The following is a 50,278-nucleotide window of genomic DNA, read 5'->3' as shown; positions in this document are numbered from 1 at the left end:
GAATCTAATTTCTGCTTTATCATTTTTTCAAGATTCTTCGCTTCGCTCAGAATGACACAAAGTCTTTTACATCAATGTTTTTTGAGATTCTTCGTCCGCCTGCGGCGGACTCAGAATGACAGAATTCTGGTCCTTCATTTTGATATTTCAAATAACTCTCTTTTTAACTGAATTCCTAATTCACCAATTTTATCATAATCCAAATTTTGAAATGCTTCAATTGAATTTGCAATATCTTCAAAAACTTCTTCTGCCATTTCATATTTTATTTTCAAACCAAGTTTAGATGCTAATAATGTTATAATCTTCCAGCTGGATTTTGCATCATACTTTTTACCTTGCATCCATCTGTCGAAACTCGTTCCAAATTTATCCCATCTGCTCATACTCATTCCATCAAGAGCTCTATCCATTTCAATAGTAGCAACTGCAGGTCGAATTCTCTGAACTCTTCCTTGAAAGTTTATAAATGTTCCATGCTTTTCTGCATAAGTTGCTGCTGGGAATAATATGTGTGCAGCTTGAGTAGTTTTGTTTTGATTAGTAGCAGTTATTATAAGTAATTCAATTTTATTAATTACTTCTTCAAAATTTTCATTCAACGAAAAAATATCTTCTTCCATTACAAATAGAGCTTTTATTTTTCTTTCTTTTATTGATTTTAATATTTCATTCAGAGAATTTTCATCAATTGTTACTAATCCAATAAGTTCTGCTCCAGTTGTATTTGGTGTTTTATCTTCCCTTATTAAAATATCATCTTGGTCGCCTTCTTTAACATGTTTTGCAAAATAAACATTTGCAGCACCGATTAACCCAGCAAATTTTTTCAGTGCAAAATTATCTTCACATGTTGCATAAGCTGAACCAATAAAACAAATTTCATTAGGTTTGAACTCTTTTAATCTTTTTGCAGCTGTTTCTAATGCTTCATCCCAATTAACTTTTATAAGATTTCCATCTTTACGAATAAATGTTCCATCAATTCTTGTATCTGAATTTACATGTTTGAATGTATTTAATCTTCCATTATCGCACATCCAGTAGCTGTTTACATCTTCATTGTGTCGAGGTGTTAATCGAAGAATTTGATTATTTCGGACCCAGATTTCTGTATTGCATCCTCTTGAGCATCCAATGCAAATTGAATTTGTCTTTGACATTTCCCAAACTCTTGCCTTGAATCTAAAATCCTGATTGGTTAATGCACCTACAGGGCAAATATCAGTTGTGTTCAAAGTATAAGGATTGTCAAATGATTCACCAGGGAAAGTTGTAATTGTAACTCTATCACCTCTTTTAACAAATGTAAGCTGATGCGATTTTGCAATTTCATCAGTAAATCTTATACATCTTGAGCATGAGATGCATCGTTCTGCATCGAATTTAATATAAGGTCCAAGCTGAACACGTTTTTCTTTTCTGTTTTTCATTTCTTCAAATCGGCTTTCACCTTTCCCATGTGCATAAGCATATTCCTGGAGTTTACATTCACCTGCTTCATCACAAATGGGGCAATCGAGAGGATGGTTTATCAATAAAAATTCCATCACTGCATTTCTTGCTTCGAGTGCACGAGGTGACTTTGTGTGAACTACCATTCCTTCAGAAGCTAATGTTGCACATGAGATAACAAGTTTTGGCATTTGTTCTACTTCAACAAGACAAACTCTGCAATTACCTGATACAGATAATTTTGGATGCCAGCAAAAATGAGGAATGTCAATTTTTGCATCTCTTGCTGCTTCGATGATTGTTTGTCCAGGTTTGAATTCTATTTCCTGTCCATCTACAATTATTTTTGGCATAATTTACCTTCCGTTATGCTGCTTTTTCTAATAATAAATTTTTTGGGCTTAGTATTACTCTTGTCAATGAATTATTATCAAACAATTCATTCGACAATTCTAAAATTTCTTCTCGTGTTACAGATTTTATTTTTCTAATTGTTTCTTCAACTGATTTTATTTTTCCAAAATAAATTACTGATTGCGCTATTCGATGCATCCTGTTTGTTGTGCTTTCAAGACTCATCAAAATATTTCCTATTAAATATTCTTTTGCTCTGTCAAGCTCTTTGGTATCAACTTTTTTTTGTTTCATTTTTTTTATTTCATTAAAGATTAGATTTTGTGCTTTGAAAATTGATTTATCATTTGTTGAAAGATATACTCCAAAAGTAGATACATCATAAAAAGAATTTAAGAAAGTATTAATTTGGTAAGCAATGCCATTTTCTTCTCTTAATTTTTGAAACAATCTTGAACTGCTTCCTTCTCCTAAAATTTGAGAAAGAACAGCAACCGAAATCCTTTTTTTATCTTTGAAACCATAAGTAGGTCTACCAATTATAAAATGAACTTGCTGAGTATCCTTTTCAACATGAAGGTCATGAGCAGGCTGCAGAATCAAATTTCTTTTTTTATTGTTTGTTTGCTTGAATTCTTTTTTAATATACTTCTCTGTAAACTTGATTAACTTTTTGTGTTCAACATTCCCTGAAGCTACAATATAAAATCTATCAAGTGTGTAATTATCATTTACATATTCAAATAAATCTTTTTGTTTGAATGAACGTAAATTTTTTTCTGTTCCAATTATTGGCATACCGAGAGAATTACCATTAAATACATTGCTTTCAAATTTATCAAAGATTAGTTCTTCAGGAGAATCTTCAATATCATAAAGTTCATCAATTACCACTTTTGATTCTTTTTGAATTTCTTTTGGGTTAAAAGTAGAATTCTGAATCATATCTGAGAGAACTTCAAAAGTTTGCTCGATATGTTCGCTCAAACCTCTGCCATAAAAGCATGTATGTTCTTTTGAAGTGAAAGCATTAAGATATCCGCCAAGAGATTCAATATCTTCTGCAATTTTTTTTGCAGACCTTTTTCTGGTTCCTTTAAAAAACATGTGTTCAAGAAAATGACTAATACCGTTGTTTTCCGGTATCTCGTCTCTTGAACCAACATTAAACCAGAATCCGAGTGAAAATGATTTTACATAATTTATTTTTTCGGAAACTATGGTTATGCCGTTTGATAGTCTAGTTATGTCCAAAGAAGATTTTGCCACTAATTATCTTAAAAGTTTAGAACAAATATAGATAAAGCATTACAGCTTTTCAAAAACAATTACAGTTCAAAAATAAAACCTCTTTCTTTCAATCTTTCATAATTCTTTTTGTCGAATTTATAAAGAAATGCTGGGCGTCTTTTTCCATTGGTGCTTGTTTTCTTGAGTCTAATCAAAAGGTTCATATTCATTAATTTTTTCCTGAAATTTCTTTTATCGAGCTTCTTGCCCAATATTACTTCATATAATGTTTGAAGTTGTGGGAGTGTAAATTTTTCCGGCAGCAATTCAAAACCAATTGGACGATATCTAATTCTTGTTCTCAATTTTTCCAGAGCTACATTTACAATCTCATTATGGTCAAAAGGTAATTTTGGAATATCTGCCAGCTTGAACCATTTTACTTCTGAAGTATCAACTCCAGAAGATAATTTATAATGTTCAGGTTTAACAAGAGCGAAATGACCAATTGTAAAAACCCTTCTCAATGGATATCTGTCAACGGCATCGAATATTGTGATTTCTTCAAGATAAATATTTTTTATTCCTGTTGTTTCTTCAAGTATTCTTTGTGCTGCTTCTTTTATCAATTCATTCTTTTTAATAAATCCGCCTGGAAGCGCCCACTTCCCTTTTTCTGGATTTATTGCTCGCTTAACCAACAAAACTTCCAGAGAAGAATTTTCAAAACCAAAAATCACACAATCAATTGATATGTTTTTAATAACATCTTTAAGAACGTGTGACATTATTTTATTCCCGATTAATTATTCTTTCATCTTCTAATTTAAAAAAATATTTATCTATAACCTTGAAATATTTTTAGTGACTTTTTATTTCTTTAAGTGTATTTTATACACATAATTTTCAGAACAATAGGAGGTAAAATTGTACTCTATTGGATATGACATTGGAAGCTCATCAATTAAATGTTCAATCCTGGATATCGAAAAAGGGAAAGCAATAATTCAAGGTTATTATCCTGAGCAGGAAATGCAAATCAGTTCGCCCAAACCTGGCTGGGCAGAGCAGGACCCAGAAATCTGGTGGGAATATGTCAAAATACTTACAAAGCAATTAATTCAAAAAGCAAATATTAATGCAGAACAAATAAAATCCATTGGCATTTCCTATCAGATGCATGGATTGGTTGTAGTTGATAAAAATAAAAAAGTATTAAGACCTTCAATAATTTGGTGCGATAGTCGTGCAGTTGAAATTGGGAATAATGCATTTCAAAAAATTGGAGAAGATTATTGCTTAAATAATTTATTGAATTCACCCGGAAATTTTACTGCTTCAAAGTTAAGATGGATAAAAGAAAATGAGCCTGACATTTATAAAAACATTTACAAGATAATGCTTCCTGGTGATTACATTGCAATGAAATTAACAGATGAAATAAACACAACAGTTTCAGGTTTGTCGGAAGGAATATTCTGGGATTTTAAATCAAATTCAATCTCAAAAGAAATTCTTGATTTTTATGGAATTGATGAATCATTGCTTCCTGATGTTGTTCCAACTTTTTCAGTTCAAGGAAAATTAACTAAATCTGCTGCCGAAGAATTAGGTTTAAAAGAAGGTGTAGTAATTTCATATCGTGCAGGCGACCAACCAAATAATGCATTTTCACTTAATGTGCTAAACCCTGGAGAAATTGCAGCAACAGCTGGAACATCTGGAGTTGTTTATGCAGTAATCGATAAATTAAATTACGATAAAAAATCTCGAGTCAATCAATTTGCTCATGTAAATCATTCTTCTGAACAAACTCGCATTGGAGTTTTGCTTTGCATTAATGGAACAGGAATTCTTAATTCATTCATTAGAAAAAATATGGCTTCGGATTTAAGTTATAATGAAATGAATAATCTTGCTGAAAAAATTGATATTGGATGTGATGGTTTAACAATTTTACCTTTTGGCAATGGTGCAGAAAGAATGTTTGAAAACAAAAATATCTGGAGTCATTTTCTTAATGTTGATTTTAACCGTCATACAAAAGCTCATTTCTTCCGAGCAGTTCAAGAAGGAATTGCATTTTCATTCAAATACGGAATAGAAATTATAAATGAAATGGGCTTGAATGTAAATATTATTCGAGCTGGCAATTCTAATTTATTCTTAAGTCCAATATTCAGAGAAACACTGGCAAATTTAACACAAGCAACAATTGAACTTTATGATACCGATGGTGCACAAGGTGCAGCAAGAGGAGCCGCTTATGGTGCGAATTATTATAAATCTTTAGATGAAGCTTTTAGAAATTTAGAAAAGATTAAAATCATAAATCACAAACCAGAATTAATTGAAAAAACCATGAACGCATACAATAGCTGGATTGAACAATTAAAAAAATTTCTATAAATCATTAACAAAAAGAGGTGAACATATGGACGTATTAATAGGCAACAAAGAATATTTCAAAGGAATCGGAAAAATTCAATATGAAGGAAAAGATTCCAAAAATCCATTAGCATTTAAGTGGTATGATGAGAATAGAATTGTTTTTGGAAAAACAATGAAAGAATATTTCAGATTTTCAGCAGCTTACTGGCACAGCTTCTGTTCTGAATTATCTGACCCATTTGGAAGAGGCACAAAAGTTCTTCCATGGAATGAGGAAAAAGACCCAATTTCCCGCGGCAAAGCAAAAATGGATGCTGCTTTTGAATTTATTACCAAATTAGGATTACCATTCTACTGCTTCCATGATTTTGATTTAATTGAAGAAGGAGATACAATTGAAGAATCAGACAAGAGACTTCAGGTAATGATTGACTATGCTAAAGAAAAACAAAAAGCTTCAGGCGTAAAATTATTATGGGGCACTGCAAATTTATTTTCTCATCCACGTTATATGAATGGTGCTGCAACCAATCCTGATTTTCATGTTGTAACTTATGCAGCTACTCAAGTTAAAAGAGCCATTGATGCTACAATTGAACTTGGCGGCGAAAACTATGTATTCTGGGGAGGTCGTGAAGGCTATTTAACTCTTCTTAATACAAACATGAAAAGAGAAAAAGAACACATGGCTAAATTTCTTGAATTAGCAAAAGATTATGGCCGTCGTAATGGTTTCAAGGGCACTTTTCTTATTGAACCAAAACCAATGGAACCTTCAAAACATCAATATGATTACGATGTTGAAACTGTAATTGGATTTTTAAGATACTTTGGATTGGATAAAGATTTTAAACTGAACATCGAAGTTAATCATGCTACTTTAGCAGGACACACATTCCAACACGAAATTCAATGTGCAGTTGATGCAGGATTATTTGGAAGTATAGATGCTAATCGTGGTGATTATCAGAATGGATGGGATACAGACCAATTCCCAATCAACATTTATGAATTAGTTGAAGCAATGCTTGTAATTGCAGAAGCAGGCGGTTTTGGAACAGGCGGTGTAAATTTCGATGCAAAAGTTAGAAGAAATTCTACAGACATTGAAGATTTATTCATTGCTCACATTGCAGGAATGGATGCTTTTGCAAGAGCATTAATTGTAGCAGAAAAAATTCTTAATGAATCGGATTACAAAAAAATTCGAAAAGAAAGATATGCATCATTCGACAGCGGTGATGGTGCAAAATTCGAAAAAGGGGAACTCAAGCTTGAAGACCTGCGTGAATTAGCAATCAAATATGGAGAACCAAAATTAATCAGCGGCAAACAAGAATTGTTAGAACAAATGATTAATATGTATATATAAAATTTCTAACACAATTCTAAATTATTTTTTAGAAGGCTTTAGGCAAAATGTCTAAAGCCTTTTTTATTAAATCAATTTAAAAAAGTATTCATATATTTTTCATGGAACTTTGAAATTGCATTAAAAGCTTTTTCAAGAATTTCTTCTGGAGGAAGAAAAACAACTCTAAAATGATTTGTTCCCGGCAATTGTCCAAAACCACTGCCAGGCACAACAACAACTCCAGTTTCCTTGATTAATTCCGAAGTCCAATGTACATCATCTTTAATATTATGAATTCTTGGGAAAGCATAAAATGCTCCTCGAGGTTCAACACATGAAATTCCTGGAATTGAATTAAGCATTGCAACAGTTAAATTTCTTCTGCTTGTTAATTTTTTCACAGCTACTTCAAGATGAGATTGGTCGCCAAGCAATGATGGTGCAATTCCATATTGTTCAGGATGATTAGCACACAATCTTGCTCTAAGCAATTTATTAATTGCATCTATGTAGTCTTTTAATGATTCTTTATTTCCACTCACAATTCCCCAACCAATTCTAAAACCTGGAACCATATAATTTTTTGATAAACCTCCAAATGTTACAACTGGAACTTCAGGATTAAGCGAAGCAATTGAAACATGGGTTTCGCCATCCATCAGAAGTTTATCATAAATTTCATCAGAAAAAATTACAAGATTATGCTCAATTGCAATATCAATTATTTGCTGCAAAGTTTCTTTTGATGCATTCGAACCTGTTGGATTATTTGGATTGATGATGATTATTGCTCTTGTCCTTTCATTTATTTTACTTTTAATATCATCAATATCAGGCTGCCAACCATTATCTTCTTTTAGATAGTATGGATTTTCAAACAACTGCAGTTTACTTTGAATTGCAGTATAAAGTGGATAACCGGGCGTAGGAGTCAAAACATTTTCACCCTCATTTAATAATGCTGTTAAGCAAATATCAATTGCTTCGCTTGCACCGGTTGTTATAAAAATATCTTGAATATTTTTAATTCCTTTTCTTTCTGCTTCTTTTTCGATGGCTTCTATCGCAGGTTTAATTCCAGAAGAAGGTGCATAACCATTATAATTTTTCAACATTGCTTTGTAAGTTTCTTCGATTAAATGTCTTGGAGGTTCAAAATCAAAAAGATTTGGATCGCCAATATTCAAATAGAGCATTTCTTTTCCTGTCTTAGCAACTTCATCAGCAAGCACAACAATATCTCTTACAGCATAAGTTACATTCTCTGTTCTCTTTGCAGGTTTGATTAAAAAACTATTCATTATCTCCTCATTTAATTTATTTACAAAAGTTAAATTAGTTTTAAAATAAAATATATTCCAAGAAATTTTTATGAATTAGAATTAACCAGATTAATAATGTTTGAAAAAAATAATTGCCAGCTCAATAATAATTTTTCATTGTGCTAATTGTATTTTTGGGGCTATGACTTTAATTATTACACAGAGAATTAAGAGATATTAGAAAAAGTTATATCAAACATCAATTTGTCATTCGAAGATGATAATAAAATTAAAATACTATTGTCCAGAGTATATAATCCAAGATTAGAATTAATGCAGAACTTAATACAAAAGAGCGGATTGTAGATAAGCCGACACCTTCTGCACCTCCTTCGGTCTTAAAACCAATATGACATCCAAGCAATGATGTTACTCCTCCGAATACCATTCCTTTAACCAGACCGAACATAAAATCGCCAAAAATAAAATATCTTCTTACGGATTCGAAAAAAACACTGTAGGAAACACCCAGGAAAAAATTTGAGATAAAATATGCACCAATAGTTGCAATCACATTAGCAAATACTACAAGAATAGGCATCATAACAATTGATGCAAAGAAACGAGGTGTGGCTAAAAATCTAACAGGACTAATGCCCATGGTTTCAAGAGCATCAATTTGTTCTGTAACTTTCATTGAACCAAGTTCTGCTGCGATTGATGCACCTACTCTACCTGCAATTACAATTGCTGTTAGAACTGGACCAAGCTCAGTGATTATTGCTCTGCTTGTTGCAGCTCCTAAAAAAGAAAGTGGTGCCAATCCTTTTAATTGATATGCAGCTTGCCATGCAGATACTGCACCAGTAAAAATTGCAATAATAAAAACGAGAGGTAACGAATTAACACCAATATGTTCCATCTGATATAAAAAATTTTTTCTTCCTTTTATTAATGATGGAGCATAAAAAAATATTTCGCCAAGTAATTTAAATACCTGTCCGCTCTCCTGGAAAAAATATAATGTCTTATTCCCTATCTTTTGAAATATGTTAAGTATCATAGATAAAAAATTTTTTTGACAAAACTAATAAAGTAGTTTGATTTTAGAAATTACTTCATCGGCATTTTCAGATTTTATCAACTCTTCTATAAAATTTTTGTTACTCAATTTCAATGCAATTTCAGAGAGTAATTCGAGCTGCATTTCTGGTTTATCTTCTGGTGTAATTAAAAGGATTATCAATTTAGCTGGAAGATTATCAAGAGAATTGAAATCAATTCCACCTTTATGAATTGCCATTGCAACAAGTGGAACTTTAATATTCATTCTTGCATGAGGAACAGCTAAATAATTTTCTAATCCCGTTGACATTTGATTTTCTCTTTCAATTACCCGAGCAACTAATTTTTCATAATCAATTTTGTTATTTGTTTGATAAATATTCTTGCATAATTGTTTTATTAATTCTTCCTTATTTTCTGCATCTGCAAATATTATGCTTTGAGGTTTTAATAAATCGGATAATTTCAGCAAAGCTTTACTTCTTTTTATAAAAATGTTCATTAATGGTGCACTTGTAAGAGTTGTAATTAAAGCCATTATTATTAATGATACAAAAACTTTTTCACCGATTAATCCAGATTCATAGGCAACCATTCCCAATACAATTTCAATAGTTCCATGAGCATTCAATCCAAATGCAACAGTTAATGATTCATTTTTATTAAAACCTGATAAATTAGCTCCTAAATAAGCTCCAAATAATTTTCCTATAAGAGACAGTGATAAGAAGATGCCCACAAGTGCGAAATCAAAGTTTTGAATAAAATTAATCCTCAAACCTATTGAAACAAAAAATAAAGGTGCAAAAATATTCGTTACAAGTTGATTAATCATTTCTTTAATATTTTCTGTAATATGAACAGAATCTCCAATTGCAATTCCAATTATAAATGCTCCAAATATTGCATGAATACCAATATATTCTGTAAAAGCTGCACTTAAAAAACCAAGTATAAAAATTATATTCAGTATTGCCCCTGGACTCGAGAGATATTTTTTTGAGAAACCTAATGTTTTATCAATCAATTTTTTCAAGAACAAAAATACAAACAGAGTAAATGCGGCAAGAATTAAGATTACTTCATAGACCTCAAAATTATTTGATTGACTTTTCCCGATAATTCCCAATAAAACTGAAAAAATCAACCAACCAGTCAAATCAATAACCATTGCTGATGTGATAATTGAAAATCCAAGTTCTGTCTTAAAAATATTTAACTCCATCAAAGTTCTTGCAACAACAGGCAAGGCGGTAACTGAGAGTGCAGTTCCAATAAAAAGTGAATAAACAAGATGGAGATCAGAGTTAGTCAAACCAAGCTGAGAAGGAAAAAAGTATGCACTCAAAAATCCCATTAAAAACGGAAATAAAATTCCCATAACACTTATTACAAAAGATTTCCTTCCTTGTTTTATCATAACTGAAATATCAATTTCAATTCCTGTTACAATTAAAAGCATAATAATTCCAAGAGATGTAATTCCATGAAGTGCTATTGCAACCGAATCAAGCTTATTAAAAATAGAATTATAAAATTCAGGGAATAGAGAACCTAAAATTGTAGGACCTAAAAAAATTCCAGCAATTATTTCTCCAATGACAATTGGCTGTTTAATTAGTCTTAATAATTCACCAAAGCCTCTTGCAAAAAAGAGAATAATGCTGATGCTTAATAGAAATATTGTTATTTCTGTGGATGATAAATTCATAAATAATTTTCAGGAACGAATTATTAGTAATGAACATGGAAGTTGATTCAAAATAAATTCAATATCGTGTTGAAAAATTTTATCAAACAGTTTTAATTTTTTGGGCGGTGATGAAATTACTAACAAATCACTTTTAGAATCAGTTGCATATTGTTTCAATTCCCAGCCCTGTTTTCCATACAAACAAACTCTTTTAACTTCTAATCCTGTTAAATTAAGTTCCTCTGAAAAGATTTTTAGTTTCTCCTCTTCTTCTTTTTGAATTTCCAATCTTGTCTTTTCTGCTCTGTCTGTTTCGCCGCCGTCATAAATTGTAATTGCAAGTCCAGGGATTTGAAATTCTCGAACAAGTATGAACTCTTTTGCATTTTCTAATTTCGCGAACTCATAAACTTTTTTAACTGCAGCTTCGTTTAGCGGCGAGTAATCAACATTTACGCAGAATCTTTGAAAAGAACCAGATAAATTTTCAGGATTTACAATAACCAATAATGAACAGGGTAATTCGTGCATTAATCTTCTTGCTACTGAACCAAGATAATATTTCAACAAACTTTCTTTTTCGAGTGCACCTGAAATTAATAAGTCAATATTCTTTTCTTCGCATATCTTAGAAATTGTTTTTGATGCTTCTCCTTCTCTGATAATTATTTCATAAGAGTAATCAGGAAGATTTGCTTCTTTAATCTTTGCAAAAATTTTTTCACGAATTTCTTTTGAATCTTCTCCTGCATGAATAATAATTAATTCTGATTGAAATAATTTTTGAAGTCGATGTGCAATTTTTAAAAGTCTCAATGCATTTGGAGAAAAAGTAAATGCAATGCCTAATCTGTTAAATAACATTTTACTTCACGCTTTTATTTTCAAATTAAGCAAAACTTTTCTTATTGCCAATTACTAATTATTTTCATATATATTGCAAAGAAGAGAAACAGAATTTATTCATAATAAATTATTTAATAACAAAGTACCAAGAAAATTAACAAATTATGGTGAATAAAATGGAAGACATCATTATTGAAAAAGTTGAACGAAAATCCAAAGTAGAATTACCTGATAATTTAGTGTTCGGTAAAGTTTTTACAGATCATATTTTTGAAATGGATTATGATGCCTCAAAAGGAGGATGGCAAAAACCTACAATCAAAAAATTTGAGAACTTAAGTATAAATCCTGCTGCAATGGTTTTTCATTATGGACAAGCAATTTTCGAAGGATTAAAAGCATACAAACAAGTCGATGGTAGAATAGCATTGTTTCGTCCTCAAGAAAATGTAAAAAGACTAAATCGTTCTGCAAAAAGATTGTGCATTCCGGAAGTTGACCCTGATTTAGCATTGAAAGCAATTATAGAATTGGTTAGAATTGATAAAGATTGGATACCTTCAAAACCTGGATATTCACTTTATATCCGACCATTTATTTTTGCAACTGAACCATGCTTTGGAGTTCGTGCTGCTGATACATATAAATTCATAATTATACTTAGTCCTGTTGGTCCTTATTATCCAGAAGGATTTTTGCCAGTTCCAATTATGGTTACAGATAAGTATGTTCGTGCTGTTAGAAAAGGAACCGGTGATTGCAAAGCTGCAGGAAATTATGCTGCAGGACTATTGGCACAATTAGAAGCTAAAAAAGAAGGCTACACTCAAGTTCTCTGGCTTGATGCAGTAGAACAAAAATACATTGAAGAAGTTGGGGCAATGAACATTTTTGTTAGATTCAAAAATGAAGTTGCAACTCCAATGCTGAGCGGTTCAATACTGCCAGGTATTACACGCATGTCCGTAATTCAATTATTGAAAGATTGGGGTTATAATGTTTCAGAAAGATTAATTTCTATTCAAGAAGTAATTGATGCTTATGATAAAGGAGAATTAATTGAAGTATTTGGAACAGGAACTGCAGCTGTAATTTCTTCTGTAAGCAGATTGAAATACAATGATAAAATTTTGCAATTCAGTGATACAACATCAGGAGAATTAGCTACAAAATTATATGATGAATTAACAGGAATTCAATACGGAATAATTCAAGACCGTTACGGCTGGATTACTTTTGTTGAATAAATTTTAACTCCAATGCTGAAAAAATTCTTTGCTTTAATAATTGTCGCAGTGCTCTTTACTGCGACTTCTTTTTCTCAAAATTATCAAAAACCAAAAAATATAATTTTATTAATAGGTGATGGTTTTGGGCTGTCACAAGTTTCTGCTTCAATAATTTCATCAAAGGATAATCCACTAAAAGAATTTAAATCTATTGGATTAGTTAATACAAGTTCAGCTGATAATTTAATTACAGATTCAGCAGCAGGAGCAACTGCCTTAGCAACTGGTTACAAAACCAAAAATGGAAGATTATGCATAGACGAAAATGGGAATATTATTGAAAACATTATTGAAATTGCCCAAAAGAAAAAAATGTCAACAGGAGTAATAGCAACATCTTCGATTACAAATGCAACTCCCGCAGCTTTTCTTTCACATCAATTAAACCGAAAAGAAGAATTTGAAATTGCAGAACAGATAATAAACTCAAAGGTAGATATTTTATTTGGTGCTGGAACAGATTTTTTTCTTCCATCTAATTCAGGTGGTAAACGAAATGACTCAAAAAATTTAATTGATTCACTCATAAATCATGATTATGATTTTATTAAAACTCCAGATGAACTTTTAACCAAATCAATCATAAAAAAATCGTTTGGTCTCTTTGGACAATATGCACTCCCACATGCAAATAAAAGAAATTATTCATTAGGATTGTTGACAAAATCAGCTATCAATTATTTATCTAAAAATAAAAATGGTTTTTTCTTAATGATTGAAGGTTCTCAAATAGATTGGGCAGCTGAAAAAAATGATGATGAATATTTATTTTCCGAAATAAATGATTTTCTCACAGCAATTGATGAAGCATTAAAATTTGCCAAACAAAATAAAAACACACTTGTAATTGTAACAGCAGACCATGATACAGGCAGCGCAGGTATTACAGATTATGATTCAGACAAAAAACAAATAAAATTAACCTGGGCAACAAACCATCATACTGCTAATTTTGTAGGAATTTTTTCATACGGACCTTCGGCAAATTTATTTACTGGTTTTCTCAATAATTATGAAATTGGAAGAAAACTTATAAACCTAATCGACCCATCAAAAAAATTTTAATCCATTCTAAAATTTTCTTGACACCTGAACATTTGTTCACTATATTTGCCAGTGAACAAATGAGCACTAAAATGAAAGATTTAAAAATAACTCAACGACAAAAGGAAATCCTCGATTTCATTCAAGATTATGTGGATTTTAATGGATATCCACCAACATATCGAGAGATTGGCAAGAGATTTAATATCTCAAGCACATTCGGTGTTAAGCGGCATATTGATGCATTAATTAAAAAAGGTCTTTTAAGTAGTGAAAGTCGTTCAAGCCGAACTTTGTCTCTTGTAATTAATAATTCTCCTATTAAAGAAAAAAATATAATCGAAATTCCAATCGTTGGCAGAGTAGCTGCAGGCAGTCCAATACTTGCAGAAGAAAATATTGAAGGAAATCTTTCCATCGATAAAAATTTGATTGGGGGCAGAACTGAATGTTTTGGACTGAAAGTTCGCGGCGATAGCATGATAAATGCTGGAATTCTTGAAGGAGACCTGGTAATTATTCAACCTCAAAGAGAAGCTCAGAATGGTGATATTGTAGTTGCACTTTTAAGAGATGAAGCAACGATGAAAAGATTAGTAATCGAAGATGGTAAAATCTATCTTGTTCCGGAAAATGAAAACTATGAACCAATTGTTGTTGAAAACCCGGAAGAATTTTCGATAATAGGAAAAGTAATTGGCGTTTTTAGAAGTTACACTTAAAATTGGAGTTATTATGAAAACAATAATTTTTAAATCAGCCATCCTAAATAGAAACAGAATTAAATTTCTATATGGATTAAAAGAAATAATAATTGAACCTCTTTACGTCTCAAAAAATAAAAGAGGTAAAAAAGTGCTTTACGGAAAAGTATGCGGAACTAATGAAATAAAATGTTTTGAATACGAAAAAATATCTAACATCAAAACTTTGACTTATCAAAAATTTTCGCCAATTATTCCAATTGTGCCTTTAAGTTATTGAAAAAGAGAACATGAAAGAACAAGACAAAAAAATAAAAGTAGAAAAATTAATCGACCATCTTCTAAGCCGCGGGTATATGACATTGAGTAGAAAATACAGCAGATACTTACCTGCACCGCCGCCAATTAAAGGTTATGATGTTGATGTTATAGCAAAATTTGATGAACCAAAATATTTTACAAAACCTGAAAAGAAAATTGCAATAGGGATTACACTTACCGAAGAAGAATTAGATAGTAAAAATTTGTTATCAAAATTAATAGAGCTTACAAAAGCACGCTCTAAATCTGGCAGGAAAGTAACATTATTTGTGGGTGTTCCTGCCAGCCAAATCCTTAAAGCCGATATGCTTATTGAAACACTGGACGAAGAAACAAAAAGCAAAATAAAACTTATTCCTCTACAGGATGAAAATTAGCAAGCTTATTTTATCCATAAAATATCACAAGCCAAATATAAAACCAGCAGATAAAGCATAATGTGTTATTGTGTAATTAGTTGAATAGAATAATTTATTCATTTTCAGTTCAACTGACATTCCAAAATTTTCCGTTAACATATTCTTAATGCCAGTTCCCAAACCAACTCCCAAAAGATTTTTACTTACTCTTTTCCTTGATGATGGGTCAAAGCCAAAAATATATTTTGTTATATGTTCATCTTCTTTTATAACTTCTACAAAATTTTTATAAGAATTATAACTTAAATAGTTGTAACCAATCTCTGCATCGACAAAAATTTTGAAAGTCTTAACTGATTTTAATATCAAATGATATCCAGAATAAAATGAAATTAATTCATGGTCATCCTCGGAATGCGATGAATAAATTTTACCTTGCTTAGATAAAAAAATATATTTTTTATCCCAGTTAAGAATTCCAGTACTCAAATAAATATAATTTGATTCTTTCAAAAAATAATTAAGTTGAAGATTGGCAACTAGTCCTTTATCTGCACCGTTTGGATAAAGCAAACCTCCATTAATCTGAACAGAGTATTGAGGTTGAGATATAATCTTTGCAAATGAGAATAAAAAGAGAACCGAGATAAATACTTTTTTCATTTTCTTTCCTCAATTATTAAGAAAATTGTAGAAAAGAATCGTGAATCCCCCTTTATTTTTCTATTTAAAAACTAATTAAAAGTAACTCCCTATGCAAAATTTTAATGAGCTGAATTTCAAACTGATAAAATCGTTGTTAATTACCTTTGTTAAAAAACTATGATATATAACTTCAAAAAAGAATTTACCTTTGAATATACTTTTGGGCTTAAAACCTATTCCAACATTATAACCTAATATGAAATGATTAACATATTTATTAAGAATAAGCTGATCTCTGTTTTTAATTAAAAAATTTATTGATGGGGAAATAATTCCATAAAAACAAATTTTATCCGTTTCATATTCTGGATTAAAAGCAATATTTAGTGAAAGGAAATCATAGGCATGGTCCATAATTAAATATTCTCCCGTTCCATCTGGATTCTCAGAAGTTGTAACAGGAATATTATCCTCAGCACCTACTTGCTCATAACAAAGTTCAGCTTCCAGCAAATAATAATTTGAATGATAGAATTGATAAAAAATGCTGTAATAGCCCTGGGTTCTTGATTCTTTATATAAATTCCAGTAGTAATTTTTAACATGAATATCTGCAACTCTTGAAGAAATTAACCCAACTTTAATCCCATAATTTGAATTAGTTTGAGCATTAGATATAAAATATCCTGCAATTAATAAAATGAAAAATTGTTTGACCATCTTAATACCTTGAGAAAATTGTTTTTAAAATCATTAACAAAATATATTTTTTGTTAGACAGGCACTGGTTTCAAATTAATTGTTATAGTCGCTACATTCTTAATTTCAGGTTTAGTTTCTTCTGCCTTTTTGCCTTTTGATGTAACTACTTGTTGTTTTATGCTTATAAATTTTACAGCTGGTTTATTCTCAATTATACTAAATTCCGCAGGAAATGAAATAGTAACATCAGAAGCGACATATGCTAGTGCCTCTTTAGATTTTTTTGCATTTTCAGAAATTCGGATGTTGGCTTTAGAAAAAGTATCCGACAATAATTCAACAATTTTCTCAAGGGGAATAAAGTTTTCTTCTTTTTTAATTGCCATTTTATCTTACATTATCCTTCAAGTGTTACAACTGGAACTATTGTGCAGCTGATTTCAAGTCCCCAATGACTTTTATAATCTACAGTAATTTTTTCCTTAATGCTAAGTCTCCAGATATTAAGAGAAACATTTGTTTCGCTTTGCACCGAGAAATCTGCAGAAATATTTACTTTGAAAGTAAATTCCTTAATTGCCATTGGGTCTGCACCTGTGCTCATAATTGCTTGAGCAGCGCGTGCTGATGCTGCCATTGAAACAATATATACTGAAAGTTCAACTGGATTTGCTACTGCCATATTCTACCTCCCTTTTATTAAATTAATTCTGAAGAGAGGATTATTGTAGAAAGTTTTTATGATAACCCTCATGGAAAAATTATTTATTTGTGGTTAGAACTTAAGTATTAATTATTTTTCAAACAAGTAAATAATTATTTATTAACTTAATTTTTTTAGAGAATTATCACAATAAATACTTTATAACAGCATCAGCAGCTTTTTCACCATCAATAGCAGAAGACACGATTCCACCTGCATAACCAGCTCCTTCGCCGCATGGAAATAGTCCTTCAATTTCAACATGCATTAATGTTTCTGAATTACGAGGAATTCTTATTGGCGAGCTTGTTCTTGTTTCAGGGGCAAGCAATTGAGCTTCTTCTGTTATATATCCTTTCATTTTTTTATTAAAAATATATAATGCTTTTGTTATACCATTAACAATATTTTTCGGCAAAACTTCATGCAAAGGAGCGCTTATTACTCCAGGGATATATGATGTTGCTGGCAATGTAGAAGAAAGTTTTTTGTTTAAGAAATCAGTAACTCTTTGAGCCGGTGCAGTTTGTGTTTTCCCTCCTATTTCAAATGCAGTTCTTTCTATTTCTTTTTGAAACTCCAAACCAGAAAAAACACCAAAAGATTCATACTTCTTCCAGTCCTTTTCATTTACAGATACAACCAAACCAGAATTTGCAAAAGGTGAATTTCTTTTAGACACACTCATTCCATTTAATACAAGTTCATCAGGTGATGTTGATGCCGGTATTATTATTCCACCTGGACACATACAAAATGAATAAACTCCATGATTATCTATCTGACATGTTAAATTATAACTTGCAGCTGGTAAATTTGGATGACGAACTTTTGAATGATATTGAATCTCGTCTATTAAATTTTGAGGATGTTCAATTCTTACACCAACAGCAAAAGGCTTCGATTCTAATTTTATTCCTTTTTGATTGAGCAAGTAATAAATGTCTCTTGCAGAATGTCCAACTGAAAGAATAACTGCATCAGCAAGAAATTCTTTTTCATGGTTTACAATTACGCCAATTATTTTTTTGTTCACAATAATTAAATCTGTCACTCTTGAATTAAAATAAATTTCACCGCCACAGGTTAAAATTGTTTGTCTGATATTCGAAACAACTTTAGGCAGTTTATTAGAACCTATGTGTGGGTGAGAATCAATTAAAATTTCTTTCTGTGCACCATGTTGAACAAGAATTGAAAGAATTCTCTTAACATCACCACGTTTAGTTGAACGAGTATAGAGTTTACCATCACTGTAAGTTCCAGCTCCTCCTTCACCAAAGCAGTAATTTGAATCAGGATTAACAATGCCCAATTGCTGGATCGATTTTAAATCTCTTCTTCTGCTTTGAACATCTTTACCTCTTTCAAGAATAATTGGTTTTATACCTAATTCAATCAATCTTAATGCAGCAAACATTCCTGCTGGACCAAAACCAACAATTATAACTTTCTTATTACTTTTTATTGGCTTGAATTCAACTGGTTGAAATAATTCTTCAGGTTGTTCATTGATATAAACAATAACTTTCAGTTTATATACAGGATTGACTTTTCTTGCATCGATAGACTTTTTAAGAATCTGAACAGAATTAATTTCTTCTAAATTTAATTTTAATATTCTGGAAGATTTTTCTTTGAGATATTCATAATCAAAAATAAAATCAGGATGGATTGTTAATTCAAGTTCTTTTTTCATTTTGTCCTCTGTTATGAGGAAATAAATTTTCAATTAATAAGTTGCTTTTATTACTCCTCCATCAATTGCAATTGTAGAACCTGTGATATATCCTGCTTGTTCAGAAGCAAGATAGACTATCAAAGATGCTACTTCGTCAGGACGGGCTAATCTTTTCATAGGAACTTCATTAGCCATTGATGCAAGAACTTCCTCATGGGAAATTCCACTTTGTTTGGCTTTCACTACTGCCAATTCATAAATTCTTGATGTTAAAGTATAACCTGGAGCAACATTATTAATTGTAATATTATACTTTCCAATTTGATTGCTGAGAGTTTTTGCAAAAGATGTTACTGCACTTCTCAAAGAATTTGATAAAATCAAATTATCTACTGGTTGTTTTACTGCAAGAGAAGTAACATTAATTATTCTTCCCCAATTTTTTTCTTTCATTTTAGGTAACACTAGTCTTGTAAATCTAACAGCACTCATTAATATTTGATTGAATGCAAAATTCCAATCTTCATCATTGAGGTCATCAAAAAATCCAGCACGCGGACCACCGCAATTATTAACAAGAATATCTATACTTCCAAAAGTTTCGTTAATAACTTTTACAGTATTTTCAATATCTTCTAATTTATTAATATCACATACCAGCCATAATGGTTCTACATTATATAACGATTTAATTTCTTTTACAGCTTTTAACAAGTTTTCCTGATTTCTTGAACAAATCGCAACATTGCAGCCTTCTTTAATAAATTGTTCTGCAGCAGCTTTTCCAATTCCCATGCTTGCTGCTGTTACAAGAACATTTTTGCCTACTAAATTTAGTTCCATAATGCACCTTATAAAAGAGTTAGAAAACTTGTGGAAATAATAAAAGGCTGTCTCTTAATTGTAATAAGAGACAGCCTTAATTTTTATAATTCAGGATTATAATTAATAGCAGCTAAACCAGGAAAGATTGCTGTAGTATCAAGTTCTTCTTCAATTCTTAAAAGCTGATTATATTTTGCAATTCTATCAGTTCTGCTTGCAGAACCAGTTTTAATTTGTCCAGCATTTGTAGCAACAGCTATATCAGCAATTGTTGTATCTTCAGTTTCACCGGAGCGATGACTGATTATAGAAGTATAACCAGCTCTTTTTGCCATTTCAATTGCTTCGAGTGTTTCTGTTAGAGTTCCAATTTGATTTACTTTAATTAGAATTGAATTAGCCACTCCTCTTTCAATTCCTTTTGCAAGAAATTCTGTATTTGTAACAAATAAGTCATCACCAACAAGTTGAATTCTATCCCCCAATTTGTCAGTTAATAATTTCCAGCCGTCCCAATCAAATTCTGCCATTCCATCTTCGAGTGAAATAATTGGATATTTGTTTACCCAGTCAACCCAGAAGTCAACCATTTTTTCTGGTGAGATGTAATCTTTAGTTGATTTAAAGAAATAATAAGCTTTCTTTTCATTATCCCACATTTCACTTGATGCAGGGTCAAGTGCAATATAAATATCTTTTCCCGATTTGTAACCAGCTTTTTCAATTGCTTCAAGAATTACTTCAATTGCTTCTTCATTTGATTTTAAGTTTGGTGCAAAGCCGCCTTCATCACCTACAGCTGTATTATATCCTTTCTTATGAAGAACAGACTTTAAGCTATGAAATGTTTCTACTCCCATGCGGAGAGCTTCTGAAAAACTTGTAGCACCTGCAGGCATAACCATAAATTCTTGGAAATCAACATTATTATCTGCATGCTTACCGCCGTTCAAAATATTCATCATTGGAACAGGAAGTGTTCTTGCATTTGTTCCGCCAATATAACGATACAAAGGCAAGCCAAGAACTTCTGCAGCAGCTTTTGCACATGCTAATGAAACACCAAGAATAGCATTGGCACCCAATTCTGATTTATTAGGTGTTCCATCCAATTCACAAAGCAAGTTATCAATTGCTACTTGTTCTAAAACATCAAAATCAATTAATTCATCTGCAATTCTGTTATTAACATTTTCAACTGCTTTTTTAACACCTTTGCCATTGTATCTTGATTTATCACCATCTCTTAATTCTACAGCCTCGTTCTCGCCTGTTGATGCGCCGCTGGGAACAGCTGCTCTTCCAACTACTCCGCACTCTAATGTTACTTCAACTTCAATTGTGGGATTACCTCTTGAGTCAAGGATTTCTCTTCCCCAAACATCAACTATTGTAGTCATTTCTTAGCTCCTATTAGTTTATGAATTCCAATTACAAAAATAATTAAAAGAATGAAGTAATATCAATGTGAATTATATTTTATTGAATAAAATAAATTAAAAAGCTGAATGAATGATTTCATTCATCATTAATGAATAGCAAAATTTTTATATTTGTGTTGTAAAAAAATTTGCCCCCGTAGCTCAGTATGGATAGAGCAGGAGTTTCCTAAACTCTAGGTCGGAGGTTCGAGTCCTCTCGGGGGTACAAAATTTATCTATGATTTTCTTTTTTCAATTAATCAGCTCAGTATGGATAGAGCAGTCCGCCTTAGGCGGATTGGTCGGAGGTTCGAGTCCTCTCGGGGGTACAAAATTTATCTATGATTTTCTTCTTTCAATTAATCAGCTCAGTATGGATAGAGCAGTCCACCTTAGGCGGACTGCTCGGAAGATTGAGTCCTTTTAGATTTACAAATGTTTTTCATTTAACAATATTAACCTTCTAAACCTCTATACATTTCTTCAATTAAATCTTTGTATCTTTCTTCAATAACTTTTCTGCGGACTTTCAACGAAGGTGTAAGTTCGCCTGTTTCAATTGAAAATGGTTTATCAAGAATTGCAAATTTTCTGATTCTTTCAAAACTGGCAAGCTTCTTTTGAAATTGGTCTAATTCCTTATCTAACAATTCATAAATTTGTTTCATTTTTACCAACTCTTCTACGCTGCTGTATTGAATTCTGTTTGCATCAGCATATTCTTTAAGAGCTTCAAAATCTGGAACAATAAGAGCAGTTATAAACATTCGGCGGTCGCCGATAATTACAAATTGGTCAATATATTTGCTAGCTAAGAACATATTTTCAATTGGAGTTGGGGCAACATATTTACCTTGTGAAGTTTTGAATAAATGTTTTTTTCTATCAGTAATAATTAAAAATCCTTCAGCATCAAACACACCAATATCTCCTGTATGAAGCCATCCATCTTTAATTGTTTCTTCTGTTTCTTTTTTATTCTTATAATATCCAAGCATAATGTTTGGACCTGAAGCAAGTATTTCCCCATCTTTTGCAATTTTTATTTCAACACCAGGTAATGGTTTTCCTACTGTTCCAAATTTATAATCATTGACGCGATTAACTGCAATTACTGGAGATGATTCAGTTAGTCCATATCCTTCTATAATTAAAATTCCTGCCGCTTCGAAGAAAATTCCCAGTTCACGGGCAAGAGCAGCTCCACCTGAAATAAAAAATCTTATTCTTCCGCCTGTTCTTTCTCTTAATTTTGATAGAACTAATTTATCAGCAAGTTTATGTTTTAAAGTAAGTGAAATTGGTAAAGGCTGATTGGATTTTTTTGCTAATTGATATTCCTTTCCAACTTCAATTGCCCAGTTGAATATTTTTTGCTTTCGTTCTGATTGACTTTCTACATTTCTCTTAATTCTTGAATACATTCTTTCAAATAATCTTGGTACTGCAGTTACTATTGTTGGTCTTATCTCCAATAAATTATTTGCAATCTTTTCAATTGATTCTGCATAAGCAATTGTTCCTCCGCATGAAAAGGCTGTATAATAACCAGCCATTCTTTCAAATATATGACACAAAGGCAAGAAAGAAAGGAATACATCATTCTCATCAATGTAAAAAACTTCGTGAGCTGCTTTGATGTTTGATACAATATTTTTATGTGAAAGCATAACACCTTTGGGTTCGCCTGTTGTTCCTGAAGTATAAATTATTGTGCACAAATCAGTTTCTCTGCAAAGTTCGCTTTGTTCTTTAAAATAATTTGGGTTCTCTTTCCTAAATTCTTTTCCTTTATTTTGAACTTCCTCAAAAGAATAAACATCTTTGTCATTTGTCTTATCACTGTTATTCATTACAACAATAAATTTTAAGTGCTTACAATTGTTTCTAATTTTCAAAATCTTATTCAACTGAAATTTATTAGAAACTATTACACCAACAGATTCAGAATTATTTAAAATGTACTCGATAGTTTCTGAAGTGGAGATTGGATAAATTGGAACATCTACTGCCCCAATTCCCAGAATTGCCATATCAGAATAGACCCATTCTGGACGATTTTCTGAGATGATAGCTACTTTATGGTCTCGCTTCACTCCTAATGAAGCAAGTCCACAAGCAAAATTCACAGTTTCATCATAAAGCTGGTCATAAGTAATCCCTATCCATGTATCATTTACTTTATGTTTAAGAACTGGTCTTTCTTTTCCTTTACCAAATTCAGTTGTAATAAAATTGAAAAGTTCAGGGATAGTTTTAAAATCCTTTAGTACTGGCATTAATTCCTCCGAAATTTTGAAACAAAATAAATTTAGTCTTATAAAAAATCAACGAAAGAAAGCAAAAAATAATTTTTCATAATTTCAGATTTTACTATACTTGCATTTCAAAATAAGAATAATATGAAAATCTTAAGAAAGCTTTATGATTGGGTTCTGCATTGGGCAGAAACTCCATACGGAGCTGCAGCATTATTTCTGCTTTCATTTGCAGAAGCTTCCTTCTTCCCAATTCCTCCTGATGTATTGTTAATAGCACTTGTCTTAGGTTCTCAAAAAAAAGCTTTTAAGTTTGCATTTATATGTACATTTGCTTCTGTGCTTGGAGCACTTGCTGGTTATGGAATTGGTCATTTCTTATGGTGGAAAGATTCTCATGAGTTTTCATCTATTGCAGAATTTTTCTTTGCAAATGTTCCAGGATTTACTCACAAAATTTTTTATGATGTCAAAAAAATGTATGATGAATGGAATTTCTGGATAATTTTTACTGCAGGTTTCACACCTATACCATACAAAGTATTTACAATAACTGGCGGCGCATTCGAAATTAATCTATTAATGTTTGTCATTGCATCAATCATTAGTAGAGCTGGAAGATTTTTTCTTGTTGCTGGATTAATCTGGAAATTTGGCGAGCCTATAAAAACATTTATCGATAAATACTTTAACTGGCTTGCTATTGCTTTTACTTTATTATTGATTGGTGGTTTTACTGTTATTAAATACTTGATTTAATTTTTCTGAGATAAAACCTTACCATTTACAACAGGCGTTACACAAATAAGTGGATTTTGAGGCACATTAAACTTTTCAAAAATTTCTTCAAATAATTGATATTGCATGCCTTGTGACTCGAGTTTTGAAAATTTTCTATAAGGCATGAATTCACCTTTTTTATTTTTAGGGGCATCAAAATAATATGCTGATTCAAAATCCTTTTCAGCATTTTCTTTTAAGAATTTTATTTTATGTTCATCGCTGCCTTCAACATCATATGCTTTTGCTCGAAAAGATACTACAAAATCATTTTCAATAACTATGTAAATATTTAAGATAGTTTCTAACATAATAATCAAACTAAAGATTTTTCATACAAAATTGATATCAAAAAGGTCATCTATAATTTCGTGATAGTATGTTAATTTTACTAATTCTTTCAATGCTTCAATTTCATTCTGAGTTAATTCAAAATAAATAGACCCAAGATTTTCTTTAATAAATGATTTTACATTTTCAGAATAGCTTAATGGATGTAAAATATTATCAATGTTATCTTCTACCTTTGCATCAACTTCATTAAAAAGATTATTAAAATTTTCCAATGAATTTTTGTTTTGAGAAGCAAAAATGAAGTTCACATATGGAAGGTCAATTAAATCAGAAATCTCATCTGCAAAGCTGATTCCATGTTCAAAATTCCATGAAGTAAAATTCTCATCACCACTTACCACATAATCTTTTTCAGGCTGCTTTTGAATTGATGTATCAAGAGTTATTTCTGGATAAATTGAATATCTTTCTGAAAATAAAATTTTAGTAAGAATAACTTCGTTAACTGTAACATCTGCCCTCATGAAAATTTTATCTACCATTCTTTCATTTTCTGTGAAATACATATATGAATAAGAAAGATTTCCATCAAAAGAAAAACTAAGCTTTGAAGAGACAAGCAAATCTTCATGATTTAATAGTTCAAGGGAAGGAATCAAAGCAATAGCATCAGGGTCATTGAATAACTGTTTTGTAAGCAGAGCAGATTCTTTCTTAATAATTTTTATATCTGCATTTTCAGGAATATTTGATTCAAATATTGATGAAAAAATATTTTTTGGTAAATAAAGATTCATATACAACCCAAATAAAAAAAGCCGCCATATTAAAGCGGCTTTTGTAATTATTTAAGATTCTTGTCTTTAATCTTTGCTGCTTTACCTGAAAGTTTACGCAGATAAAACAACTTAGCTCTGCGAACTTTACCTTCGCGAAGGACTTCAATTTTTGCAATCTTAGGAGAGTTATAAGGGAAAATTCTTTCAACACCTACACCACTTGAAATTTTTCTAACTGTAAAAGTTTTGCTCAAGCCTGTGCCTCTGATGTTTATTACATCACCTTCAAAAGGTTGAATTCTTTCTTTATCACCTTCAATAACTCTCACATGAACACGAATATGGTCGCCTGCCTTAAATGAAGGGAGGTCAGTTCGCAATTGATTTTCTGTTATTTCTTTTAGCTTATCCATTGTTACTCCAGATTATTTATCTTTTTCCATTTTTCTGTTAAAATTCTTGATTGTTCTTCTTTCCATTCTCTAATTTTTTTTTCGTTGCCTGAAAGTAAAACTTCCGGCACTTTCATTCCTTTATATTCAGCTGGACGTGTATAATAAGGTGCTTCAATATAATTTCCATCAATTAAAGAATCATTCAAAGCTGATTCACTATCATTAAGAACACCGGGTATTAATCTAACAACTGAATCAATAATTACAAGAGCCGGAATTTCTCCACCTGTTAATATATAATTTCCAATTGAAATTTCATCGGTTGCAAATTTCTGTCGAACACGGTCATCGATTCCTTTATAATGTCCAGCAATAATCATAATATTTTGAGCGAGAGAATATTTTTTAGCCAATTCTTGATTATAAAATTTACCGCCCGGTGTTGGATAAATTATATAATCATAATTTCTTTCGCTCAAAAGTTTTTCTATACATTCAAAGAACGGTTCGGGTTTGAGCAACATTCCAGGCCCGCCGCCAAAAGGTTTATCATCTATTTGCTTATGTTTATTGTAAGCATAATCACGAAGATTATGCACATATATTTCAACTTTTTTTTTCTCCTGTGCTCTTTTGATTATGCTTGTATTCAAAGGACTGATTAATGAATCAGGCACAGCAGAAATAACATCAATTCTCATCATCATAAAGCAAATCGCAATCTTCTACTAATTCCAATCTTTTCTTTTTGGGGTCGAAATTTTTTATGTAATCCTTTACTGCAGGTAAAAGAATTTGTTTACCGAATAAATCTTTAATCACATAAACATCATTAGATTTAAGAACATATACATCTACCAAATAACCAAGAAGTTTACCATTTCTGTAAATTTCACTGTTAATTAAGTCGTGAATGAAATAAGTATCTTTATCTAACTTAACAGTATTTTCAGAATCAACATAAATTTTTTTGCCGATTAACAGTGCAGCATCATTTGGGTTATCAAAGCCTTTTATTTTAAGAGCAATATTGCCATCGATAATTTCTGTTTTTTCGACAAAGAACTCTTTAGAGTTTCCAAAGAACTCAATAAAAATTTTCTTCAAAGCAAAGAATCTCTCATTAAAATCGGAATAAGAATCTACCGCAACAAACCCCTCGTTATTCAATACAGACTTTACAACAGCAATTAAAATTAAGTCATTCACTTAATAAAAATTAATCCAATATTTTTAGAATCGCTCGTTTTCCTTCCTTAGCTGCAATTGCTGTAAGCAAAGTTCTCATTGCTTGAGCAGTTTTGCCTTGTTTACCAATTACTTTACCAACATCTTCGGCACCTACTTTTAAAGTAAGTTCGATTGTTTTTTCATCGGGTCTTGCTTCTTCAATAGAAACATTGCCCGGATTATCAACAAGGTGTTTTGCGATAAATTCAATAAATTCCTTCATAAGAGTACCTATCAATAAGTGAATAAGGGTACCTAATTAATAATTTATGCTTCTCCGGAAGCAGTACCCTTTACTTCCGCTGCACTGTTTGAATCTTCTGATGTTTCAGCTTTTTCTTCTGATTTCTTTTTAGATTTAGATTTTTCAGCTTTCTTAAGAGCAGCTGCTAACTTAGCTTCTTTTAACTTATTCCATTCTTCCATTCTTGCAGCAATTTGCTCTTCTGAAAAACCGCGTTTCATTAAATCGCGTTTTAACAGAATTCCTTTTTGAGAAAGAAGGCTTCTTACTGTTTCTGTTGGCTGAGCACCAACATTTAACCAGTATAAAGCTCTATCCTCTTTGATTTCAACAGTAGCTGGTTCAGTCTTTGGATTATATAATCCGATTGCTTCAATAAATTTACCATCTCTTGGTGAACGTGCATCGGCAGCCACAACTTTATAAACTGGCTGTTTTTTCTTTCCCATTCGTTTCAGTCTTAACTTTACTGCCAATTTGTTTATTCCTCCTTTATTTATAATTATTTTTAATTAATTCTAAAATTTTTCAAATTCATTATGCCGGCTTTACCAGATTTTGAATTTAGCATTTTAATCATCTGCTGCATTTGATTAAATTGTTTTATCAATCTATTAACATCCTGTATAGAATTTCCACTTCCTCGTGCAATTCTTTTTCTTCTGCTTCCATTTAATATTTTAGGATTTCTTCTTTCTTCTTTTGTCATGGATTGAATTATGGATTCAACTTTTATCAATTGTTTATCATCAATATCAGCATTCTTTAATGCAGAGCCAATACCAGGAATCATTGATAAAAGAGATTTCAAAGAACCCATTTTTTTAATCATCTTAATCTGTTTTAAGAAATCATCAAAATCAAATTTATTTGCTAATAATTTTTTTTCAAGTTCTTCTGCTTCTTTTTCATCTACTTGCTGCTGAGCTTTTTCAACAAGAGTAATAATGTCGCCTTTACCAAGAATTCTCGAAGCCAGTCTATCAGGATAAAAAATTTCAATTGAATCAAGTTTTTCTCCAACACTTACAAATTTAATTGGTCTATCAACAACAGCTTTGATTGATAAAACACAACCACCTCTTGAATCACCATCCAACTTTGTAACTACAATTCCATCAAAATCAACTTTTTCATGAAAAGCTTTTGCAGAATTAACTGCGTCCTGTCCTGTCATCGAATCAACTACAAATAAAGTTTCAGTAGGATTTACTTTTTCTTTAATTGCAGCTGCTTCCTGCATCATTTCATCATCAACATGAAGCCTTCCAGCAGTATCGATGATTACTGTATCAAGCTTATTTTCTTTTGCAAAGCTGAGTGATTCATAAGCAATTTTTACCGGGTCATTGCTGCCATCAATTGAAAAAACAGGAACATTTATTTGAGAGCCAAGAATTTTCAATTGATTTACAGCAGCAGGACGGTAAACATCTGCAGCAACTAAAAGAACATTTCTTTTTCTTTCTTTAAGATATTTTGCAAGTTTAGCACTGAAAGTTGTTTTGCCGCATCCCTGCAAGCCAATCAACATTATTACCGTTATGCCGGTGGGATTTAACTTTAATTCTGCACCTGTTCCACCTAAAAGTTTAGTAAGCTCATCATAAATTATTTTTGTGATGAGTTGTCCAGGTGTTACAGAGAGCAAAACTTCCTTTCCAAGTGCTTTGGCTTTTACATCTTCAATAAATTGTTTTGCTACTTTATAGTTTACATCAGCATCTAAAAGAACACGTCTGATTTCCCGAAGTGTATCAGAAATATTTTCTTCGGTCAATCTTCCTTGACCTGTAATTTTCTTTAAAGTCCGTTCAAGTTTTTCTGTTAAATCTTCAAGCATAAATTCCAGTAAAAAAGATAATAAAAAGGAAACTCATTTCAAAAGTTTATCAGCCTTCTTTAAGGGCATTCGCTCCGGATACAATTTCAATAATTTCTTTAGTTATCGTAGCCTGACGAACTTTATTGTAAGTTAACTGTAATGAACGAATTAGTTCTTTTGCATTTTCTGTTGCCATATCCATTGCTGTCATTCTTGCAGCAAGTTCTGCAGCATAAGATTCCAGCAAGGTTCTCCACATCTGTGCATTTAAGTGTTTAGGCAGCAAAAAATTTATAATACCAACTTTATTCGGTTCATAAATAAAATCTACAGCTTGCAGCTGATTAAAATTATTTTCTGAAAACGGCTGAACTGGTAATAATTGTTCTATTACAGTTTTTTGTTGAATAACAGATTTAAATTCATTATAAATCAACAAAACTTTGTCAATCTCGCCTTCTAAAAATTTTTGTGATAATTCTTTTACTATACCCGAAGCGAATTCAAATTTTAAGCGGGAAAAAATTCCTGGGTAGGAATTTGCTATTTGATAATTTCTTTTAGAAAAATAATCAAAGCCTTTTTTACCTGCACAATACAGCCATACATTCCCATTTTCATATAATTGCTTGTAATCGTTATGAATCAATTCTTCTGTTTTACGAATTACATTTACATTAAAACTTCCACATAAACCTCTATCTGAAGTTACAACTACAATTGCAAGATTATTTGTTTTTCTGTTCTGTAAAAATGGGTTGTTAATATTTTTTTCGATACTCAGCAGATGCGATAAAACTTCAGAAATTTTACGTGAATAAGGTCGAGCGTTAATTATGTTATCTTGAGCACGACGCAGCCTTGCAGCAGCAACCATTTTCATAGCTTTGGTTATCTGCTGAGTATTTTTTATTCCAATTATTCTTCTTTTTATGTCTCTTAAAGTTGCCATTATAAAATATTATCAGCTTTTCTTAAATTTTTCAAGAAATTCACTTGCAGCTTTTTTCAATAATTGAACTGTATCATCTCTTAATTCTTTTGTTGACCTGATATTTTCATAAATCTCAGGATATTTAACTTCTACATATTCATGAAATTCTTTTTCAAATCTTTTAACATCTCTTACTTCTATGGTTTCAAGATAGTCATTCGTTCCTATAAAGACACTAACAATTTGTTTTTCAACAGGTATTGGAGAATATTGGTCTTGCTTTAAAAGTTCAACAAGTCGTGCACCTTTTGCAAGTGTTCTCTGAGTTGCTTTATCAAGGTCGGAACCAAATTTTGCAAATGCTTCAAGTTCGCGATATTGAGCTAAATCGAGTTTAAGTGAACCAGCAACTTTTTTCATTGCTTTAATTTGAGCATTACCGCCAACACGAGAAACCGAAATACCAACATTTATTGCAGGACGAACACCAGCATTAAATAAATTAGGCTCGAGATAAATTTGACCATCTGTAATTGAAATTACGTTAGTTGGAATATATGCAGAAACATCACCTTGTTGAGTTTCAATTATTGGAAGAGCTGTTAAACTTCCGCCTCCTTCTTCATCACTTAATTTAGATGCACGTTCAAGTAAACGTGAATGAAGATAGAAAACATCACCGGGATAAGCTTCTCTTCCAGGGGGTCTTCTCAACAACAGTGAAAGTTCACGATATGCAGCTGCTTGTTTTGAAAGGTCATCGTAAACTACAAGTGCATGCATTCCTTTATCCCTGAAATATTCTCCAAGAGTTGCACCTGCATATGGAGCAATATATTGAAGAGGCGCTGGAGAAGATGCTGGTGCTGAAATTACAGTTGTATATTCCATAGCGCCATATTCTTCGAGCTTAGCAACAACCTGAGCTACTGTAGAATTCTTTTGTCCAACAGCAACATAAATACAATAGACAGGTTTTATTCCATACTTTTTAGCTTCTTCGGTATGAGTATATTTTTGATTAATGATTGTATCAATTGCAATTGCTGTTTTACCAGTTTGTCTATCACCAATAATTAATTCTCTTTGACCGCGACCAATTGGAATCATTGCATCAATAGCAGTAATTCCTGTCTGCAATGGTTCCTTAACAGGTTGTCTTTGAATTACACCAAGTGCTTTTCTTTCGATTGGAGAATATTTTTCGAATTGAATATTCCCTTTGCCATCGAGTGGTTCGCCGAGTGGATTAACAACTCTGCCAAGCAGGCCTTCACCTACTGGAAATGAAGCAACGCGTTTTGTTCTTTTAACAATATCCCCTTCTTTAATTAAAGTACTTTCTCCAAAAAGAACACAACCGACATTATCTTCTTCGAGGTTGAGAACCATTCCCATAACGCCATTTGGGAATTCGACAAGTTCACTTGCCATTACTTTTGTTAATCCATAAACGCGTGCAATACCATCTCCAACCTGAAGAACAGTTCCAACATCATAAATATCAACTTCATTATCGAAGCCGGCAAGTTGTTTTCTTAATATTGCAGAAACTTCGTCGGGTCTTATTTCTACCATTTTATTTTCATCCTAATTGTTCGAAATACTAATATCTTCTGAAAACTTTTTTCTTAATCTTTCTAATTGATGCGTAAGAGATGCATCAATTACAGTATCTTTAAATCTGATTACATAACCACCAAGAATATTCGGATTAATCACATAAGTACTTTTAATTTTTTTTCTCTCTTTGTTTTCAAGTACTTTTTCAATTTCTTTTTTCAAATTATCATCAATTTCCAAAGCAGTAATTACTTGAACACGCAGAATACCTTCTTTATTATCTCTCAGATTCAAAAATTCCTGCATAATATCCAACAAAATATCTTCTCTATTCTTTTCAATAACAAAGTCAATAAACCTCATCATATCATCGCTAATCTTGCCTTCAAAAATTTTTATCAGCAGTTCTTTTTTCTTATCAGATTTTATTACAGGATTTTTAAGCAATGTTCGAAGTTCTTTTGAATTGCTGATTGTAGAAAAGAGCAGTTCTGCATCTTCAGCAATTTTAGCTAAAGTATTTTTTTCTTCAGCAAGCTTAAAAAGCGAATTAGCGTAACGATATGATATTCTGTAAACACTCATAATCAGTTCTTTGAAAGATCTTCAAGATACTTAGCAATAATTTTAGTTTGTTTCTCTTTATCAAGATTTTCTCTGAGAATTTTTTCAGCAGCATTAATTGCGATATCTGCAATTTGTTCTTTTAATTTATTAAAGGCTTCTGCATTTTTTCTTTCAATTTCTTTTGATGCATCTTCAATCATTCTTTTTGCCTGAGATTTACTTTCTTCGAGTATCTGTAATTTTAATTTTTCAGCATATTCTCTGCTTTGGTCGATAATCTTTTGTGCTTCTGCTTCAGCCTTTTGCAGATTGGTTTTATTTTCTGCAATTAATTTTTCTGCTTCTTTTCTTGCATTCTCAGCTTTTTCAAGAGATTCTTTAATTAAGTTTTCTCTTTCATCAAGGGATTTTAAAATAGGCTTCCATGCAAGCTTTGATAAAATTATAAGCAAGAAAATTACAGTAACAACTGTCCACAAAATCAAGCCTGGATTAACATCAAGAGGACTACCCGAATGCTCACCACTGCTTAAAGCAATAATTAATAAATTGCTTATAACCATAAAAGTTCTCCCTTAATTTGAAAGAGAAAAAATTATTTTAATGCTAAAAGAATACAGATAACCAATGCAAAAAGAGAAATACCTTCGATTAATGCTGCAGCAATAATCATAGAAGTTCTAATTTCTCCAGCAGCTTCAGGTTGGCGGCCGCTTGCATCCATAGCTGAGCTTGCTAATTTACCAATTCCAAAAGCACCGCCAATTACTGTTAAAGCTGCACCAAAGCCAGCTGCTAAATAAGCGAATTCCATTGATTTCCTCCTTTTTTATATTAATGTTCTTGATGATATGCCATGCCAATAAACAAAGATGATAGCATTGTAAAAATATATGCTTGAATAAGTGCTACAAGAATTTCCAACAAGTAAATAAATAAAGCAAATGAAATTGAAACAGGAACAACAAAATATGTTCTAAGAATAAATATTAAACCAAGTAAAGCTAAAATCACTATGTGACCTGCAGTCATATTTGCAAAAAGACGAATAGCTAAAGCAAACGGTTTTGTAAATAATCCAAGTATTTCAACAACAAACATTATTGGAACAAGCCAGAATGGAATTCCATGAGGCACCAATCCTTTGAAATATCCAAAAAATCCATTCTTCATTATTCCGCCAATTTGAATTACAAAAAATGAAATTGTAGCCAATGTAGCTGTAACAGCAATATTACTTGTTGATGTTGCTGCGTAAGGCACTAATCCTAAAAAATTACATGTCAGAATAAAGAAAAAGACAGTTAATAAGTAAGGTAAAAATTTTTCATAACCGTGACCAATGGTTGGCTTTGCAATTTCATCTCGCACAAAAACTATAAGAACTTCTACAAAATTTGTTATTCCTTTTGGGACTAATGACTTTTTATACGAATTGGATACCTTAATAAATGTAACAATCAAAATAATAGCAGCAATCCACATGAATACAACATGTTTAGTAATGGATAAATCCAATCCAAAAAGATGAATTTCGGGAAGGTGAATTACTCCAAATGGTGTCAAATCAAGTTCTTTGGAATCAAGTATATGATGCATTATCCAGCCTGTATCCTGAGAGCCAGACTTTGCAGCATTTAACGAATCCTGTGCTACATTATTAAACCACATATTCACTTTATAGAGTTTTTAGCAGTTTTTTCTAATCGTACTATATTTATTTCGAATATAAGTAACAAAATATACCATATTAAGAGAGCAAATATAAACTCATATTTGTCAACTTTCAAGAATTTTAATGTAATAAAAATTAAGGCAAGCATAAGTAAAATCCTTAAAACCATACCTCCTAAATTAATCTCAATAAACTTTTTATTTTCTTTTTTAATTGATTTATTAAATAAAAACAAAAAAATAATGTAATTAATAATCGAAATTATACATGCAAAAATTAATGATTTAACCTGAGATTTTGATAAGATTTCAAAATAGGATAAAAGAATTATTATCGCATTAACAAAAATTATAATTCCGGCAGAAAGTTTAATTTGTTTTATCAAGTTTATTTTTCTTGTTTAAGTTCAACACAGTTTTAATAAAATTATAAACAGCTGCAAAGCAGCCAATGAAAGAAAAAATTATCATTAAGATGGGACTTGTATTAAATACTTCATCGAGCCATCTCCCCAAAAAGAACATTAATATTATTGTTGCGGCAAGCTGGGTGCCTAATCCAAGATAAGGACTAATGTTCCTGTAAGTTTCAGAAAATTTTCCTGGATATTTTCCTAATTCAGCCATTTTCTTTTTGAACTGAAGATTGAGCACCATTCATTGAACTGTGCCCTTCAAAAATAGCTCCTTCTTCTATTATTAATGTTTTTGTTATTAAATCACCTTTAATTACAGACTTTGGTTCTAATTTCAATTTTTCTGAAGCAATTATTTTACCTTCAACTTTTCCATTAGTAGTTACATTACGAGCTTTTATTTCTCCAAAAATTTCAGATGAATCTCCTATAGTTAAATTTCCATTAATTGTGAGGTTGCCAATTACAATTCCATCAATTCTAACATTTCCTTCGCTGCTTAAATTCCCTTCTATTTTTACACCGCTGCTGATTATACTTACTTCTTCTTCATGAGAATCTTTTTTTGATGCCATAGCTCCTCCTATTTTATTATTAATTTTTCTGGATTAACAGGTTTGCCCATATGCCATATTTCAAAATGAAGATGAGGACCAGTACTTTTTTTGCCAGAATTTCCACTTAAAGCTATTAATTCTCCTTGTCTAACAAAGTCCTGCGGCTTTTTCAAAAGCGATGAACAATGTTTATACATTGTAACATAACCATAATCATGCTGAATAATTATTGTATATCCATAATCAACAGTATAATCAGCAAAGATTACTAATCCTCCTGCAGAAGCATAAACTGGAGAACCAATTTTAAGTCCATAATCAACACCAAGATGACCAAGCTCTGGATTAAATTCTTTTGTTAAAATTCCAGTTGCAGGGGCAAGAAAAATTAGTGAGTCTGAATTTATTTTTTCATTGTTTAATTTCGTAAATAAATCTTTAATTGCAAGGAAAAGATTTCCACCAAGATTAATTTTCTTTGTAATTTTTTTTCTTAGTGTATCATAAATTGATTTTGATGTATCAGAAGAATCTCTGTGAGCAAGTTTTAGTGTGTATTTTATTTTTTCATTAGTTGAAGAAATATCTTCAAGCTCGTTAGTTAATATTCTTACTTTTTCTTGAAGTTCATTTATTTTTTTTCTTTGGGCTATTAATTCTTGATTATCAAGAACAAAAAGAAAATCTTTTAACGGTGTTACTGAAAGAATAAAAATTAATACAAGCCAAGAAATCAAAGTATAAATTAAGATATAACCAATGCTTCTAAAAAAACTGAATTTATAAGTCTTTGTACTCGAATCAGGAATGTTTGGTGTAATAACTACAAATATTTTCTTAATCGTATCTAAGTTGAAAAATTTCATTTTTCATCCGTGATTGTGCATCAAATATATGAATTTATACGCTTTTTTTCTTGGCACTCAGGAGATTATTAACTTTTTCAATTACCATATCTGGAGTTAGCAAATAACCACAATCAAATGTATTAATTGGACATTTTTTATGTCCATGAATACCGCAGGGCTTACATTTTAATCCATCATAAGAAATAAAATCACTTATTGAGCTATAAGGATAAAATCCAAATTCAGGGACAGTTGAACAATAAATTGTTAAAACAGGAATTTGTGCTGCCATCGCCATGTGTGTTGGAGCGCTGTCGTTGCAAATCAGCAAAGAACATTTCTTCAATAATGTTATTGTTTCAATTATGCTGAGTTTGCCTGCAAGCGATAAAGTATTTTCTGCAAACTTATTATTTAATCTTTCACAAAGTATTTTATCTTCTTTCCCACCAATAAAAATTATATAATAATTTCGATATATAAGATAATCAACAATTAATTTGTAATATTCTTCTGGATAAATTTTTGTATTCCATACTGAACCCGGAGCAACCGCAATAATTTTTTTATCAATTGATTGAATCAGATTTTCAATTTTGTTTTCAATTTCATCAGTAAACTTTATTGTTGGAAATATTCTCCAATTACTATTTGAGGTATCAAACTTTATTAAATTGAGATTTCTTTCAACTTCGTGTTTGTTTTTTTCATAATGTATTTTGTATTTATAAATAAAACTAAGTGATGCATTATCAAAGCCATAAGTCTCTTTACATTTTGAAAACCAAACTATTATTGAGGACCTAAATGATCGATGAGGTGAAAATATTCTTGAATAATTTTCAGCTCTTACTTTTCTAATCATCATTAAGAAATCACTAAAAGATTTTTGTTTATCTTTCTTATCATAAACGATTACATTATCAACTGCTGGAGAACTCAAAAAAATTTCTTTTGTTGAAGGGATACACAAAACATCTATCAAGCTTTCAGAATATTTTTCTTTCAGTTTTTGAATCATTGGTAAAGTAAGAATTGCATCACCAGGAAAGGCAGTCTGGATAACTAAAATTTTATCTTTGTGATTTAGTATTTCCATAACTTATGCATCCAGAAATACTGCTCAGGATTTTCTCTTACATATTTTTCAAGAAATGAAATATAACGCTGAGTTAATTCAATAGATTTTTTTTCATTATCCTCTGGAAGTTCCTTAAAATTTAGTTCTTCAACATAAGCTTTATACTTATAATCCGGCTGTCTTACTATTACAACAAGCAAAACATTACAGTTTGTTTTAAGTGCTATGGAAGCTGTTCCTGTAAAAAGAGCAGTTTGACGATTAAAAAACTGAAATCTTTTACCTTCATAAGGACCTCTCTGGTCGCCTGCAATCAAAACTACTTCTCCTGCTTTTAGTGCTTTAATAATTTCTTTTACAGAAATTCCTACTTCAATAACATTTGTATTACCAATGCTTCTTGTATTTCTTAGCCATCGGGTTATGTATTCATTTCTTTGAGGTTTTACAAGCACATGATATTTTGCATCAATGTAAGAAACAATTGACGATACTAAAATTTCCCAGTTGCCAAAATGACCTGTTAAAAGAATTAATCCTTTGCCGTTTGAAATTTTATTTCGAATTAAATCCAGATTATCAAACCAAACTTGAGATTTAATTTCACTTAACTTCAATGAAGGCAAAAGCATTAATTCACAAAATGTAATAGAAATACTCTGATAATTCTTCTTTGCAATGCTTTTAATTTCTTTTAGAGATTTTTCTGGAAAAGCACTTTTAAGATTGCTTATTACAGTTTTTTTTCTAATTGGAATAAAATAGTAAAAGAATGTACCAATATGTCTTGCAAGCTTACGGGATTTATTCAGTCCTAATGCTAAAAGAATCTTATTAAAAAAACGAAAGAGAAAATATTCGATTTTATTCTTATCGAGCATAATTATTGAGTTGTTAATCTTCTCTGCCAATTATCATCTCTAACTTCCCCTCTCTTTGTAGAATGAAGAAGTTCGTAATTTCCAAATCCTGTTACATCACCAAAAATAAAAGTAACGCCGCCTTCAATTTGATTATAGAACCAAATTTCGTATGGTTTCATATTTGATTCACTTGGATAGAAATCTCTTTGATCTGGTTCGCCATATATTAAATAAACTCTTCCTCTATCTGTTAAATAACCTTCTTTAGTATAAATTCCAAAATTTCTGTTTGCATATTCAACTCTTTTCATATAATCTTCTTTAAATTCATTAATAGGAGTTGATGGGTCTGGGTCTCTTTTTTTCCAGAAGTTATATAAAAATTCTCTTTTGGCATTTAATGAATCAATACTTTTATATTGTTCAATTTCTCTTTGTGTAGCAATATATTTTATCTCTGAAAACATTTTATCACATTCTGCATTATCATAAACGGCAAATTCACTTCCTAATACTCCCTTTGCTAAATTTCCTGTAGAAGCTGTATCAATATATTTTGTGTTGTAATAATAAAATCTTTTTGTAGAAATGTAAGCTTGATTTGTTTTATTATCTACCAAACTTAGAACAAGGTTATAAGAATCCGTTGGCATTTTTGATAAGTTTATTGTTCCAATCTCAACAAAAGCATTTTGGTTTTGTTTAACTGTTTTTGTTTGTTCATAAACTTTCTTTCCAATACTATTAAAAAGAACTTTATGTAGTCTGAAATCATTGTTGGGGTCATCAAGTTTAAGATTATAAAGTTCAGCATAATAAAACAGAACTGGCATTCTATCTACATAAATCATTGAAGGATTTGGAATAACTTCGAGCGTATTTTTATAAAAAATTGATTTTGGGTCTGCTCCATCTTTTTTAATGTTTGATGCAATTTGAATATCACTGATTGAATATTTATCATCCTTGAATGGATTAATTACTACTTTTTCTCTTATAACTTTGTTAAAATCAGGATTGCTGCTGTCATAAGCTTTAACAAGCAATGAATAATTTCCTTTTGGGACAACAAATCCCAGAACACCAGTATAAGTTCTATCTTTTTCTTCAGCATTTTCATTTACTGGATGTGTAATTTTCCAATCTTTGAATATAAAAAAAGTATCAGCATCTTCATTTTTCATCTCAATATGAACAATAGCTTCTTTCAAAGTGCCGGAATCAGATTTTTTAATTTTCATGTTGCTGGTATTTAAATCATAATAAAATTCCATGTAAACAGAAGTTGTATCGTATTTGAATCGTGCGTAATCAAATTCAAAACCTAATTCTGCTTGAGCTTTAATGATAGTTGATAAAGCAATCACAAAAACTAATACTGAAATAGTTCTCATTAATTCATCTCCTATGTTCAAACAAATTTTTGGTAACATATTTAATGATTTGAAAAAACATAATCAACAGCCTAAAAATGTCACAATTGTAAAAAAGTTTTAGGAATTTGACTTTAAGATTTATCAGTATTGGTTCATAATTTTTCGCAGAGTTAATTTGATTAATCTGTTATTCTCTGTGTCCTATTATTTTCCACATATTGATAAAAAAATTTCTTTAAAAAAAAGAAGCCCTCTTTATAGAGGGCTTCGTAAATCTTGATAAAAATATTACAAACCTAACGAAATTGTAAATACATGATTTGCTTCAAAATACTTAGCTTGGCGATATGCATAATCTAATTTTACACCTACACCGCCTAAGTTATAGTTAATACCAAAACCAGCAGTCAATCCAAATACATTGCTGTCGCTGTCAAGTTCTGGCATAAACATATAACCGCCGCGGATGAAGAATGTATTGTTGTAGCCATATTCAGCACCAAATCTATATTCATCACCATAGAAATTGCTGTTCTGGAATACACCATTAATCATTAATGCATTTGATTCACTGAACTGGAAATTATATCCCAAGCCAAGTTCAAGCGTTGAAGGCAATTCAAATGATGCAGCATCGATCTTGTAATATTGAGTTGGTCTTGCTAAGTCAGTTGAAATTGCTTTTACATTAAGACCGCTACCGTCATATTTCATTTGAGGTCCAATGTTTTTCAATACAACTGCAAAGCTTAAACCATCAACATTAGCAAGATTTTTGTAAGCAATACCCATATTAAATGCAATACCAGTAGAAGATACAAGCTCAATTCTTTCAGAAATAATATTTGCAGTAACACCAACAGAAATTCGATCACTCAACATTCTGGAATAAGTCATTCCAACAGTAATGAATGATGGTCTGAAAGTTTGGCCTGTACCATCAGGATTAACAACCGTTGTAACAGGGATATCACCAATACCAATTGATTTAATTGTAAAACCTAAAGCGCCAAATCCTTCGATGTTAGTAGAAACTGCACCATAATCAACGCTGATATCTGCAATGTAATTCATATGAGAAAACATAACATTTGTATTGAATTCACCACGAACAAGGTTAGCCGGGTTCCAATACAAAGCTTCGACGCCGGTAGCACCAACAAGTGTAGCTCCAGCCATCGATATACCGCGAGCACCAACTGGTACCAATAATTCAGTAGCACCTGCAGTACCATTACGGCTGCCACCGCCTGCAAATAAACTGCTTACGGTAAGTAATAGTGCAATTGCAATTAAATTTATTTTTTTCATTTTTCAGTCTCCTTCAATTTTTTAGAATCTATCAAGAACTTGTTGTTCTTGAATGATAGCTACTTTAAGAATCTTTGTTTTTCCCAAATCTGGCATATCAACATGAACGATATAGATACCGCTTGCAACAGGTAAATCACTTTCGTTGTTGAGATCCCATCTCTGGAATTGTTCAGGAGAATCTTTTCTTATTGTTCTTACAAGCTGACCTGCTAAGTTAAATATTCTGATAGTTGCTTTTTGCGGTAAATGTGTGAATGTAACAAATCGTTGATATTTATTTATTTCTTGAGGATTAACACCATAATATGGATTTGGGAAAACATTGATTTGTTCAACATCTTCTTTAGCAAGATCAGTACTTACAGTAACTGAAGGAGCTGTGAATTCAAATACATCAGAACCTGGCTGATTTGGTTTAGTAGTAATTATCTTAAAGACTGTACCTTCTTCTGGCATTGGGCTGTTGACATTATTAGGCCAGTTTGCAGCTGATACACTTCCACCATTCCAATTAACAAGTACCATGCGGCGGATTGCATCTCCACTCATAATTGTTGGATCCAGATACTGATGATTTGCATCGCCATCTGTCTGTATTTTATTTACTATTGCATTATAACCACTTTCACCAGGTGTCTTATCTTTTGGAATTACCCAATAGAACCAATCTGTTTCAGGGTCATTATCTCCACCAGAAATAGGATGGTCTACACCCGACAAATCAAATACACCATTTTCATTTTCATCGAGTATGTATGGGAAGTAACGAACATCATCGCTTGCATCTGGTTTTGTTCCAACATTCCATAGCTGGAATGGAACATCAACTAATTTACCATGACCACCATAATCACTTCCAGGATATAAGAATGCTTTACCTGGTTTAAATCTAATTTCAAAATCATTTGGAATTATTCTTGGCCAGCGAGCTCCACCTTGAGTAACTCTTGATACAAAGAATTCATAACTGAATGATGCATCATCTATATTGCCTGTATGAATTCCCCACAGACCACCACGAACCTGTTGTCTTGCAGTTGGTCTATCACCAGTTGATGGATGTGGAAATCCACTATTGTTAAATGCAAATGCACCATATTCTGGTGGATTAAGTGGACCATTCGCATTAGCAGTTACTAAGAAATCTTTAAAGTCGTTTGGAGCACCAGCAACTTTAATTAACATACCATCAACCATTGGAGAAAGGTCATCTGCATTTTGATTGGTTTGGCCTGTTAATAGTGTTTTGGAAGCAGTAAGGTCTTTAAGTATCCATCCATCTTCAGCAAAGCTTACTTCGTATTTATGACCAGTTACTTTGGTTGGGTCAACAACATAAGCTGTAACCTTACCATCACTGAAACCTGATTTATGTGTTGCAACTATTTCTTTACCTAATGATGCTTCATACCTTACACCAGGTTTAGGTGTTTGAGGTGTAACTTCTATTACTTCAAGAGGATTTTCAAGAACTTTTGGAACTGCATTAGGGTCTGGATTATATGCATATGCAGTTACAGCAAAATAATATTTGCTGCCGTTATTCAAAGGTAATCCGCCCTTAAATGCATCTGTCTTAATACTAATATAACGTTTAATTCCTGAATCTGTACCAAATTTAACAACCTTGCTTTGAACAACTCCTGCTGTTGCATCAAATTCCAAGTCACTAATCTTAAGAACTCCATCGACTTTATCAAAAGTTGCAATTAGTTTTGCTTCGCTTGCTTGGGCAGTTCTTGAAGGCAGTTGATATACACAATAACCTTCAAATTCAAAGCCACCCTGTGAATAAGATTCTGTAGCATTAACTTTTGCAGGGTCACTTCCCCATGAGAGGATAACTTCTTTGTCCATTTCAGCAACTGAAACAACAGGAGCTGGCGGCGCTTTTGGAACATTAAAGAAGTTATCGTAAGCTAATTGTGCTTGTAAGTCATAGAATTTTAATAACTGAATAGCTCCAAGTCTATCTACACCTGGAATTGCACCAGCAGCTATTTCAGCAACTACAACTTCCTGGGTATCACCATAAGCCATTTCAAATGGACCTGAAGCCATACCTATTCTTCTATCACCTGGTGGATGCAGCATACCATCAAGCCAACCTGTTCCTGTTATTGGGTCGCCAGCTAAACAGAATTTTGTTGGTTGACCTGTTGTAGGATCAACAAATGGGTCTCCACTTGTAGAAATTCTTCCTCTAAATAAATTATACCACTGAAGTGTGCCAGTTTCATATACACCCTGAACTGGGTCACGGTATACTGGATCACCATTTATAAAGAAATAGAATGCAGTCATTGGAAGATTTTTCTTCCCTTGAACATATTTTCCTTTATAGATTGCTTTATCATGAGCATCGCCAGGTATGATTGGTCCTTGGAAGAAGTCAAAACCAACTGCTGGAGGCGGAAGTGGATTGTATACAGCATCTGTAGCATTTGCATTGTAGCAATAGCCCAAACTTAGTGTTGTATCGCAGCCTGCAAAATCATCACCTGCATCACCGTCATCAATGTCACTCCACATTGAAACATACATTTCAGTAAACGGCTTTTGTTCTGGATTTTTGTTAATAATTATAAATTTTCTGAATATCATATTACCTAAAGCACCAGTAGATTTATAAGCCCAAACTGTGACTTGTTCTTCAATGCCCATTGGTAAAGAACCATACATATAGTCTGTTTGAGCAGGGTCTAAATCATTACATACAAACCATACAGTTTGGTCTGCCCCAGGAACACCTGGAATATCAATAGCAGGTTCATATTTACCGTTGCCATTAACATCTTCAAATGGGGCACCTTGATCAGCTGGCCATTCATTCCAGTCTTTTTCATATTGTGCTCGAATAGCCTCAATTGTTGGTCCATCACCATCAGCTAATTCAGCATTTAAATCACCATCTTTATAATCTCTTCTTACTCTGTAAATTCTAACATCAGGGTCTTTTGGATCTGCAGGTTTACCATTTGGTAAAATCCTACCTGGAACAGTTCCTTGACGATAAACAGAGCCACCAACTCTAAACTGACCATCAACTCTTCCACCCCAGAGAAATCCTGATTGGAAAACTGCAGTTTTATTACTTCCTTTTGGAAATACAAAACCTGAGTTTCCATTTTGATTTATGTCAGTTTCACCATCATTTTTAATCCATGTAGAAATATTATTAATGTTAATTTTGGTATAAACTGGCTCACCAAGACTCTTATTAAGTCTGGCGGATTTATTTCCACCACCTTTAGCAAGAGCCATTGTAGTAAACGCTATTAGGATTAGCGCTAAACTTAAATATCTGAATAACTTTATTTTCATTTTTTACTCCTGTTATTTTTTCAAAACTATAATTAGTATTCCAATCTAACACCAAGTCTTATCTGACGAGGTGGTCCATATAACAAATTAGTAGCAGCATTAGGAACACCACCATAACCTTGTTGATAATCAATATTAATTGCTCTATAGAGATTAATATACTGGTCGCCGTATGTTGAAATTAACTGTTGTGATAATTCTGGATTGTAAATTACACCATCATCGTCAGGTGACCCGGTTCTTAGGAATACATTTCGAACATTCTTTCTGTCGAATAAGTTGATTACATATACATAAACATTCATTGATAATCTATCGAAGAGTCTGAATGTTTTATCGATACGTAAATCAACTTGGAATTCTGCAGGAGTAGTAGATGAATTTAATGCTTCAAGTGGCTGTCTGAAACGTGCATCAGTTTCTGCATTAAGAGCGCCAAAACCTCTTGTGTATGGATGACCGCTATTAAACATAGCAAGCATTGATACACCAAAATCATGTAAAATAGCAGGACCATCATTTGGACCAAATCGATAATCAATATTTACATTTCCTCTTAATGCCTGATTGAACTGAAGTGGACTAATGTATTTTGGAACAAATATAGTAACTCCATCAAGAGGAGCACCAACAACACCACTATTTGAATATGGATTTGAACCAGTTCCTCTTGCATCTTGGAATGACAATGAAGCATTAACAGCTAATCTTTCATATCTTCTCATATTAAGTGTAATTTCAACACCTTTTGTAGTTGCATAATCGCCATTAGCTAAAATGTTATAATTTTGGAATGCTGATGTTCTAACAACTGGTTGATTTACAAATTGTACCTGATCTTTTATGTCTTTATAATAACCAGTAATGTCTAATGACATAAAATCAGTCAACTGTTGAGTAAATCCTAATTCATATTGAGTTGTTCTTGTTGGTCTAATATCTGAACCAGCTGGTCTTGAAATAAAGTATCCACCTTTAATTTCCCATGCTAATTCATAATAACCAAGATAAGCTGTATTTAAAGCAGGCTGTTGAACAAATTTACCAAATTGTGCATGGAATACAGTTTTATCAGTTACAGGGAATGAAAATCCTAAACGAGGACTAATAGCACTAAATGTTGGTACTTTTTTCCAGCCAGCTTCGTATAATTCACCAGTTTGAGGATTAATTGCAAGGTCAGGTTTTGTTGGGTCAACAAATGTAAGATTGTCAATATCAATGTAATCAAATCTTAAGCCTGCATTGATTACAAGGTCTTCATATTCAATTTTATCTTGAATATAAGCAGCTGCAAAAACTGGTTTATGAGGAGCATCAAAGAAACCTTCATCAGTTTCATTACCAAAAACATCATAACCATAATTATTAACACCTCTTGTTAAAATGAATTGGCGTTTAGCAGCATTTATTTCAGCTTCAGTTGCATTTGGATGAGCAACAAGCCAGTTGTGCAAAGAAGCAGCTAAACTTGTTTGAGAACGCAAACCCCAGTTTCTCAAAATATATTGTTGATATTCACCACCAAGTTTGAATGAATGATGTTTACCAAGTAGGAATGAAAGAGAACCATTTAATGTTAATCCTTTTCTATCATTTTTGCCATATCCTGTAGGAATTGAACCATTTCTATTAAACGTGAATCCCATAATACTTGCCTGAGTTGGGCTGACATATCTGCCATATACACCATTTGCAATATCAGCTGCAGTTCTTGGAATTGTCCAGCCAACTTCAGCATTGGCTACGCTGTCTCCATAAACCCAGTAGTTAGAACCAAGTCCTGGAGTATAAGTTTCGCTGTTTGCGAAGTAATAGCCAGCAGACAATTCATAAAACATTGAACCGCTAAGAACATGAGTTACTTTAAGGTTGAATGCACCGTTAGTCTGTTCGTTTCTTCCTCTGCGTGTTTGTAATATATTAAAAATTGGAGCCCCTGATACAACATCAGAATTATATGTTGTATAAGTTCCAGATAATCTTACAAGGACAGGTTTTAAGTCAAAATTCAGTGTTCCTGTATAAGTGAAGTATTGTTCCTGAACACCTTTTTGTGGACCAGCAGGATAAACAAAATTAATTGTATCATGTGTTATGTTATCTGTAAGTATACCCAAATTTACACCTGGATTAGGCTGTGGATTTGGGTCTCTGTTATAAACATAATTTACATTTGCAAAGAATTTTACTCTGTTATCGAACAGAGGACCACTTAATACAGCACTTTGTTCATTATAACCCCACCAGTATGCACCGAGACGTTTCTTTCCATCAAAAGCATCATCTTTGCTCTTGAATGTTATGTTATCTGTGATATACTCATAACTTGCTTTCAGCTGAGTTCCACCAGATTTAAATGATTGACGAATAATACCAGCATTAGCTCCACCAAATTCAGCTGTATAACCACCAGCTTGAACTTGAATTTCTTCGAGAGCATCTTGTGAAATTGTTACACCTCTATTACCAGTAATTGGGTTTTTAATTGAAACGCCTTCGAGGTAGTAACCTACTTCGTCAAAACGACCGCCACGAATAAAGATATTTCCATTTTGTAAAACAACACCTGCAGTTAAACTTACGATGTTATTTACACCACGAACAGGTAATGCCTGTATATCTTCGCTTGTTGTAATTCGAACTGCATTAGTGTTGTCTTTTTGGATGAGAGGCTTTTGTGCAACTATTTCAACTGTTCCTACTTGAATTTCTTCGCTTGGAAGCTGGAAATCAAGTGAGGTTGTTAAGTCAGCATTTACTCTCACATTTGAAATTGTTATTGATTGATATCCCAGATAAGAAGCACGAACCGTATAAACACCTGGGTCAAGGTTTTGAAGGACATATTCGCCATTTGCATCCGATGCTGCACCTGTTGTGGTGCCAAGTACAATTATGTTAGCACCAATCAAGGGTTCACCGGTTTGCAAATCGACTACCTTCCCTTTAATTCTACCCTTTGTTCCCGCAGAAATTAATGCAGGAAAAAGAGCAAGCAATAGCAAAAAGTAAAAAATTCTTCGATGCATACTTTACTCCTTAGCTTGTTATTTTAATTAAGAAAGGGTTATTGAAAGGATAAAATTTGTAAATAAAAAACAATAATTACCTCCTATCTTTGTGAGATATTGTAATTAGTTATTTTAGAATTATTGTGTTTAGCTAATTCTAAACTTTCGAAGGACAATCGATTAAATTCACTCCCCAAAAAAATATTGCCCATTTTATTTGCCGCTCAATCTGCCAATTTAGTTTGTGTTTATTTTTATCAACAACAGTATAGTTCAAAATCTTTTGTTTTTCAATAAAAAAATAATACCACTTATTGGTTTTGTCAAGTATAAAAAAAATAAAAAATTACTTTTTTCTTTCATTTAACTTGTTTTTAACCTATTATAAAATTTTCTGTATCTTTTCTGTAAATACACTTTTAGGAACAGCACCTATAATCTGGTCGACTACTTTTCCATCTTTAATAAATAATACAGTTGGAATACTTCTTACACCATATCTAATTGCAATATTTTGATTTTCATCAACATCAAGTTTTCCAACTTTAATTTTTCCTTCATATTCATCTGCTAATTCTTCAATTATTGGTGCAATCATTCTACAAGGGCCACACCATGCTGCCCAGAAATCAACAATTACTGGTATATTTGATTGAAGTGCTTCCTGATCAAAATTGCTGTCTGTAAATGTAAATGGTTTCATGATATAATTTTACTCCTTTCTATTTTTAAAATAAAACTCCATTTTTCTTTATAACTTCTCTCGCAATAATTCCTTTTTGAATTTCATTTGTCCCTTCAAAAATTCTATTGATGCGGGAATCACGATAAAATCTTTCTATTGGCAATTCGCGTGAATAACCCATCCCGCCATGAATTTGAACTGCATAATCTGCAATTTTATCCAAAGATTCAGAACAGTATAATTTTACTATAGCAGATTGATGAGATATATCTTTTCCTAAATCGTAATCTACTGCTGTTCTATACACTATTGATTCCATGTTATAAATCATCATTGCCATTTCTGCCAGCATAAATTGAACTGCTTGAAAATTAGAAATTGTTTGGTCAAATTGTTTTCGTTGCTTTGCATAACGAGTGGAAAGTTCTAAAAGTTCTTTTGCTGCACCAAGACAAGCTGCACCCAATCCTAATCTTCCTGCATCAAGTGTTTTCATAGCCAATATAAATCCACGCCCTTCTTTGCCTAATAAATTTTCTTTAGGAATTCTTACATTATCAAATGTAATAGGATTGGTTGTGCTTCCTTTAATTCCCATTTTCTTTTCTGGAGGTCCGGCATGAAAACCAGGAGTATCAGTTTCAACAATGAATGCGCTGATTCCTTTTGATGTTCTTGCAAACACAGTAACAATATCAGCAATGCCGCCGTTTGTTATCCAGAGTTTTTCACCATTAAGAACCCATTCATTTCCATCAAGTTCTGCTTTTGTTTTTACATTAAATGAATCTGAACCTGCTTGTGCTTCAGTTAAACAGAATGCACCGATTTTTTCTCCTTTTGCAAGAGGCGTAAGAAATTTTTTCTTTTGTTCTTCGTTACCACCAATATAAATTGCATTAGCACCAATTGATTGATGAGCACCAATGAAAGTTGCAGTTGACATACAGCCTCTTGCAATTTCTTCCTGCATAATGCAATAGCCAACTTCTCCAAATCCCCCACCGCCATATTCTTCTGGAAATGCAACGCCAAGAAATCCAAGTTCAGCTAATTTCTTAATTAGTTCATCAGGAATTTTTTCTTCTTCATCAATTTTTGATGCAATTGGTTTAATTTCATTGTTAACAAAATCGCGAACAGTTTCGCGAAGCATTTTTTGTTCTTCTGTGAAGGTGAACTCGTTCATTTATTTATACCTGTTTTGTTGGATTGTCAATCCGTCTTGAAGGCAAGATGAGCTTTTTCACCTATAAAATTTACAATATATTCGCCACCATCCACACCAATCACATTGCCGGAAATCCAGTCACATTTTTCATCGCACAATGCTACGATTGCTTTTGCGATATCTTCAGGTGTTGTAAGTCTGCCTTGAGGGTTTTTAAATTGTGCAGCTTGAAGCATTTTATCGAACATTGGAATTTTTCTTCCTGCAGGTGTATCTGTTACACCAGCCATAATTGCATTGCAGGTTACTCTCATCGAACCGAGTTCAACAGCAAGTTGACGAATGTGAGCTTCGAGCGCAGCTTTGGCTGCAGATACTGCTCCATAATTTGGAATAACTGTATGTGAACCTGCACTTGTAAGTGCAAAGATTCTTCCACCATGAGCAAGCAAATCTCTAAATACTAATCCTTGAGTCCAATAAACTAAAGAATGAGCCATCACTTCAAGTGTCATAGTCATTTGTGCTGGAGTTACACATTCATCAGGATTTTTTGAAATGAAAGGTTTGAGTGTTCCAAATGCAAGTGAATGAATCAATACATTAACTTTGGAATGTTCTTTTGAAGCAGCAAATCTTTCTTTTATTTCGTCGAGTGTATCATTTATTTTAATCTGGTCAGCTGCATTGATATTAAAATAAACTGCTTGTTGACCGTTCTTTTCTATTTTTTTAATTATTTGATGAACTTGTGGCATTGTTGCCTGGCGGTCAAGATGAACTCCAAAAATATTATAACCATGCTTTGAAAGTTCAATTGCAGAAGCTCCGCCAAATCCGCTTGATGCACCTAATATTAATGCCCACTTTTTTTCCATTGATTCTTCCTTATTTTTTTAAGTGTTTGCAAACTTAAGAAATAGAAAAAACAAATCAAATGCTTATGTTTTTATTAATGGAATTTTGTTTTAATGAAATGTGTAATGAATAATTTTTTGCAACAACATAAATTTTATTCAGAATCAAAATAGTTTACTAAAAGAAATAAAAGAGTTCATTTGATGTTGTTCTGATTTTTTATAGATGGAATCATTTTCATAAAAATTAGCTGACAAAATAAATAATATTTTCTTCGCCAATTAATTCTTTCAGCTTTTCAATAAAATCATCAACAAGACTTATTCGATAATCAATTGCAAAATCTCTTGTTGTTCCATTTTCTTTCACGCATAAGAGAACAGGAATGCTTCCTTCAAATTGTAACATTAATTGCTGAATTTTGTCAATTAATTCTGGATGATGGAATGAAGAATCCAAAATAATTCCAAGTCGTTTTGTAAATTTTTTTCTAACATCACTTAAAGGATAAGCTTCGTCTACATGAAGTTTAACTGTATCGCCGCTACTTTCAAGTTTTCCTTTAACCATAATTGTTGATTCTGGGAAAATAAGTTCGCCGAAATCTTTAAATGTTTTTGAAAACATCAAACAGTCACATGAACCGGAAAAATCATCGAGTTTAAAGAAAGCCATTTTATTTCCGTTCTTATCCATTTTATGAGTAACATCAGTCACAACACCGCAAGCACGAACTGTTTCGTTGAAGTTAAATGTTTCTGAATCTCCAAGATGGACAGTTGCAAATGAATTATATTCAATTTCGTATTTTCTTAATGGATGGTCACTCAAATAAAATCCAAGGACTTCTCTTTCTTTTGCAAGGAGTTCACGCGCATCCCATG

General features: G+C 32.0%; 51 protein-coding genes and 1 tRNA gene (1 of these 52 only partly in view). 9 read left to right on the top strand and 43 right to left on the bottom strand.

The genetic code is table 11. The annotated features are described in order from the left end of the window. Positions 1 to 134: 134 nt before the first annotated feature. The 3 genes from AC27L2_RS05145 to AC27L2_RS05135 all read right to left on the bottom strand — a co-directional run bounded on the left by AC27L2_RS05145 (position 135) and on the right by AC27L2_RS05135 (position 3,827). Positions 135 to 1,808 (bottom strand): NADH-quinone oxidoreductase subunit G, encoded by a 1,674-nt coding sequence (locus AC27L2_RS05145; RefSeq protein WP_487210619.1) that lies wholly within the window; start codon positions 1,806 to 1,808, stop codon positions 135 to 137. Positions 1,809 to 1,821: 13 nt separating this feature from the next. Next, on the bottom strand, positions 1,822 to 3,063 hold the full coding sequence (locus AC27L2_RS05140) for a M16 family metallopeptidase (RefSeq protein WP_487210618.1): 1,242 nt from the start codon (positions 3,061 to 3,063) through the stop codon (positions 1,822 to 1,824). Positions 3,064 to 3,137: 74 nt separating this feature from the next. Beyond that, positions 3,138 to 3,827: an NUDIX hydrolase gene (locus tag AC27L2_RS05135; RefSeq protein WP_487210617.1), complete on the bottom strand. Its 690-nt coding sequence runs from the start codon at positions 3,825 to 3,827 to the stop codon at positions 3,138 to 3,140. Positions 3,828 to 3,966: 139 nt separating this feature from the next. Between AC27L2_RS05135 and AC27L2_RS05130 the strand changes: the two genes are divergently transcribed. Together AC27L2_RS05130 and xylA are read left to right on the top strand one after the other, a co-directional pair. Beyond that, positions 3,967 to 5,448 (top strand): xylulokinase, encoded by a 1,482-nt coding sequence (locus tag AC27L2_RS05130; RefSeq protein WP_487210616.1) that lies wholly within the window; start codon positions 3,967 to 3,969, stop codon positions 5,446 to 5,448. A gap of 25 nt (positions 5,449 to 5,473) precedes the next feature. Then, the gene (xylA, locus tag AC27L2_RS05125; protein ID WP_487210615.1) at positions 5,474 to 6,802 is read left to right on the top strand and encodes a xylose isomerase; all 1,329 of its coding nucleotides are present in this window, start codon (positions 5,474 to 5,476) and stop codon (positions 6,800 to 6,802) included. 71 nt (positions 6,803 to 6,873) lie between these two features. On the opposite strand, the gene AC27L2_RS05120 is transcribed toward xylA, so the two are convergent. The 4 genes from AC27L2_RS05120 to AC27L2_RS05105 all read right to left on the bottom strand — a co-directional run bounded on the left by AC27L2_RS05120 (position 6,874) and on the right by AC27L2_RS05105 (position 11,668). Further along, the gene (locus AC27L2_RS05120; protein ID WP_487210614.1) at positions 6,874 to 8,085 is read right to left on the bottom strand and encodes an aminotransferase class I/II-fold pyridoxal phosphate-dependent enzyme; all 1,212 of its coding nucleotides are present in this window, start codon (positions 8,083 to 8,085) and stop codon (positions 6,874 to 6,876) included. 250 nt (positions 8,086 to 8,335) lie between these two features. Continuing rightward, entirely contained in the window at positions 8,336 to 9,109 is a 774-nt protein-coding gene (locus AC27L2_RS05115) for an MlaE family ABC transporter permease (protein ID WP_487210613.1), read from the bottom strand. Between the two features lie 24 nt (positions 9,110 to 9,133). After that, positions 9,134 to 10,822 (bottom strand): cation:proton antiporter domain-containing protein, encoded by a 1,689-nt coding sequence (locus AC27L2_RS05110; protein WP_487210612.1) that lies wholly within the window; start codon positions 10,820 to 10,822, stop codon positions 9,134 to 9,136. Between the two features lie 9 nt (positions 10,823 to 10,831). After that, the gene (locus AC27L2_RS05105) at positions 10,832 to 11,668 is read right to left on the bottom strand and encodes a universal stress protein (protein WP_487210611.1); all 837 of its coding nucleotides are present in this window, start codon (positions 11,666 to 11,668) and stop codon (positions 10,832 to 10,834) included. Positions 11,669 to 11,826: 158 nt separating this feature from the next. Here AC27L2_RS05105 and AC27L2_RS05100 point away from each other — a divergent pair, with 158 nt between their 5' ends. The 5 genes from AC27L2_RS05100 (at position 11,827) to AC27L2_RS05080 (ending at position 15,385) form a co-directional block, all read left to right on the top strand. After that, positions 11,827 to 12,897 carry a branched-chain amino acid aminotransferase gene (locus tag AC27L2_RS05100; RefSeq protein WP_487210610.1) on the top strand — a complete coding sequence of 357 codons (1,071 nt, stop codon included), beginning with the start codon at positions 11,827 to 11,829 and terminating at the stop codon, positions 12,895 to 12,897. 12 nt (positions 12,898 to 12,909) lie between these two features. Beyond that, entirely contained in the window at positions 12,910 to 14,004 is a 1,095-nt protein-coding gene (locus AC27L2_RS05095; protein WP_487210609.1) for an alkaline phosphatase, read from the top strand. Positions 14,005 to 14,075: 71 nt separating this feature from the next. Next, entirely contained in the window at positions 14,076 to 14,705 is a 630-nt protein-coding gene (gene lexA, locus AC27L2_RS05090) for a transcriptional repressor LexA (RefSeq protein ID WP_487210608.1), read from the top strand. 13 nt (positions 14,706 to 14,718) lie between these two features. Continuing rightward, a complete protein-coding gene (locus AC27L2_RS05085; protein ID WP_487210607.1) occupies positions 14,719 to 14,967 on the top strand; it encodes a hypothetical protein in 249 nt (82 codons plus the stop codon). A gap of 10 nt (positions 14,968 to 14,977) precedes the next feature. After that, on the top strand, positions 14,978 to 15,385 hold the full coding sequence (locus tag AC27L2_RS05080; protein ID WP_487210606.1) for a hypothetical protein: 408 nt from the start codon (positions 14,978 to 14,980) through the stop codon (positions 15,383 to 15,385). Between the two features lie 24 nt (positions 15,386 to 15,409). Here AC27L2_RS05080 and AC27L2_RS05075 read toward each other — a convergent pair whose 3' ends face one another. From AC27L2_RS05075 to eno, 7 genes are all read right to left on the bottom strand, one after another. Then, entirely contained in the window at positions 15,410 to 16,030 is a 621-nt protein-coding gene (locus AC27L2_RS05075; protein ID WP_487210605.1) for a hypothetical protein, read from the bottom strand. 75 nt (positions 16,031 to 16,105) lie between these two features. Continuing rightward, positions 16,106 to 16,732 (bottom strand): hypothetical protein, encoded by a 627-nt coding sequence (locus AC27L2_RS05070; protein ID WP_487210604.1) that lies wholly within the window; start codon positions 16,730 to 16,732, stop codon positions 16,106 to 16,108. Between the two features lie 53 nt (positions 16,733 to 16,785). Next, entirely contained in the window at positions 16,786 to 17,100 is a 315-nt protein-coding gene (locus tag AC27L2_RS05065) for a hypothetical protein (RefSeq protein ID WP_487210603.1), read from the bottom strand. An 11-nt stretch (positions 17,101 to 17,111) separates the two neighbouring features. Then, a complete protein-coding gene (locus tag AC27L2_RS05060) occupies positions 17,112 to 17,396 on the bottom strand; it encodes a hypothetical protein (RefSeq protein ID WP_353677710.1) in 285 nt (94 codons plus the stop codon). 166 nt (positions 17,397 to 17,562) lie between these two features. After that, entirely contained in the window at positions 17,563 to 19,116 is a 1,554-nt protein-coding gene (locus AC27L2_RS05055) for an NAD(P)/FAD-dependent oxidoreductase (protein WP_487210602.1), read from the bottom strand. A 33-nt stretch (positions 19,117 to 19,149) separates the two neighbouring features. Then, entirely contained in the window at positions 19,150 to 19,941 is a 792-nt protein-coding gene (locus AC27L2_RS05050) for an SDR family oxidoreductase (protein WP_487210601.1), read from the bottom strand. Between the two features lie 83 nt (positions 19,942 to 20,024). Beyond that, positions 20,025 to 21,323, bottom strand: a complete 1,299-nt coding sequence (gene eno / locus AC27L2_RS05045) for a phosphopyruvate hydratase (protein WP_487210600.1) — start codon at positions 21,321 to 21,323, stop codon at positions 20,025 to 20,027. A 172-nt stretch (positions 21,324 to 21,495) separates the two neighbouring features. Between eno and AC27L2_RS05040 the strand changes: the two genes are divergently transcribed. Beyond that, positions 21,496 to 21,570 (top strand) — tRNA-Arg (locus tag AC27L2_RS05040). Positions 21,571 to 21,799: 229 nt separating this feature from the next. Here the strand turns inward: AC27L2_RS05040 and AC27L2_RS05035 are convergent. After that, entirely contained in the window at positions 21,800 to 23,623 is a 1,824-nt protein-coding gene (locus AC27L2_RS05035) for an AMP-dependent synthetase/ligase (RefSeq protein WP_487210599.1), read from the bottom strand. A gap of 123 nt (positions 23,624 to 23,746) precedes the next feature. Here AC27L2_RS05035 and AC27L2_RS05030 point away from each other — a divergent pair, with 123 nt between their 5' ends. Continuing rightward, on the top strand, positions 23,747 to 24,361 hold the full coding sequence (locus AC27L2_RS05030; RefSeq protein WP_487210598.1) for a YqaA family protein: 615 nt from the start codon (positions 23,747 to 23,749) through the stop codon (positions 24,359 to 24,361). On the opposite strand, the gene AC27L2_RS05025 is transcribed toward AC27L2_RS05030, so the two are convergent. The 28 genes from AC27L2_RS05025 to dnaE form a co-directional block, all read right to left on the bottom strand. Next, positions 24,358 to 24,693 carry a hypothetical protein gene (locus AC27L2_RS05025; protein WP_487210597.1) on the bottom strand — a complete coding sequence of 112 codons (336 nt, stop codon included), beginning with the start codon at positions 24,691 to 24,693 and terminating at the stop codon, positions 24,358 to 24,360. The two genes, AC27L2_RS05030 and AC27L2_RS05025, sit on opposite strands and share 4 nt — an antisense overlap. A gap of 21 nt (positions 24,694 to 24,714) precedes the next feature. Beyond that, positions 24,715 to 25,473, bottom strand: coding sequence for a hypothetical protein (locus AC27L2_RS05020; RefSeq protein WP_487210596.1), 759 nt, complete (start codon positions 25,471 to 25,473; stop codon positions 24,715 to 24,717). Positions 25,474 to 25,520: 47 nt separating this feature from the next. After that, positions 25,521 to 25,868 (bottom strand): 50S ribosomal protein L19, encoded by a 348-nt coding sequence (rplS, locus tag AC27L2_RS05015; protein ID WP_487210594.1) that lies wholly within the window; start codon positions 25,866 to 25,868, stop codon positions 25,521 to 25,523. 2 nt (positions 25,869 to 25,870) lie between these two features. Next, positions 25,871 to 26,551, bottom strand: a complete 681-nt coding sequence (gene trmD, locus AC27L2_RS05010; RefSeq protein WP_487210624.1) for a tRNA (guanosine(37)-N1)-methyltransferase TrmD — start codon at positions 26,549 to 26,551, stop codon at positions 25,871 to 25,873. After that, positions 26,541 to 27,059 (bottom strand): ribosome maturation factor RimM, encoded by a 519-nt coding sequence (rimM, locus tag AC27L2_RS05005; RefSeq protein WP_487210593.1) that lies wholly within the window; start codon positions 27,057 to 27,059, stop codon positions 26,541 to 26,543. The genes trmD and rimM overlap by 11 nt, the downstream gene beginning before the upstream one ends. 10 nt (positions 27,060 to 27,069) lie before the next feature. Then, positions 27,070 to 27,303: a KH domain-containing protein gene (locus tag AC27L2_RS05000; RefSeq protein ID WP_487210592.1), complete on the bottom strand. Its 234-nt coding sequence runs from the start codon at positions 27,301 to 27,303 to the stop codon at positions 27,070 to 27,072. A gap of 44 nt (positions 27,304 to 27,347) precedes the next feature. After that, positions 27,348 to 27,800, bottom strand: coding sequence for a 30S ribosomal protein S16 (gene rpsP, locus AC27L2_RS04995; RefSeq protein ID WP_487210591.1), 453 nt, complete (start codon positions 27,798 to 27,800; stop codon positions 27,348 to 27,350). 32 nt (positions 27,801 to 27,832) lie between these two features. Then, positions 27,833 to 29,167 (bottom strand): signal recognition particle protein, encoded by a 1,335-nt coding sequence (gene ffh, locus AC27L2_RS04990; RefSeq protein ID WP_487210590.1) that lies wholly within the window; start codon positions 29,165 to 29,167, stop codon positions 27,833 to 27,835. Positions 29,168 to 29,216: 49 nt separating this feature from the next. Further along, positions 29,217 to 30,101 carry an ATP synthase F1 subunit gamma gene (gene atpG, locus AC27L2_RS04985; RefSeq protein WP_487210589.1) on the bottom strand — a complete coding sequence of 295 codons (885 nt, stop codon included), beginning with the start codon at positions 30,099 to 30,101 and terminating at the stop codon, positions 29,217 to 29,219. A 12-nt stretch (positions 30,102 to 30,113) separates the two neighbouring features. Further along, positions 30,114 to 31,661, bottom strand: a complete 1,548-nt coding sequence (gene atpA / locus AC27L2_RS04980) for a F0F1 ATP synthase subunit alpha (protein WP_487210588.1) — start codon at positions 31,659 to 31,661, stop codon at positions 30,114 to 30,116. A gap of 12 nt (positions 31,662 to 31,673) precedes the next feature. Then, entirely contained in the window at positions 31,674 to 32,231 is a 558-nt protein-coding gene (atpH, locus tag AC27L2_RS04975; RefSeq protein ID WP_487210587.1) for an ATP synthase F1 subunit delta, read from the bottom strand. Positions 32,232 to 32,233: 2 nt separating this feature from the next. Continuing rightward, positions 32,234 to 32,776 carry a F0F1 ATP synthase subunit B gene (atpF, locus tag AC27L2_RS04970; protein WP_487210586.1) on the bottom strand — a complete coding sequence of 181 codons (543 nt, stop codon included), beginning with the start codon at positions 32,774 to 32,776 and terminating at the stop codon, positions 32,234 to 32,236. A 32-nt stretch (positions 32,777 to 32,808) separates the two neighbouring features. After that, positions 32,809 to 33,027 (bottom strand): ATP synthase F0 subunit C, encoded by a 219-nt coding sequence (gene atpE, locus AC27L2_RS04965; protein ID WP_487210585.1) that lies wholly within the window; start codon positions 33,025 to 33,027, stop codon positions 32,809 to 32,811. Positions 33,028 to 33,047: 20 nt separating this feature from the next. After that, positions 33,048 to 33,884, bottom strand: a complete 837-nt coding sequence (atpB, locus tag AC27L2_RS04960; RefSeq protein WP_487210584.1) for a F0F1 ATP synthase subunit A — start codon at positions 33,882 to 33,884, stop codon at positions 33,048 to 33,050. 2 nt (positions 33,885 to 33,886) lie between these two features. Next, positions 33,887 to 34,273: an ATP synthase subunit I gene (locus AC27L2_RS04955; RefSeq protein ID WP_487210583.1), complete on the bottom strand. Its 387-nt coding sequence runs from the start codon at positions 34,271 to 34,273 to the stop codon at positions 33,887 to 33,889. Continuing rightward, positions 34,257 to 34,514 carry an AtpZ/AtpI family protein gene (locus AC27L2_RS04950; protein WP_487210582.1) on the bottom strand — a complete coding sequence of 86 codons (258 nt, stop codon included), beginning with the start codon at positions 34,512 to 34,514 and terminating at the stop codon, positions 34,257 to 34,259. The genes AC27L2_RS04955 and AC27L2_RS04950 overlap by 17 nt, the downstream gene beginning before the upstream one ends. Beyond that, positions 34,507 to 34,878 (bottom strand): bactofilin family protein, encoded by a 372-nt coding sequence (locus tag AC27L2_RS04945; RefSeq protein ID WP_487210581.1) that lies wholly within the window; start codon positions 34,876 to 34,878, stop codon positions 34,507 to 34,509. The genes AC27L2_RS04950 and AC27L2_RS04945 overlap by 8 nt, the downstream gene beginning before the upstream one ends. Positions 34,879 to 34,886: 8 nt before the next feature. Continuing rightward, a complete protein-coding gene (locus tag AC27L2_RS04940; protein WP_487210580.1) occupies positions 34,887 to 35,726 on the bottom strand; it encodes a M23 family metallopeptidase in 840 nt (279 codons plus the stop codon). Positions 35,727 to 35,760: 34 nt separating this feature from the next. Next, a complete protein-coding gene (locus tag AC27L2_RS04935) occupies positions 35,761 to 36,807 on the bottom strand; it encodes a glycosyltransferase family 9 protein (protein ID WP_487210579.1) in 1,047 nt (348 codons plus the stop codon). Continuing rightward, positions 36,795 to 37,700, bottom strand: coding sequence for a lysophospholipid acyltransferase family protein (locus AC27L2_RS04930; protein WP_487210578.1), 906 nt, complete (start codon positions 37,698 to 37,700; stop codon positions 36,795 to 36,797). The genes AC27L2_RS04935 and AC27L2_RS04930 overlap by 13 nt, the downstream gene beginning before the upstream one ends. After that, the gene (locus AC27L2_RS04925; RefSeq protein ID WP_487210577.1) at positions 37,673 to 39,046 is read right to left on the bottom strand and encodes a GWxTD domain-containing protein; all 1,374 of its coding nucleotides are present in this window, start codon (positions 39,044 to 39,046) and stop codon (positions 37,673 to 37,675) included. Before AC27L2_RS04925 ends, AC27L2_RS04930 begins: the two co-directional genes overlap by 28 nt. A 270-nt stretch (positions 39,047 to 39,316) precedes the next feature. Continuing rightward, on the bottom strand, positions 39,317 to 40,339 hold the full coding sequence (locus AC27L2_RS04920; protein WP_487210576.1) for a PorV/PorQ family protein: 1,023 nt from the start codon (positions 40,337 to 40,339) through the stop codon (positions 39,317 to 39,319). Positions 40,340 to 40,360: 21 nt separating this feature from the next. Then, positions 40,361 to 43,666 (bottom strand): T9SS type A sorting domain-containing protein, encoded by a 3,306-nt coding sequence (locus tag AC27L2_RS04915; RefSeq protein ID WP_487210575.1) that lies wholly within the window; start codon positions 43,664 to 43,666, stop codon positions 40,361 to 40,363. Positions 43,667 to 43,698: 32 nt separating this feature from the next. Further along, complete coding sequence (locus AC27L2_RS04910; RefSeq protein ID WP_487210574.1) at positions 43,699 to 46,698, bottom strand: TonB-dependent receptor; 3,000 nt, start codon at positions 46,696 to 46,698, stop codon at positions 43,699 to 43,701. A 364-nt stretch (positions 46,699 to 47,062) separates the two neighbouring features. After that, positions 47,063 to 47,383, bottom strand: a complete 321-nt coding sequence (gene trxA / locus AC27L2_RS04905) for a thioredoxin (RefSeq protein WP_487210573.1) — start codon at positions 47,381 to 47,383, stop codon at positions 47,063 to 47,065. Positions 47,384 to 47,408: 25 nt separating this feature from the next. Continuing rightward, complete coding sequence (locus tag AC27L2_RS04900; protein WP_487210572.1) at positions 47,409 to 48,554, bottom strand: acyl-CoA dehydrogenase family protein; 1,146 nt, start codon at positions 48,552 to 48,554, stop codon at positions 47,409 to 47,411. A 26-nt stretch (positions 48,555 to 48,580) separates the two neighbouring features. Next, the gene (locus tag AC27L2_RS04895; protein WP_487210571.1) at positions 48,581 to 49,414 is read right to left on the bottom strand and encodes an enoyl-ACP reductase FabI; all 834 of its coding nucleotides are present in this window, start codon (positions 49,412 to 49,414) and stop codon (positions 48,581 to 48,583) included. 226 nt (positions 49,415 to 49,640) lie between these two features. Beyond that, a protein-coding gene (gene dnaE / locus AC27L2_RS04890) for a DNA polymerase III subunit alpha (protein WP_487210570.1) crosses the window boundary here: on the bottom strand, positions 49,641 to 50,278 show its final stretch. Its footprint extends 2,818 nt past the window's final position; the window shows 638 of its 3,456 coding nt (coding positions 2,819–3,456); its start codon lies off the right edge, out of view — the gene reads right to left on this strand; it ends in the stop codon at positions 49,641 to 49,643.

This window comes from Rosettibacter sp. KY25 (assembly GCF_057554405.1).
Note: the sequence above shows the minus strand (reverse complement) of the source record. Positions and strands in the feature narration are given on the sequence as shown.

Excerpts from the sequence above, each read along its gene's own strand:
- AC27L2_RS05145 (WP_487210619.1), bottom strand. The coding sequence starts at position 1,808 with ATGCCAAAAATAATTGTAGATGGACAGGAAATAGAATTCAAACCTGGA.
- AC27L2_RS05135 (WP_487210617.1), bottom strand. The coding sequence starts at position 3,827 with ATGTCACACGTTCTTAAAGATGTTATTAAAAACATATCAATTGATTGT.
- xylA (WP_487210615.1), top strand. The coding sequence starts at position 5,474 with ATGGACGTATTAATAGGCAACAAAGAATATTTCAAAGGAATCGGAAAA.
- AC27L2_RS05120 (WP_487210614.1), bottom strand. The coding sequence starts at position 8,085 with ATGAATAGTTTTTTAATCAAACCTGCAAAGAGAACAGAGAATGTAACT.
- AC27L2_RS05115 (WP_487210613.1), bottom strand. The coding sequence starts at position 9,109 with ATGATACTTAACATATTTCAAAAGATAGGGAATAAGACATTATATTTT.
- AC27L2_RS05110 (WP_487210612.1), bottom strand. The coding sequence starts at position 10,822 with ATGAATTTATCATCCACAGAAATAACAATATTTCTATTAAGCATCAGC.
- AC27L2_RS05105 (WP_487210611.1), bottom strand. The coding sequence starts at position 11,668 with ATGTTATTTAACAGATTAGGCATTGCATTTACTTTTTCTCCAAATGCA.
- AC27L2_RS05100 (WP_487210610.1), top strand. The coding sequence starts at position 11,827 with ATGGAAGACATCATTATTGAAAAAGTTGAACGAAAATCCAAAGTAGAA.
- AC27L2_RS05095 (WP_487210609.1), top strand. The coding sequence starts at position 12,910 with ATGCTGAAAAAATTCTTTGCTTTAATAATTGTCGCAGTGCTCTTTACT.
- lexA (WP_487210608.1), top strand. The coding sequence starts at position 14,076 with ATGAAAGATTTAAAAATAACTCAACGACAAAAGGAAATCCTCGATTTC.
- AC27L2_RS05085 (WP_487210607.1), top strand. The coding sequence starts at position 14,719 with ATGAAAACAATAATTTTTAAATCAGCCATCCTAAATAGAAACAGAATT.
- AC27L2_RS05080 (WP_487210606.1), top strand. The coding sequence starts at position 14,978 with ATGAAAGAACAAGACAAAAAAATAAAAGTAGAAAAATTAATCGACCAT.
- AC27L2_RS05075 (WP_487210605.1), bottom strand. The coding sequence starts at position 16,030 with ATGAAAAAAGTATTTATCTCGGTTCTCTTTTTATTCTCATTTGCAAAG.
- AC27L2_RS05070 (WP_487210604.1), bottom strand. The coding sequence starts at position 16,732 with ATGGTCAAACAATTTTTCATTTTATTAATTGCAGGATATTTTATATCT.
- AC27L2_RS05065 (WP_487210603.1), bottom strand. The coding sequence starts at position 17,100 with ATGGCAATTAAAAAAGAAGAAAACTTTATTCCCCTTGAGAAAATTGTT.
- AC27L2_RS05060 (WP_353677710.1), bottom strand. The coding sequence starts at position 17,396 with ATGGCAGTAGCAAATCCAGTTGAACTTTCAGTATATATTGTTTCAATG.
- AC27L2_RS05055 (WP_487210602.1), bottom strand. The coding sequence starts at position 19,116 with ATGAAAAAAGAACTTGAATTAACAATCCATCCTGATTTTATTTTTGAT.
- AC27L2_RS05050 (WP_487210601.1), bottom strand. The coding sequence starts at position 19,941 with ATGGAACTAAATTTAGTAGGCAAAAATGTTCTTGTAACAGCAGCAAGC.
- eno (WP_487210600.1), bottom strand. The coding sequence starts at position 21,323 with ATGACTACAATAGTTGATGTTTGGGGAAGAGAAATCCTTGACTCAAGA.
- AC27L2_RS05035 (WP_487210599.1), bottom strand. The coding sequence starts at position 23,623 with ATGCCAGTACTAAAGGATTTTAAAACTATCCCTGAACTTTTCAATTTT.
- AC27L2_RS05030 (WP_487210598.1), top strand. The coding sequence starts at position 23,747 with ATGAAAATCTTAAGAAAGCTTTATGATTGGGTTCTGCATTGGGCAGAA.
- AC27L2_RS05025 (WP_487210597.1), bottom strand. The coding sequence starts at position 24,693 with ATGTTAGAAACTATCTTAAATATTTACATAGTTATTGAAAATGATTTT.
- AC27L2_RS05020 (WP_487210596.1), bottom strand. The coding sequence starts at position 25,473 with ATGAATCTTTATTTACCAAAAAATATTTTTTCATCAATATTTGAATCA.
- rplS (WP_487210594.1), bottom strand. The coding sequence starts at position 25,868 with ATGGATAAGCTAAAAGAAATAACAGAAAATCAATTGCGAACTGACCTC.
- trmD (WP_487210624.1), bottom strand. The coding sequence starts at position 26,551 with ATGAGAATTGATGTTATTTCTGCTGTGCCTGATTCATTAATCAGTCCT.
- AC27L2_RS05000 (WP_487210592.1), bottom strand. The coding sequence starts at position 27,303 with ATGAAGGAATTTATTGAATTTATCGCAAAACACCTTGTTGATAATCCG.
- ffh (WP_487210590.1), bottom strand. The coding sequence starts at position 29,167 with ATGCTTGAAGATTTAACAGAAAAACTTGAACGGACTTTAAAGAAAATT.
- atpG (WP_487210589.1), bottom strand. The coding sequence starts at position 30,101 with ATGGCAACTTTAAGAGACATAAAAAGAAGAATAATTGGAATAAAAAAT.
- atpA (WP_487210588.1), bottom strand. The coding sequence starts at position 31,661 with ATGGTAGAAATAAGACCCGACGAAGTTTCTGCAATATTAAGAAAACAA.
- atpH (WP_487210587.1), bottom strand. The coding sequence starts at position 32,231 with ATGAGTGTTTACAGAATATCATATCGTTACGCTAATTCGCTTTTTAAG.
- atpF (WP_487210586.1), bottom strand. The coding sequence starts at position 32,776 with ATGGTTATAAGCAATTTATTAATTATTGCTTTAAGCAGTGGTGAGCAT.
- atpE (WP_487210585.1), bottom strand. The coding sequence starts at position 33,027 with ATGGAATTCGCTTATTTAGCAGCTGGCTTTGGTGCAGCTTTAACAGTA.
- atpB (WP_487210584.1), bottom strand. The coding sequence starts at position 33,884 with ATGTGGTTTAATAATGTAGCACAGGATTCGTTAAATGCTGCAAAGTCT.
- AC27L2_RS04950 (WP_487210582.1), bottom strand. The coding sequence starts at position 34,514 with ATGGCTGAATTAGGAAAATATCCAGGAAAATTTTCTGAAACTTACAGG.
- AC27L2_RS04945 (WP_487210581.1), bottom strand. The coding sequence starts at position 34,878 with ATGGCATCAAAAAAAGATTCTCATGAAGAAGAAGTAAGTATAATCAGC.
- AC27L2_RS04940 (WP_487210580.1), bottom strand. The coding sequence starts at position 35,726 with ATGAAATTTTTCAACTTAGATACGATTAAGAAAATATTTGTAGTTATT.
- AC27L2_RS04935 (WP_487210579.1), bottom strand. The coding sequence starts at position 36,807 with ATGGAAATACTAAATCACAAAGATAAAATTTTAGTTATCCAGACTGCC.
- AC27L2_RS04925 (WP_487210577.1), bottom strand. The coding sequence starts at position 39,046 with ATGAGAACTATTTCAGTATTAGTTTTTGTGATTGCTTTATCAACTATC.
- AC27L2_RS04920 (WP_487210576.1), bottom strand. The coding sequence starts at position 40,339 with ATGAAAAAAATAAATTTAATTGCAATTGCACTATTACTTACCGTAAGC.
- AC27L2_RS04915 (WP_487210575.1), bottom strand. The coding sequence starts at position 43,666 with ATGAAAATAAAGTTATTCAGATATTTAAGTTTAGCGCTAATCCTAATA.
- AC27L2_RS04910 (WP_487210574.1), bottom strand. The coding sequence starts at position 46,698 with ATGCATCGAAGAATTTTTTACTTTTTGCTATTGCTTGCTCTTTTTCCT.
- trxA (WP_487210573.1), bottom strand. The coding sequence starts at position 47,383 with ATGAAACCATTTACATTTACAGACAGCAATTTTGATCAGGAAGCACTT.
- AC27L2_RS04900 (WP_487210572.1), bottom strand. The coding sequence starts at position 48,554 with ATGAACGAGTTCACCTTCACAGAAGAACAAAAAATGCTTCGCGAAACT.
- AC27L2_RS04895 (WP_487210571.1), bottom strand. The coding sequence starts at position 49,414 with ATGGAAAAAAAGTGGGCATTAATATTAGGTGCATCAAGCGGATTTGGC.